The sequence below is a fragment of the Brachyspira suanatina genome, from assembly GCF_001049755.1.
GTDB lineage: Bacteria > Spirochaetota > Brachyspiria > Brachyspirales > Brachyspiraceae > Brachyspira > Brachyspira suanatina.
In genome coordinates this window covers 57,672-115,342 of sequence record NZ_CVLB01000002.1, presented here as the reverse complement: position 1 = coordinate 115,342, position 57,671 = coordinate 57,672, and the positions used below count along the sequence as shown (strand labels likewise).

At 26.3% G+C, this 57,671-nt stretch carries 49 protein-coding genes and 1 pseudogene (2 of these 50 cut by a window edge); 23 read left to right on the top strand and 27 right to left on the bottom strand.

The features are described 5' to 3' along the window. Together BRSU_RS10175 and BRSU_RS10170 are read left to right on the top strand one after the other, a co-directional pair. Positions 1-848 carry the 3' portion of a DUF2971 domain-containing protein gene (locus BRSU_RS10175; RefSeq protein ID WP_048595262.1) on the top strand. It extends 655 nt beyond the left edge of the window, so only the last 848 of its 1,503 coding nucleotides appear in the window; its start codon lies off the left edge, out of view; it ends in the stop codon at positions 846-848. Next, positions 830-1,627: a hypothetical protein gene (locus BRSU_RS10170; RefSeq protein WP_048595261.1), complete on the top strand. Its 798-nt coding sequence runs from the start codon at positions 830-832 to the stop codon at positions 1,625-1,627. The genes BRSU_RS10175 and BRSU_RS10170 overlap by 19 nt, the downstream gene beginning before the upstream one ends. 1,500 nt (positions 1,628-3,127) lie before the next feature. Here BRSU_RS10170 and BRSU_RS10165 read toward each other — a convergent pair. After that, a complete protein-coding gene (locus BRSU_RS10165) occupies positions 3,128-3,370 on the bottom strand; it encodes a DUF2442 domain-containing protein (protein ID WP_048595260.1) in 243 nt (80 codons plus the stop codon). A 2-nt stretch (positions 3,371-3,372) separates the two neighbouring features. Beyond that, positions 3,373-3,627: a DUF4160 domain-containing protein gene (locus tag BRSU_RS10160; RefSeq protein ID WP_048595259.1), complete on the bottom strand. Its 255-nt coding sequence runs from the start codon at positions 3,625-3,627 to the stop codon at positions 3,373-3,375. 491 nt (positions 3,628-4,118) lie between these two features. Here BRSU_RS10160 and BRSU_RS15095 point away from each other — a divergent pair. From BRSU_RS15095 to BRSU_RS10140, 4 genes and pseudogenes are all read left to right on the top strand, one after another. Further along, positions 4,119-5,593: pseudogene (locus BRSU_RS15095) on the top strand (Eco57I restriction-modification methylase domain-containing protein); the annotation flags it as partial. 345 nt (positions 5,594-5,938) lie between these two features. Further along, positions 5,939-6,118 (top strand): hypothetical protein, encoded by a 180-nt coding sequence (locus BRSU_RS14490; RefSeq protein WP_157031485.1) that lies wholly within the window; start codon positions 5,939-5,941, stop codon positions 6,116-6,118. A 30-nt stretch (positions 6,119-6,148) separates the two neighbouring features. Then, positions 6,149-6,745 carry an RES domain-containing protein gene (locus BRSU_RS10145; protein ID WP_157031482.1) on the top strand — a complete coding sequence of 199 codons (597 nt, stop codon included), beginning with the start codon at positions 6,149-6,151 and terminating at the stop codon, positions 6,743-6,745. 44 nt (positions 6,746-6,789) lie between these two features. Continuing rightward, a complete protein-coding gene (locus tag BRSU_RS10140; RefSeq protein ID WP_048595257.1) occupies positions 6,790-8,181 on the top strand; it encodes a hypothetical protein in 1,392 nt (463 codons plus the stop codon). A gap of 645 nt (positions 8,182-8,826) precedes the next feature. On the opposite strand, the gene BRSU_RS10135 is transcribed toward BRSU_RS10140, so the two are convergent. After that, on the bottom strand, positions 8,827-9,444 hold the full coding sequence (locus BRSU_RS10135; RefSeq protein ID WP_048595256.1) for an HD domain-containing protein: 618 nt from the start codon (positions 9,442-9,444) through the stop codon (positions 8,827-8,829). A 124-nt stretch (positions 9,445-9,568) separates the two neighbouring features. Here BRSU_RS10135 and BRSU_RS10130 point away from each other — a divergent pair, with 124 nt between their 5' ends. Together BRSU_RS10130 and BRSU_RS10125 are read left to right on the top strand one after the other, a co-directional pair. Further along, on the top strand, positions 9,569-9,832 hold the full coding sequence (locus BRSU_RS10130; RefSeq protein WP_048595255.1) for a hypothetical protein: 264 nt from the start codon (positions 9,569-9,571) through the stop codon (positions 9,830-9,832). A gap of 450 nt (positions 9,833-10,282) precedes the next feature. Continuing rightward, complete coding sequence (locus BRSU_RS10125; RefSeq protein WP_048595254.1) at positions 10,283-13,408, top strand: efflux RND transporter permease subunit; 3,126 nt, start codon at positions 10,283-10,285, stop codon at positions 13,406-13,408. 857 nt (positions 13,409-14,265) lie between these two features. Here BRSU_RS10125 and BRSU_RS10120 read toward each other — a convergent pair. The 4 genes from BRSU_RS10120 to BRSU_RS10105 all read right to left on the bottom strand — a co-directional run bounded on the left by BRSU_RS10120 (position 14,266) and on the right by BRSU_RS10105 (position 18,916). Continuing rightward, complete coding sequence (locus BRSU_RS10120) at positions 14,266-14,970, bottom strand: B3/B4 domain-containing protein (protein ID WP_048595253.1); 705 nt, start codon at positions 14,968-14,970, stop codon at positions 14,266-14,268. A gap of 147 nt (positions 14,971-15,117) precedes the next feature. Next, positions 15,118-15,321 carry a 50S ribosomal protein L31 gene (gene rpmE / locus BRSU_RS10115; RefSeq protein ID WP_020004042.1) on the bottom strand — a complete coding sequence of 68 codons (204 nt, stop codon included), beginning with the start codon at positions 15,319-15,321 and terminating at the stop codon, positions 15,118-15,120. Positions 15,322-15,580: 259 nt separating this feature from the next. Further along, positions 15,581-17,407, bottom strand: coding sequence for a methyl-accepting chemotaxis protein (locus BRSU_RS10110; RefSeq protein WP_048595252.1), 1,827 nt, complete (start codon positions 17,405-17,407; stop codon positions 15,581-15,583). A 114-nt stretch (positions 17,408-17,521) separates the two neighbouring features. Then, on the bottom strand, positions 17,522-18,916 hold the full coding sequence (locus BRSU_RS10105; RefSeq protein WP_048595251.1) for a hypothetical protein: 1,395 nt from the start codon (positions 18,914-18,916) through the stop codon (positions 17,522-17,524). Between the two features lie 267 nt (positions 18,917-19,183). Between BRSU_RS10105 and BRSU_RS10100 the strand changes: the two genes are divergently transcribed. Then, positions 19,184-20,284, top strand: coding sequence for an ankyrin repeat domain-containing protein (locus BRSU_RS10100; RefSeq protein ID WP_048595250.1), 1,101 nt, complete (start codon positions 19,184-19,186; stop codon positions 20,282-20,284). A gap of 29 nt (positions 20,285-20,313) precedes the next feature. Continuing rightward, on the top strand, positions 20,314-21,210 hold the full coding sequence (locus tag BRSU_RS10095) for a hypothetical protein (protein WP_048595249.1): 897 nt from the start codon (positions 20,314-20,316) through the stop codon (positions 21,208-21,210). Between the two features lie 503 nt (positions 21,211-21,713). Here the strand turns inward: BRSU_RS10095 and BRSU_RS10090 are convergent. Continuing rightward, entirely contained in the window at positions 21,714-23,564 is a 1,851-nt protein-coding gene (locus BRSU_RS10090; protein ID WP_048595248.1) for a motility associated factor glycosyltransferase family protein, read from the bottom strand. A 101-nt stretch (positions 23,565-23,665) separates the two neighbouring features. Then, complete coding sequence (locus BRSU_RS10085) at positions 23,666-24,556, bottom strand: polyprenyl synthetase family protein (RefSeq protein ID WP_048595247.1); 891 nt, start codon at positions 24,554-24,556, stop codon at positions 23,666-23,668. A gap of 168 nt (positions 24,557-24,724) precedes the next feature. Between BRSU_RS10085 and BRSU_RS10080 the strand changes: the two genes are divergently transcribed. Both BRSU_RS10080 and purD read left to right on the top strand, forming a co-directional pair. After that, positions 24,725-25,621, top strand: coding sequence for an Rpn family recombination-promoting nuclease/putative transposase (locus BRSU_RS10080; protein ID WP_083997897.1), 897 nt, complete (start codon positions 24,725-24,727; stop codon positions 25,619-25,621). A gap of 320 nt (positions 25,622-25,941) precedes the next feature. Further along, positions 25,942-27,195, top strand: a complete 1,254-nt coding sequence (gene purD / locus BRSU_RS10075; RefSeq protein WP_048595245.1) for a phosphoribosylamine--glycine ligase — start codon at positions 25,942-25,944, stop codon at positions 27,193-27,195. 68 nt (positions 27,196-27,263) lie between these two features. Here the strand turns inward: purD and BRSU_RS10070 are convergent, their stop codons facing one another. The 3 genes from BRSU_RS10070 to BRSU_RS10060 form a co-directional block, all read right to left on the bottom strand. Then, on the bottom strand, positions 27,264-28,202 hold the full coding sequence (locus BRSU_RS10070) for a leucine-rich repeat domain-containing protein (protein ID WP_048595244.1): 939 nt from the start codon (positions 28,200-28,202) through the stop codon (positions 27,264-27,266). A 44-nt stretch (positions 28,203-28,246) separates the two neighbouring features. Further along, entirely contained in the window at positions 28,247-29,578 is a 1,332-nt protein-coding gene (locus tag BRSU_RS10065; RefSeq protein ID WP_048595243.1) for a PstS family phosphate ABC transporter substrate-binding protein, read from the bottom strand. A 498-nt stretch (positions 29,579-30,076) separates the two neighbouring features. Next, on the bottom strand, positions 30,077-31,258 hold the full coding sequence (locus BRSU_RS10060; protein ID WP_048595242.1) for a cation:dicarboxylate symporter family transporter: 1,182 nt from the start codon (positions 31,256-31,258) through the stop codon (positions 30,077-30,079). 264 nt (positions 31,259-31,522) lie between these two features. On the opposite strand from BRSU_RS10060, the gene ispF reads away from it, so the two are divergent. The 5 genes from ispF to rsmG all read left to right on the top strand — a co-directional run bounded on the left by ispF (position 31,523) and on the right by rsmG (position 36,432). Further along, on the top strand, positions 31,523-31,999 hold the full coding sequence (gene ispF, locus BRSU_RS10055) for a 2-C-methyl-D-erythritol 2,4-cyclodiphosphate synthase (protein ID WP_048595241.1): 477 nt from the start codon (positions 31,523-31,525) through the stop codon (positions 31,997-31,999). Positions 32,000-32,015: 16 nt separating this feature from the next. Beyond that, positions 32,016-33,017 carry a squalene/phytoene synthase family protein gene (locus BRSU_RS10050; protein ID WP_048595240.1) on the top strand — a complete coding sequence of 334 codons (1,002 nt, stop codon included), beginning with the start codon at positions 32,016-32,018 and terminating at the stop codon, positions 33,015-33,017. A gap of 90 nt (positions 33,018-33,107) precedes the next feature. After that, positions 33,108-35,045, top strand: a complete 1,938-nt coding sequence (locus BRSU_RS10045) for a tetratricopeptide repeat protein (protein ID WP_048595239.1) — start codon at positions 33,108-33,110, stop codon at positions 35,043-35,045. A gap of 44 nt (positions 35,046-35,089) precedes the next feature. Then, on the top strand, positions 35,090-35,809 hold the full coding sequence (locus tag BRSU_RS10040; RefSeq protein ID WP_048595238.1) for a hypothetical protein: 720 nt from the start codon (positions 35,090-35,092) through the stop codon (positions 35,807-35,809). A gap of 2 nt (positions 35,810-35,811) precedes the next feature. Further along, complete coding sequence (gene rsmG / locus BRSU_RS10035; RefSeq protein ID WP_048595237.1) at positions 35,812-36,432, top strand: 16S rRNA (guanine(527)-N(7))-methyltransferase RsmG; 621 nt, start codon at positions 35,812-35,814, stop codon at positions 36,430-36,432. A gap of 3 nt (positions 36,433-36,435) precedes the next feature. Here rsmG and BRSU_RS10030 read toward each other — a convergent pair whose 3' ends face one another. The 8 genes from BRSU_RS10030 to BRSU_RS10000 form a co-directional block, all read right to left on the bottom strand. Continuing rightward, on the bottom strand, positions 36,436-37,464 hold the full coding sequence (locus tag BRSU_RS10030; protein ID WP_048595236.1) for a lysylphosphatidylglycerol synthase transmembrane domain-containing protein: 1,029 nt from the start codon (positions 37,462-37,464) through the stop codon (positions 36,436-36,438). Between the two features lie 24 nt (positions 37,465-37,488). Next, positions 37,489-39,006, bottom strand: a complete 1,518-nt coding sequence (locus BRSU_RS10025) for a DUF5312 family protein (RefSeq protein ID WP_048595235.1) — start codon at positions 39,004-39,006, stop codon at positions 37,489-37,491. 100 nt (positions 39,007-39,106) lie between these two features. Next, a complete protein-coding gene (locus tag BRSU_RS10020; RefSeq protein ID WP_048595234.1) occupies positions 39,107-39,928 on the bottom strand; it encodes a tetratricopeptide repeat protein in 822 nt (273 codons plus the stop codon). 71 nt (positions 39,929-39,999) lie between these two features. Continuing rightward, positions 40,000-41,118 carry a tRNA guanosine(34) transglycosylase Tgt gene (gene tgt / locus BRSU_RS10015; protein WP_048595233.1) on the bottom strand — a complete coding sequence of 373 codons (1,119 nt, stop codon included), beginning with the start codon at positions 41,116-41,118 and terminating at the stop codon, positions 40,000-40,002. Positions 41,119-41,209: 91 nt separating this feature from the next. Beyond that, the gene (locus tag BRSU_RS10010) at positions 41,210-43,051 is read right to left on the bottom strand and encodes a methyl-accepting chemotaxis protein (RefSeq protein ID WP_048595232.1); all 1,842 of its coding nucleotides are present in this window, start codon (positions 43,049-43,051) and stop codon (positions 41,210-41,212) included. A 288-nt stretch (positions 43,052-43,339) separates the two neighbouring features. Further along, positions 43,340-43,543 (bottom strand): hypothetical protein, encoded by a 204-nt coding sequence (locus BRSU_RS15115; RefSeq protein ID WP_245158085.1) that lies wholly within the window; start codon positions 43,541-43,543, stop codon positions 43,340-43,342. A gap of 22 nt (positions 43,544-43,565) precedes the next feature. Next, positions 43,566-45,035, bottom strand: coding sequence for a methyl-accepting chemotaxis protein (locus BRSU_RS10005; protein ID WP_483413624.1), 1,470 nt, complete (start codon positions 45,033-45,035; stop codon positions 43,566-43,568). 255 nt (positions 45,036-45,290) lie between these two features. Next, positions 45,291-45,707: a hypothetical protein gene (locus BRSU_RS10000; protein ID WP_048595231.1), complete on the bottom strand. Its 417-nt coding sequence runs from the start codon at positions 45,705-45,707 to the stop codon at positions 45,291-45,293. A 228-nt stretch (positions 45,708-45,935) separates the two neighbouring features. Here BRSU_RS10000 and BRSU_RS09995 point away from each other — a divergent pair, with 228 nt between their 5' ends. The 6 genes from BRSU_RS09995 to BRSU_RS09975 all read left to right on the top strand — a co-directional run bounded on the left by BRSU_RS09995 (position 45,936) and on the right by BRSU_RS09975 (position 50,785). Beyond that, positions 45,936-47,777, top strand: a complete 1,842-nt coding sequence (locus BRSU_RS09995; protein WP_048595230.1) for a methyl-accepting chemotaxis protein — start codon at positions 45,936-45,938, stop codon at positions 47,775-47,777. Between the two features lie 12 nt (positions 47,778-47,789). Beyond that, positions 47,790-48,371, top strand: coding sequence for a tetratricopeptide repeat protein (locus BRSU_RS09990; RefSeq protein WP_053082763.1), 582 nt, complete (start codon positions 47,790-47,792; stop codon positions 48,369-48,371). Positions 48,372-48,456: 85 nt separating this feature from the next. Next, a complete protein-coding gene (locus BRSU_RS09985) occupies positions 48,457-49,314 on the top strand; it encodes a DUF4349 domain-containing protein (RefSeq protein ID WP_048595229.1) in 858 nt (285 codons plus the stop codon). Positions 49,315-49,457: 143 nt separating this feature from the next. Next, positions 49,458-49,634, top strand: coding sequence for a hypothetical protein (locus BRSU_RS14595; RefSeq protein ID WP_167336129.1), 177 nt, complete (start codon positions 49,458-49,460; stop codon positions 49,632-49,634). 49 nt (positions 49,635-49,683) lie between these two features. Then, positions 49,684-50,196 carry a Spy/CpxP family protein refolding chaperone gene (locus BRSU_RS09980; RefSeq protein WP_048595228.1) on the top strand — a complete coding sequence of 171 codons (513 nt, stop codon included), beginning with the start codon at positions 49,684-49,686 and terminating at the stop codon, positions 50,194-50,196. A gap of 121 nt (positions 50,197-50,317) precedes the next feature. Then, on the top strand, positions 50,318-50,785 hold the full coding sequence (locus tag BRSU_RS09975) for a hypothetical protein (protein WP_048595227.1): 468 nt from the start codon (positions 50,318-50,320) through the stop codon (positions 50,783-50,785). Positions 50,786-50,854: 69 nt separating this feature from the next. On the opposite strand, the gene BRSU_RS09970 is transcribed toward BRSU_RS09975, so the two are convergent. From BRSU_RS09970 to BRSU_RS09940, 7 genes are all read right to left on the bottom strand, one after another. After that, positions 50,855-51,430: a hypothetical protein gene (locus tag BRSU_RS09970; protein ID WP_048595226.1), complete on the bottom strand. Its 576-nt coding sequence runs from the start codon at positions 51,428-51,430 to the stop codon at positions 50,855-50,857. Between the two features lie 2 nt (positions 51,431-51,432). Next, positions 51,433-51,969 (bottom strand): STM3941 family protein, encoded by a 537-nt coding sequence (locus tag BRSU_RS09965; RefSeq protein WP_048595225.1) that lies wholly within the window; start codon positions 51,967-51,969, stop codon positions 51,433-51,435. Between the two features lie 161 nt (positions 51,970-52,130). Beyond that, complete coding sequence (locus BRSU_RS09960; RefSeq protein ID WP_048595224.1) at positions 52,131-52,310, bottom strand: FmdB family zinc ribbon protein; 180 nt, start codon at positions 52,308-52,310, stop codon at positions 52,131-52,133. Between the two features lie 64 nt (positions 52,311-52,374). Further along, positions 52,375-53,448, bottom strand: a complete 1,074-nt coding sequence (locus BRSU_RS09955; RefSeq protein ID WP_048595223.1) for a DUF3810 domain-containing protein — start codon at positions 53,446-53,448, stop codon at positions 52,375-52,377. A gap of 51 nt (positions 53,449-53,499) precedes the next feature. After that, positions 53,500-54,303, bottom strand: a complete 804-nt coding sequence (locus BRSU_RS09950; RefSeq protein ID WP_048595222.1) for a hypothetical protein — start codon at positions 54,301-54,303, stop codon at positions 53,500-53,502. Positions 54,304-54,341: 38 nt separating this feature from the next. Next, positions 54,342-56,738 carry a sensor histidine kinase gene (locus BRSU_RS09945; RefSeq protein ID WP_048595221.1) on the bottom strand — a complete coding sequence of 799 codons (2,397 nt, stop codon included), beginning with the start codon at positions 56,736-56,738 and terminating at the stop codon, positions 54,342-54,344. A 40-nt stretch (positions 56,739-56,778) separates the two neighbouring features. Then, a protein-coding gene (locus BRSU_RS09940) for an alpha-amylase family glycosyl hydrolase (RefSeq protein ID WP_048595655.1) crosses the window boundary here: on the bottom strand, positions 56,779-57,671 show its 3' portion. Its footprint extends 532 nt past the window's final position; the window shows 893 of its 1,425 coding nt (coding positions 533-1,425); its start codon lies off the right edge, out of view — the gene reads right to left on this strand; its stop codon occupies positions 56,779-56,781.

The following is a 57,671-nucleotide window of genomic DNA, read 5'->3' as shown; positions in this document are numbered from 1 at the left end:
ATGAATATTTTAATAAGAGTATAAATTGTGATAATAATAGGACATTAGAAACTTTCTATTTTTTATATTTAATATTATCAAAAAATATTAATATGAAACGATATTTTTATAAAATATTTCAAACAATAATAAAAAAAGATTTTAGTATAAAATCTGATATATTGGAAAATAATATATTATATAAATATAGATGTATAAATATTAGTACATTAAAATTAATATCTAATAATAATGATAAATTAAAAAATTTGAGATTAAGTAATTATAATTATTTTAATGACCCCATTGATCCACCAATTAAATTAAATATATATGATTTTAAAAATATAAAAAATATAGATAGAATAAAAATATGTTCTTTAGCTGTAGAATATGATAATTTTCTTATGTGGAGTCATTATGCTGATGAACATAAAGGTATATGTATAGAATATGATATAAGTTATTTAAAAAAACTGAATAGTAAAATTAATAAATTGATTTTAAAAAAAGTTATTTACACTAATAAAATAATTACTAATAAGGTATATCCTTATATATTAAACAATAAAGATATTGAATATGAAAATAAATTTATATCATTATTTTATATAAAACATAAAAATTGGCAGTATGAAAATGAATATAGGATTATTGCTGATACTAAAGAGGAATATATTTATTTACCAATTAAGGCTATTTATTTTGGAATGAATTCAAGCAATGATGATATTAAATTGATAAAAAGTTTAGTTAAAGATGATAATGTTAAATTTTATAAAATGGAGTCTGATAAAAATAATTTGTTTAATCTGATACCTAAAGAGATTAATATTATTAAGGGTGATAAATGGAAAATAAAAAAATAGTTTATTTTGATAAAAATATATTTAGTATATTAAAAAATGAATATAAATCTGGTAATACAAATAATTTTAATAAAATAATTAATTCAAAAAATAAATTTTTGTATGTATATTCTATGGCTCACATTTTTGATTTGCAAAATGATAAAACAAATAAAAAAGAAGAAGATTTTGAATTTATGAGTCAAATAGTTGATAGTAATTATTTATATTATTTTGAACAAGAAGAAAGATTTTGTATTGATCATAATATAAAAATAACTGATAAGTATAAAAAAGCAGAAAATTTTGATGATATGTTTAAGCAGATGGATTTAGGTTATATTGATTCTGTGTCAAATCCTTTTATAATACAACATAATAAATATATTGAAAACAAAAAACTATATAACGAAGATAGAAAAAATATTAAGTTCATTTTAAAAAATAATGATGATATAAAACAATTATATATGAGTACAATAATAGAGAATTTTTATAAAAATAAAAACTTTAATATATTTCAAAAATATCTTTCTATGTATTTGTTTATCGATATTGTAGAAGATAAATTATCTGAAAAAAATTCTAAATTAAAATATAGAAATATGTTTATAGATGGTATGCATTCCTGTTTTTCAATGTCTAGTGATTATTTTGTTACTAATGATGAAAACTTGTCATTAAAATCTAATTTATGCTATGTTAAAGATAATGGATATAATATTCGTTTTTTTCATACTTCTAATAATACACGAATACTTGACCTTAACAAATTTATATTATTGTTAGACAATATATAGTTTTTTATTTTTGTTTAATATTGCATAATAAACCGCACCTACATTTTACTAGCCTTAATATTAAGATATACGGTGCGGAATGCCCCCGACCGTAGGTAGTGCGTTAGCTAGGCGAGTGGTTCAGATGGCTAGCTTGTTGGGGTTGGGAAAGTCAACTTTTTTAGTAGTTCTTGAAAAAAATTTATATTTTCGGGCTTATTTTGTTAAAAATGTTTGTTTAACTATAAGGGCGAGTTTGGGTGGGTAATAAGGTAAATTTCAAAAAAAATTATTTCTGGATTAGTTTTAGTTTGTGGGTTAGTTTTTATATTTCTTGGTTAGCTCTTTAGTTAGTTTGTTTTATGTTGGGTAATTAGCCGTATATTTAAGTAGATTATTATTTCAGAGTAAAAGGCTTTAGCCTGCGTTGTATATTTAATAAAAATTCGCGTTAGCTTTTTGGGATATTGCCAGAAAAATTGGATTATCCTACATGATGTAAATGCTTTTTGCTTCTCGCCGTAGGCGGGCTTCGCCTGTGCCACAAAAGAAGTAGTTTTTTGGTACTTTTTTCCTATGAAAAAAGTACAATATTTTTTCTAATTTTTTCTAAAAAAATTATATTTGTAGGCTTGTTTTGTTAAAAATGTTTGTTTAATAATAAGGGCGTACCCTCACCTCCGGTGGACTTCGTCCGGGTATTTCCTCGCTACGCTCGGTCAGGGGGGATTGTTAGGTAAATTTCAAAAAAATTATTTCTGAGTTAGTTTTAGTTTGTGGGTTAGTTTTATATTTCTGGGTTAGTTTCTGTTTGCGGGTTCGATTTTATATTTCTGGGTTGGCTTTTTAGTTAGTTTGTTTTTGTTTGATGTTGGGTAATAAGCCGCACGTACATTGTACTTGCTGTAATGGTGAGCGTTGCCGTGCGGGAAGCCCCTACGGCTAGTAGTGCGTAAGCTAGGCGAGTAGTTCATAGTAAAAGGCTTTAGCCTGCGTTGTATATTTAATAAAATTCGCGTTAGCGTTTTTGGTATATTGCCAGAATGTTTGGATTATCCTACAGTATGTAAATGATTTTTGCTTCTTTTGTTTTATTATAAATAAAAATTGTTCGCTTTTGGGTTCTGTCAAGTAAACTTGCCAGAAGCTCACAATTTTTATTGAAAAAAGTACAATCTTTTTCTAATTTTTTCTAAAAAAATTATATTTGTAGGCTTGTTTTGTTAAAAATGTTTGTTTAACTATATAGGGTGGGCGGGCGGGTATAATATAAGTAAAAATTAAAAATTTTATAGCCTTTTATTTTTTGTTTCGCTCGGTCAGTGGGGGAATAAGGTAAATTTCAAAAAAAATTATTTCTGGATACGTTTTTATATTTCTGGGTTAGCTTTTTGGTTAATTTTATTTTTTATGGTTGGGTAATTAGCCGCATACTTTACAGTACTTCCTTCGGTCGCTTACATTGTACTTGCTGTAATGGTGAGCGTTACCGTACGGAATGCCCCTACGGCGAGTAGTGCGTTAGCTAGGCGAGTAGTATAAAGTGTTGCATGATATATCCAAATCATCGTTCCAAGAAATACCGTATCCGCCGACATCTACTTTTACAAGATTAAATAAAGTTTTATCTTTCAAAATTTCAAACTCTTTATGTTCAGGGATTAATTTTTTTATATCATAATATTTTATTTCTTCATTTTCAAATATTATTTCTAAAATGAGATTGTCCAAAGCTTTAACATTTTTAATTTTATGGAAAGTCATAATTACTCCAAAGGTTCTAATTGTTTAAAGTTTTGAGTATTCCATATATTTAAAAGTTCGTCTTGATTATTTTTAGCCCATTCCAATACAAGCGAACATGCTTTATTAGGTAAATCGCCTTCTATCATTTTTAATTCATTGATATCAATTACTCCAACATACTCACCATATATAGCATGAAAATGCGGAGGGTTATTCTCTTTTTGCTGAAAATACATTTTGATGATGATACCGTAAAATCTTGATATAACAGGCATTTTTAGTCCTTATTTTTATTATTAATTTTAACATATAGGTTATGTTTTTACAATTAATTTATTTTTGTTTAATGTTGGGTAATCAGCCGCACGTACATTGTACTTGCTGTAAGTGTGAGCATTACCGTGCGGGAAGCCCGTATGGCGAATACTGCGGGGCGGTGCTACAGCTCGTAGTTTTTTCTAAAAAAGTTAGTTTTTTGGGCTTATTGTTTAAAAAAATTCTGTTTAACTATAAGGGCGGGTTCGAGTGGGTACTATATAAGTAAAAAATTAAAATTTTATATCTTTTTATTTTTTGTTTCGCTCGGTCAAGGTGTTGATTGTTAGGTAAATTTTCAAAAAAATTATTTCTGGGTTGGCTTTTTGGTTAATTTTATTTTTTATGGTTGGGTAATTAGCCGCATACTTTACAGTACTTCCTTCGGTCGCGTACATTGTACTTGCTGTAAGGGTGAGCGTTATCGTGCGGGAAGGTGCTACAGATAGTAGTAGGCAATGATTTTTACGAGAGCCATCTCGATTTGGACGATGACACTTTATATAAAATTAACTGTTTCGATTGGAATTCTAAGTTTAGGGATATAATGAAAGCAGGGGGATTTGATGTAGTAATTGGAAACCCTCCTTATGTAAAAATTCAGACAATGGCAGAATCAAGCCCATTAACTGTAGATGCATTAAAACAAACTTATAAAAGTGCAAACAGTGGTAATATAGATATTTATTTATGTTTTGTTGAAAAAGCTTTTCAGTTATTAAAGTCTACAGGTGAAATGGGATATATTTTATCTCATAAGTTTTTTAAAGTAGATATGGGAGAGAATTTAAGAGAAATAATATCTAATAGAAAGGCATTAAAAAAAGTTGTGTATTTTGGTGAGAATCAAATATTTAATAATGCTACTACATATACTTGTTTATTATTTTTATCTAATGAAGAACAAAATGATTTTAAATTATTGAGATTTGATGAAAATGTAGATATAAAAGAAAAATTGTTTGAATCTACTTTTGAAACTTTTCCTATTAGTATAATAACAAAAGATAATTGGAATTTTTATGATAATGATACTTTGTCTATAATAGATAAATTAAAAAATTATAAAATAGTTTTAAAAGATATAACAAAAAAAATATTTCAAGGTATAGCTACAAGTGCAGACGATATTTATGTTTTACAAGGGTGGAAGAAAATAATGGAATTGTAAAAACTTATTCAAAGTCATTAGATAGGGAAATAGAAATAGAGAGAGGATTTATAAAGCACTTTTTATTAGGTAAAGATTTAAAAAGATATACAGAATTAATACCAACTCGATGTGTTATATTTCCTTATAAATTATCAAATGGTTCATTATCATTATATACTTCTAAAGAAATAATGGATAATTTTCCAAAGGCTTGGGAATATCTAAAAGAAAATAAAAAAGTATTAGAAAGCAGAGAACATGGAAAATTTAAAAATACATGGTGGCAATATAGCAGACCTCAAAATTTAAATGAATTTGAGCATAAAAAAATTTCTTTTCCTGATATTAATATGAGAATGCAGGCTGTAATTGATGATAAAAATTTATATCATACAACTACAATTTACAGTATTGTATTTAATGAAAAGGCTATATACAACATCAATGTTTATATGGGGATTTTTAATAGTAAGTTATTTACTTATTATGTTAAAAAAACAGGTACTATATTAAGGGGCAATACAACAAGGTTTAAACCTCAATATATAAATGATTTTCCTATTCCAGATATTGATAAAAATACAGAAGAAAATTTAATTAAGCTCGTTGACAACATCATTGATTTAAACAAAAAACTTTCCTCCGAGAAGAACCCTAACACTATTGAGATGCTTAACACGCGTATTCAGGCGGTGGACAAGGCTATTGATAAGATTGTGTATTCATTATACAATTTGACTGATGAGGAGATTAGGGTTATAGAAGGGGATTAAATGGAAGRWRTKAATAAACTTGCTAATAAGTATTATCATAAAGTTTTATTTTATTATTTTTATCAAGATATTGGCTTAGATATTAATGATAGAAATACTAATTATCAAAATGGATTGAACTATTNTTTTCCTATTCCAGATATTGATAAAAATACAGAAGAAAATTTAATTAAGCTCGTTGACAACATCATTGATTTAAACAAAAAACTTTCCTCCGAGAAGAACCCTAACACTATTGAGATGCTTAACACGCGTATTCAGGCGGTGGACAAGGCTATTGATAAGATTGTGTATTCATTATACAATTTGACTGATGAGGAGATTAGGGTTATAGAAGGGGATTAAATGGAAGATATTAATAAAATATATTTAAAAAAAATTTTATCAAATATAGATAATCATATTGATATTGCTGATTATTATTATAGTTTTAAAAATGAAATAATAAATAATAATAGATTTTTTCCTAAACATAAGATTATTGATGTTTTAAAAGAAAGTTATAAAAATAATATTTTTATTTGAGGAAAAGGTACTACTTTATATCGTAGTAGAATATATACATTACCATTATTACCTAATTTATTAAATAATAATGCTTATAGTGGATATGATGCTGAAAATTCTCTAGCTCCTAAAAATAAAAATATAATTAGAGCAGGTAGAGCTAATCCAGAAAAAATAGGTTATTTATATCTTTCTGAAGATGTAGAAACTAGTATTAAAGAAATACGCCCAACTATAAAAAGTAGAATAAGTGTAGCTACAGTAGAAATATTGAAAGATTTTAAATTATTTGATATTTCAGAGTTAAATCAAAATATAAAAGAATTTGAAGCTTTAAATTTTGGTTTTTCTTTACCTGTATCAAATGAAATTGACTATATACCTACTCAATATATATCAGAATTATTAAAGAATATAGGATTTGATGGAATTCAATTTAATAGTTCGTTAAATAAAAATAAAAAAAATATAACTTTATTTAATTATGAAAATAATGTTAATATACAATTTATTAAATCTGAATTATATTTTGTAAACGATATTAATATTGATTTTGTTAATTTAAATAATATGCAAAATATGATTAATGATATTTTCAAAGAATTAATGTCTGATAAAGAAATAAATATTATTGATGGGGAGTAATTTTATAAATGTTTAATTTTTTATAAAATGCTATTAAGTTAAATATGGATAAAAAAAATATTAATAATATAGACGATATGCTTGCTAAAAATCAATGTATTTATGATAATGAAATTGATTTTATAGAACTTATGAAAATAAATTTTAATGAAAAAGAGAACAAAATAATAATAGGCGGTACTCTATATAGAAATAAAGAAACAGGAGAAATTAGTTATTCAGTTGTTATAAATTTCGATTTTAATTTAAAATCAATATTGACGCAATCAGGATATAAAGACTTAACAGATAAAGAAATAATATTTCATTGTATTATATTTAACAAACAATTTCGTGCAAATAATACTGACTTTTATAGTATTAGTTTTTTAAATGTAAACTTTAATGAAGAAGTTAAATTTTTTATGGTTCTTTTTAATAGAGTATATTTTGAAGCTTCTAGAATTATGAATGAATTTACTTTTTTATATTGTACTATTGATAATGGAATAGAAATTCAAGGTTCTACAATAAATAAATTAGTATTTGACACTAGTACATTATATTCTGATTCTGTAATTTTATCTAGTACTATAAAGTATTTATATTTTTACTCTCTTGAACTTGATGGTAATTTTAATATATCTAATATTAATAGAGTTCAATATCCAGTTAGACAAAATAGTAGATATAAAGAAGAGGATACTTTTTTAGACATAAGATTTATAAATATAAAATCTCCAATAAATAATTGTAATATTATTCTTAACAATTCTTATATTGATGAGTTTAATAAATATGATAAACTTGTATTTGATTCTTCAATTATTAATGGAAGCGTAAATATATCAAATGTTTATGCTAAAGAAGTATATTTTAATGATATTATTATATTAAAAGGTTTAAATACTGCTGAATTCAAATATGATAAAATTTTAGATATGAATACAGCTAGATTTTTAAAAAATGAAGAATTAAAAAAATCAAATAATATAAAAGCATTAGAGTATGAAGCTATAGAAGTAAATTTGTATAGAAAAGAATTATTAAAAAAGAAAAATAAAAAATTAAAAGATTTTGCTGATATTCTTTCAATTTTTTTAGGGTACATATATAGTAGTAATTGTCAAAATTGGATACAGGCTTTAGGAATAACTTTATTAAGTATATTTGTTATATTTTCAATTTTTTATACTAATAATTTAGATACTTTTAATATTTTTATATATTTGCAAAATATAATTCAAGATGTGCAAACTGATAATTATTGGTATAGGTTTATAGAATATTTAATTCCTACTAAATATGAACATATAATGTTATATATAAAATTAGAAACTATTCCGCTTTATAAAAAATTATTTGGGGCATTAGTTTATTTTCTTGGTAAAATTTCTTTTTGGTATGGTTCGGTTCATATAATTCAATCTTTTAGAAAATTTAACAGAGTATCTTAATTGTTCGATGTTGGGTACTCAGCCGCATACCCTCACCACAGGCGGACTTCATCTCATGTACTTCCTTCGGTCGCGTATAGTTGACTGTCTGTAAGGGTGAGCGTTACCATGCGGAAAGCCCGTATGGCGAATACTGCGTTAGCTAGGCGAGTATTCAAATGGCTAGCTTGTTAGGGTTGGGAAAGTCAACTTTTTTAGTAGTTCTTGAAAAAAATTTAGATTTTTGGGCTTATTGTTTAAAAAAATTCTGTTTAACTATAAGGGCGGGTTTGGGTGGGTAATAATGAAAATTTAAAAAAATTTCTTTTTCTGCTTTTCTGTATTTGTTTACTTTGTTCGGTCAGGGTGTGGGTTATATATAGGTAAAAATTAAAAGTTTTATAGCATTTTATTTTTCGTTTCGCTCGGTCAGGGGTGTGAGTGTTGTTAGGTAAATTTCAAAAAAATTATTTCTGGGTTAGTTTTTTGGTTAATTTTATTGTTTATGGTTGGGTAATTAGCCGCATACTCTTCGGGTACTTCATTCGGTCGCCTACATTGTACTTTCTGTAAGGGTGAGCGTTGCCGTGCGGAATGCCCGCACGAAGTGTACCCGTAACGAAGTAAGGGTATAGGGAATACCGCGGAAAGCCCCACGGCGAGTGTTTAGAAAATATTGTCTTTTATGTTCGGAAGTAAATTGTAAATTGAAGTGCCTATTGTATTTTCAAAATATTCTTTTATTTCAAATACCCTTTTCCACCTCAATGCACTTTGCGGAAATGTCCCATATCTTAAAGCAGCATCAACGAATCTTTTTTCAAGCAAACAAAATCCAGAAGGCAAAGCAAGACAATCGCATAATTGAATAAGTAAATCATAATCATCGTATACAGCATTGTCAACAAAATTTTTTAAAAATTTGAAATCTTCTTCAGGCATATCAAATTTTCCTATTGCAGTATTAACATCTTGTATCATGAAAGCATGTGTGATGCATATTTGCGCCATCTTTTCCCAACCGTAATTAATACAGTATTTGTATCCGTCTATTAAATGCCTTTCTGCACTTATTCCAGTATATCTTCCTATATCATGCAAAAGCCCGAATATATATGAATTGTCTTCGTCTAATTTTTTATCTATTGATTTTTTATTGTATTCAGAGGCTATTATTCTTGCAGCTTTAGCAACATATCTTGAATGTTCAGCCCAAGGAGTAGGGTTTGATTTATATGCTTTGTTTAATTCGTATTCGGCTCTTTCTAAATCTAATATTTCCATCATTATTTCCTATTATTTAGGTTAATTATAATAATACAACTTTTTGATGAAAAATAAATATTTATAGGGAACTTTTATTATAATTTTTCGTCTAATAAAGCAAATAAAATAATGGGTAACTACTATGTTAAAAAAAATTACTTTTATAATTTCATCTATATTATCACTTTTTTTATTGAGTTCATGTTCTCCGGCATTTGACAGAATGTTTCATATTCCTCCATATCATCCTCATGCTAGGAATTATTTTGATTTTCCAATGTTGTTTGGGCCTCATTTCGGTATTCATGGCATACTTAGCATTATCATCAAAGTATTAATAATTATTGCATTAGTTTTCCTAGTAAAAATGCTATATAACAAAGATAAAAACAATAAAAAAGAATAGTTAATTTTATATAAAAAACTAAAAATTTTTAAGTTTGTCAACCGCGAGCTGTGGCACCTTACCGCACGGTATCACTTATTCTTAACAAATGTCCTCTATACGTGCGGCTGATTACTTATTATTGTGTAAAAATCAATAATTTGTATTACAGATAAAACATATTTAGCCAATATAAAATAATATTTTATATTATAAAAAAATATTATTTACATTCATAAAAAAGCAAAAATTGACAAATTATAGTTGTTTAGGTATGTATACTTTTCATAATACTTTTTATTAGAATAAAAATATATATTTTGTTATGCAATTATATGAATAATATAAATTTCAAATATTATTTATTAGTAGTTTAAAATGAATAAAAATTTATAATAAAAACTATTGAATATTTTTTAGAATTTAATATCATATTTGCGTAATATTTTTATGATTTAAATTTACGAAAAAATGAAAAACTTTATTACTTTCATAGTAAATAGACCTACAACAGTATTTGTTACATTGGTATCCATGTTCATAATTGGATTTATCAGTATATCAAGACTCAGTATAAATTATCTTCCCAATATGGAAGTTCCTATTATAAGTATAAAAACAACTTATGATAATGCTGGAGCTGAGGAAGTAGAGAAATCTGTTACAAGACTAATTGAAAGTGCTGTGTCATCTGTTAATAATGTAAAAACTATTAAATCAAAATCCAAAGAATCAGAATCTAATGTTGAAATAGAATTTAATTGGGGAACGGATTTACAGACTGCTGCTGATGATATAAGAGAAGCCATTGATATGATTAGATCCTCTTTGCCTGATGATGCAGATAATCCAAATATATCTAAATTTTCAACCGATTCAGAGCCTATAATGAATATCGCTTTTTTTGGTACGGATAATTTAGCATCTCTTTATGATTTAGTTGATAGTCAAATACTTACAAGACTAGAGCAGGTTGAAGGAGTAGCTCAAACAGAAATAAGAGGCGGATTAAAAAAAATTATTTGTGTAGATATAGATTTAAATAGACTTAATGCGTATTCTATAAATATTAATGATATAGTAAATACATTATCTTTAGAGAATCAAAATGTTGCAGGCGGTGAAACCTATGAAGGCGTATACAAATATAATATAAGAACAACAGGAGAGTTCAAAGAAGTTAATGATATTGAAGATGTAGTTATAATGCTAAAAAATCAAGTTTATCCTGTAAAGGTGAGAGATATAGCCTATGTACATGAAGATTATGAAGATGATTCAGAAATCGTTCGCATAAACGGACAAAAAGCTTTAACTATTGCCGTAACTAAAGAATCAGGCGGAAATATTATACAGATAGCAAGAGATGTAGAGAAAAGGCTTAGTACTATTAATTTACCTTCAGGTGTTTATTATCAAATACTTTTCAATAGTTCGGATACAATAAAGAATTCTATTCATAATGTTTTAAATACAGTGTGGCAGGGAGCTTTATTTGCTGTACTAGTTCTTATGATATATTTATGGGATATAAGAAGCGTATTTATAATAAGTATATCAATACCTGTATCTGTAATAACTACTTTTATATTGATGTATTTTTTTAATATCACTATTAATGTAATATCACTTTCAGGGCTTGTGCTTGGTGTTGGAATGATGGTTGATAATTCTATAGTAGTGTTAGAGAATATTTTTTATTACAGCAATTATTATTCTAAATATAATATTAATAAAAATGATAAAAGAACTATTAAAATAAATAATATAAAATCTTCTATAATAGGTACAAGCGAAGTATCTATAGCAATAACAGCTTCAACTTTAACAAGCGTATGCGTATTTCTTCCATTTCTGTTTGTTAAAGGACAAATGGGGCAGATGTTTAGTGATTTATGTATTACCGTTTCTATATCATTATTAACTTCTCTTTTTGTGGCTTTGACTATAGTACCATTATTAGCTTCAAGATTAAATAAATTAAATCCTGACAGTAAATTGAATTTATTGTTAATAAGATTAGAAAATTTTTTTAATAAAAATCTTCATAATAATATAGAAAAATTTTATGTAAGCACTTTAGCGATAGTGATAAAAAATAAAAAGAAATCATTCGCTTTAATATCTATTTTACTAAGTTTATCATTATTTTTATTATTGACTAATATAGGTAAAGAAGGATATCCTGTATCAGATGAAGGTACTATTATATCTAGATTAAGACTTCCTGTTGGAGCTAGGGTAGAGTTTACTGACATGTTTATAAATAAAATGGAGCATGATATAGAAAGTGCCGTTAGCAATAATATGGCATACTATGAAACGAGAGTGCGAACAGGAAGAAATGATCATCATGGAGAAGTTAGAGTAAAATTAATAGATAGAGAAAATGGAAGAAAACTTGATATTAGTCATTATATAGAAAGTATAAGAAATAAAGTTAATGGATATCCAGGAAGAATAGAGCTTAATTCTGAAAATACAGCTATGGGAAAACCTAAAAATTACAGTGCAATCATTATAGAGCTTGTAGGAGATGATCTTGACAAGGGATATGATGTGGCAAGCAATGTTATAGCTGCAGTTAATAATGTTGATGGAGTTAGAAATGTTTTGATAAAAGAAGATGATTCTAATCATGAACTTATTTTTGATGTAGACAGAGATTTAGTATCTAAAATGGGTATCAATATTAATACTATTGCAAATATTATAAGAACTTCTTTTAGCGGTACAACAGCAAGCAAGATGACTTTAAATAATTCTATATATGTTGATACTGATATAATAGTTCGTTTGGAGGATAGAAACAGAGATGATATTTCAAGCATTCAAAAAATGATGATCCCAACTTCAAATGGTATAGTTCCAATATCATCACTTGTAAGCATGCATAAATCTACAGGACCTATAGAAATTAATAGAAAGAATGATAAAAGAATAATAGAGATAAATGCTAGTGCTTATGGAAGACCTATAAATGAAATAATTACAGATATTAGAAAAGAGCTTAATAAAATATATATACCAAGCGGATTTTCTGTTAATTTTTCAGGAGATTATGAGGATATGCAGGAGGCATTCGTTCAATTAATAGTATCTTTAATAATGGCTTTAGTATTCGTATATGCAATAATAGCAGGACAATTTGAATCTTATATTACACCTTTTGTTATATCTTTGGCTATACCTTTTGCATTATTTGGTGCTTTAATATTCTTGTACTTTTCAGGAAATACTTTAAATGTTTATAGCGGAATAGGTATTATAATGCTTGTAGGAATAGTTGTTAATAATGGAATAGTTTTAATAGATTATATGAATAGAGTTGTAATAGAAAGAAATATAAGCTGGGATAATGCTGCATTAGAGTCATGCAAAAGAAGATTAAGACCTGTACTTATGACATCATTAACTACAATATTAGGATTATTGCCTATGATTTTTGAAATAGGAAGCGGAAGCGAAATGTATAGACCTTTAGCCATAGCAGTTTGCGGAGGGCTTATATTTTCTACGATGTTCACTCTTATAATAATACCTTCTGTTTATTCTAGCTTCAGAAACAGATTTAATATAAAAATACGTGAAGATTAATTATTTATAAAAATAAACTACTGCATTTTGAATAAAATTAATAATATAATGAAAGTTTATATAAAAATTTATAGCATGACTTATTTTTATGATAAATGTTTTATATACCTAAACAACTACATTTTGTCAATTTTTAATTATTTATGAAGGTAATTTTAATTTATTAATAGCATAAAATATTATTAAGTTTTATTTAAAAAATAAGATAAAAACTATATTCTGACTAAAAATGCAGTCTTTTTGGTTCTCGCCGTAGGCGTACTTCGTATGTGCCAACAAAAGAACTGGGGGTGTTACGAAGTACGCAGAGCGGTGGGGCAAAGCCACCACAAACAATAAAATTAAAAATCTAAATTTTGACAAACCCTAAAATTTTCAGTATATACCTAAACAACTATATTTTGTCAATTTTTTATTGTTGTTTTTCCCGCCGTACGTCTGCCGTAGGCACGCTTCGCCAAAGTTGCAAAAAAGACATGGTATTTTATTCAATAAATTGTATTACTATTTAATTATAATATAATTATATTTGCCCACCCTTTAGCCTTATAATACTATTCTGTAATTTTTACACTATTTTTCTTAATTAACTTTAACTGATATTTTAGCTGCCCACCCAAAAGTTTTTTAAATTCGTAATATTCTTACCGCACGCAGAATAAGATAAAAAATATAGATTTGTTTTTAATTCATATTTTTATTATATTATAAATTTAGTTTACCGTGCGTTAATAAAAATTATAAATCTAATTAACGCTTGGGCGGGTGTGCTTTTTCAATGTACGCAATAAAGCCAATTTAAATTTATATTTTTAATTAAAACAATAAATTTAAAAGGGCGGGGTATTAGAATAAAGTTAAAATTCTATATAATTATTTTTAGAATCTATAATGCCTGTTTTTATATCGCAGTGAAAAAAATTTGCTAATAATTCAGCAAGTTCATCTCTAGCCTTGATAGCTTTATCATCATTAATACCAATAAAAGCATCTATAGGAAATATTATATTTGAAGAGTTTTCAGTGATTTTTCCATATTCGCTTTGTCTCCATATCCATCTTCTAGTTCTTATATCATGAGTAACAGCATAAACTAATTCATTATTATCAACTTTTTCTGTTTCAGTTTCACCAAATGGAAGGAATGTATCATCATCTACAGAATATCTAATATAAAAATCTTCATTGTTCATAGAATCTAAATCATGAGCACCCATAGGAAGTTTATATTTAATAGAAACAGCATTAACTAAATCTACTATAGAATTTATTTCAGGCATTCCTTTCTTTTTTGATATTCTTGTGAGTAATGCTTCTATAGAACACATGAATTTATTAGGATTGATATTTAGTTTTTGAAAAGCATCTCTATAACATTTTATATATTCGCTTTCTTTTACCTTTATATTTTCAAATTCTTTTTCAGCATTTGAAATACTTTCTTTAAGCATTGTTGATATATCATTTATTTTATTTTGATTGTTAATTCCTTTTGCAATTATTACAGCAACACACATATTATTTAGAGTTTCGAATACTCTATCTTCTATTATAAATTTCATGATGAATCCTAATATTCAATTATTATTTAGATTGAGATTATTTTTTATTTGATTAATAAAGATGATATGTTCTTAATAAAAAAATAATTAGTCTAAGTAAATAAATAACTTAAACTAATTATTTTTTATACAATTTAGTTTCATGCATTATTTTTTTAAGCCATAACGTTTTTTAAATTTATCAACTCTTCCAGCTGTATCAAGAATTTTTTGTTTTCCTGTAAAGAAAGGGTGGCAGTTATGACAAATATCTACGTGTAAACTTTTTTGTACAGAGTGAATTTTAAAGTTAGCACCGCAAGCACAGTTTACATCTGTTTCAAAATATTGAGGATGTATATCTTTTTTCATTTTTGCTTCTCCCATTAAAAGTAAAATATAAGTAAGTATATATTATATTATAAAATCTTTCTTTTTGCAATACTCTAAAATAATAATTTTTTATTATCGCTTTAAAAACTTATATCATAACTAATATTTAATTTAGTATTGTAAAGTGTAAGCCTCTGGCAAGTTTACTTGATAGGGCCTTTGCTGCAGGCACGCATAGGAGAGCGAACAATTTTTATTAGCAATAATAAAAAATAATAAATTTAATTAAAAATATTTCCTACCTCTCACTAAATTTGAAGTAATTTATATCATTGACTATATCTTCAGTCATATTTTTAACCTCATTGCTTGAATTAGCACTGTCTTCAGCTATTGATGAATTTTCTTGAGTAATGCTATTTAAAGATATTATAGTTTGATTAATCTGCATTATACTATTTTGTTCATTAAGAGCAGTTGTGCTTATTTCAGTTAGTATATTGACTACTTCCTTAGCAGAAGATGAAATTTTCTGAAGAACATCTGTAGAATATGCTACTGATTCATTACCATGTTCTATTTTATCAACAGTATCATTCACTATCTTTGTAATATTATTAGCCGCTTCATTAACTGTTTGTGCTAGAGAACGAACCTCGCTTGCTACTACAGCAAAGCCTCTTCCTTGCTCTCCTGCTCTTGCAGCTTCTACTGATGCATTGAGAGCTAATATATTAGTTTGAAAAGCTATTGACTGAATGAGTTTTGTTATATCCGATATTTGTTTACTAGATTCTGATATTTCAGCCATATTATTAGATATAACATTAACAGCCTCTACTCCGGTTAATGTAGAATTAGCTACTTCTAAACTCATATTCTTAGCATGTTCCGTATTAACAGAAGTATTTTTTAGAGAGTTGGATAAACTTTCTGTTGAGGCAGATAATTCTTCCAATGATGCTGCTTGAGATGTTGTTCTGTCTGATAAATTTTTGCTTCCATATTGTATAGTATCAATAGAAGAATTTATATTATTTATATTTTCTTTCAAATTATAAACAATTTTTCCTATATTGTCCTGCATACTTTTTATGTTTTTATACAATTCTGCAGTCTGATCTTTTTTAGAAAGCATTTTTTCATTGAAATTACTATTGAAATAACCATCATTCATTAGTTTTATATTTGCTATAGCCTGATCTAAAGAAGCTGTTATAGGATTAACTATTATAACAACCAAAATACTTTCCAACAAAATTATTATTATAAGAACAAATAATAATATAAACATAAGTGCTTTTATTTGATTTTGTACCTGAGATAAATTTCCGCTTAATACTATGCTCCAAGGAACTGTTTCCAATTTTTGTACCATATACCAATTATTTTTATATATGTTGGTATAGTTTTTACCATCAACTATATATTGCTGAATATTTGGGAAATTAATATCATTGAATATTTTATTATTTTCATTTAATATTTTATTTTCATCGGTATTATTAATAAACATACCATTTTTAGTAACTAAATTTACATTTTCTTCATAAATGGTATTCTGAACTATATCATCCATTTTAGCAAAGTCTATAGCGACTACACCTTTTAACTGATTATTATTTGTATATACAGCTTTAGCAAAAGTTATACATATTTTTTTTGTAACAAAATCAACATAAGGATCCGTTATATAAATATTCTTGTTGTTGCCTACTGCAGATTTGTACCAGCCTCTAGATGTTTGATCATAATCAGGTGGGAAAGGCTCTAAAGAGTTTATAAAAATGCCTCCTGTAGGATATGGAACAGTATCTCCAAAATATATATTCATATAATCATCGCTAAGTTTTGATATATTTGTTATAGCATATCCAAAATATTCATAAGGCAGATCATCTATTTTAAGATAAGAGTCTAAAACATCTATAACCTCATTTACATTATTTAATTTTGATTCTATTAAATCATGTATACTCATTGCTTTAAATGTTTTATTATTAAAAAAAGAATTAATATAAATATTCTTATAAACAAATAATATTATAAAATACATAATAGTTAAAAATATTGCAAATGGTAAAATAAATTTTATCATCAGATATATTTTTTTATTTTTAGACATATCAGTGCTCCAATAATATATATAATATAAGATTTTATTTATAAAAAAAGTGAGAAAATATAAATAATTATAATTTTCTCACTTTTTAATATTCTTTATAATAATTTATATTTTTTAATTGTTTACAACAGTATCGTAATAGTTAACTATATACCAATAATCTCCCATTCTTCTTAAAACGAAAGTTCTTTTTACAACAGGATCATAAATATCTCCTGTATCTGCATTAAAGTATCTATGATAAAGAGTAGCTTCTACTTCAGCTTTTTGCAAGCCATATTCCTGAGTAACAGTAGTTTTATCTATTGTATAATTTAAAAGTGTGTAAGTTACAGCAGGGTCATACTCTTTTCTAATCATATCAAGTACTGCAGTATAATGTTCTCTTAATTTGGCATCTTTAGTAGCAATTATATCCCTTTGAAGTTCTGCTATAAATGCATTTCTTACCTGTCTGTCATAAGCAGAAGTTAAATATTTTTTAAACTCTTCAAATAGGATCTTTCTATCTTCAGGTAAAGAAGTTCTATATAGAATATCAAATCTTATAGCAAGCTCCCTTATATTGCTTGATTTATAAGCCATTTCCAAATTATTTAAGAAATTATTTCCAAAATTAGTTCTTAACATGTCAGCACTTATATTATCTGAGAATTGAGTTCTTAAATAGTTTTCAAAACTTAATTCTCTTGCTTTTTGACGAATTCCAGTATCTGTAAAATCCTCCAAATATGCATTGCTGTAATTGTTTCTATAAGTTTCATAGTATCTTTGGCTTATACTTATTATAGAAGGCATGTGCATATAAGTGTAATAATTAGTCCAATCTCTATTTTTCATAGCAGTTAAAGTGTTGGATATAATGCTTGATGGAGCATAATCATATAAAACACCTTGATGCTGAGAAAGATTGTTATTGTTAGTTACATAAACAGGTGCAGTATTTGTTTGTGTCTGATATACTCTTTCAGCCTCCAATAAGAAATAAGCAGTATCAGCATGCATAGAGAAATTATCACTTATTTCAGGCATAGGGTTGAAACTGCATTCTATTCTATATCTTCCTATTTTATCAAAATGGAACCAATTATTTAAATCTACATAATATGAAAAACTTTCACCTTCATTAAGTGTTACTATTCTATCTTGGGAATTATCTAAAGTTCTTTCATTTTTGTATTTCCAAATAGTATAATTATCTGATGATACTACAGGGTTATTATAGTTATCATAAACTGTAAAGCTGTAATTATTAAATGGATTAACTGAATTTGTAAAACTTATAGTTCCCTTTTTAGCATGTATTTTTATTTCCATAGTTATAGGTTCATTTAATCTATATCTGTTCAAATCAAAATTCATACTTATAGTATAGCTTGAAGGAGAAACTACATTATCATTAGGATAAATTCTTTTTATTTGATCCAGTGTAATTGTATCCAAAAAATTGTCATTTGCAAATGATAGATTTGATACAATTAATAAAAGCAATAATATTCTATATTTCATATCTAATTACCTTAAAAAAATACTACTATCAATCTTTATCGGAAAAAATATAAAATACCATAATAAAAATATATTGTTTTCAAATATTTATTTGTCCTATTATATATCAAAATATTATTTATTAATATATCTGTATATGTATTATAGTATTTATACAAAAATGTTGTATTTGTATAAAATTTTGAAGTATTTAAAAAATTGCATACTTCAAATGAAATATTAATTTTTTTAATTATAATTTTCCAAAAAATAAATAAGGATTTTATTATGAGAGTGATGTTTATTATTATTTCTGTATGTTTACTTTTATCATGCTCAAGATATTCAAAAGAGCTATCACAGGCATTGAAAAACCATGAAAATGATAAGGGCATTGAAGAAATAAGTGCTTTAATAAAAGATAAAAATTTTGACAGAGCTTTGTATAATTCATCATTGCTTGGATATTCTGATATAGTTACAGGGCTTGTAAAATCTGGTGCTGATATTAATAACAGAGGAGTTGACGGATCTACACCTTTAATATTGGTATGCAGAGAACAAAACATTGATGCTGCAAAAATTTTAATAGATAATGGTGCTGATATGTCAATAAAAGATGATAATGATAAAAAAGCATTTGATTATATTGCTAATAAAAAAGATATAATCGCTCTTGTATCTGTAATGTCTAAAAAAGAAAATATGGAAGTTTTTAATAAATTTAAAGATTTTTCATTAGAAGCTGATGACATTAGCATATTATTAGAAAATATAAATAAAAAAGTCATTGATGAAATGAATAATATGCTTAAAAAAGAATATAAGAATAAAGAGGCAGCAAAAGTAAAATCAGGATATGAATTTAATACTTTAATAGAAAAAGCAGATACAAGAAACTTTAATTTCGGAGAGAAGAAAGAATATACTGATAATATCATGAAAGTAGGAGATAACTTTTATTATATATTTTCAGCAGGTGTTCCTATAGACAGAGGAGGACAAATGGAATATTTAGACTCCTATACAAGTATATGGCTAATAAAAGGGCCATTAAGTATAGCACAATTTGGAAATGTTTCTGCAAGTTTTGTAGGCGGATTCAACGGACTTCCCTTAAGCAGTGATATTAATATAGTTTCAAAAGGGGATTATTTTACACTAGAAGATTACGCTCATTTTGAAAAACGAAAATATACTTTTAAATATTATACATTCAAAGCTGAAGACGGTATATTTTATTTAAATCAAATATCTTTGCTTGATAATAATAACAAAACAACCACTATTTATAAATATAATTCAAAAGACAGTTCAAGAATGACTATAGATGATATTTCATACAGTTTTGCTTATGCTTTGATTGGTGCTAATTATTATGGTGAATAATATACATAATTTGTTAAGGAGAAATTAATATGAAAAAAATTATTATACTTTTTAGTTTTGCTTTAATTATATTTTTACAAAATACCAAATTATATTCTCAGGAAGAAAAAGGAATGTTCTATTTTTTGATAGGTACTGAAGGCAATGAAAAAGCTATAATGTATTTACAAATAATAAGAGATGAATTAAATAACGATGATAAAGTAGAAGGCTATTATTATACATCAAATAATGAAAGTTTTAGCTTTACAGGAGAAATGAAAGGCAATGAATTATACATAGAAAATTTATATAGTGCTAATGTATATGATATTTCTGAAGAATCAGATTACAGCAAAGCAGGTCAAATAAAAGGTACTCTGTCTAATGATTTAACATTTGAAGGAAATAGAAATTCTAAAAAAATAAAATTATCTTTAGCAAATACTAAGATAAATAAAGCTCACATAATAAATAAATCTGATAGTTTCTATTCTGGTAATGTTTATGTTTTTGACTATGATATTTTAAATGAAGCAATTGGAGAGTATTCTTATTATAGATTTAATAAAATAGCATATATTGATGATAGTATAATAATTTTTGACATTGCAGGAATAGGTGGAATGGGGGCTGGTTCTGGGTTTATAGCATTTTCTATTAATGATGGAAAGGAAATAAATATAGGGAATTTTCTTAATATTAAAGATCCAAACTTAATAGATAAATTTCCTTTACTTGATGAATCAGATTATTGTACATTTAGTATTACACCTCAAGGAAAAATTATTTTAGTATATTCTCCTGGAACAATTGTAATAGAGAGCGACGATTTTGAAAATGGATGGTCATATAACACTCCAGGTGAAACAGCAGAAGAATTTACATTTGAAGAATTAAAGCCTTTTGTTAAAAAGGGTTCTCCTTTGGAATATTTATTTAATTAAAATAAATTTATAATAAAAAAGCCTGTCTTAATAGTTTTATTAGGGCAGTTTTTTTATTATATTTTACCACGCGTTAAACTAGCTATAAAAATAAATTAATTAATTATACTAGTTAAACTATAAATTTTAGTTATGCTTACCGCGTGATGTTAAAGCTTACAAATTTTTAAAACTCTTGGGTGGGTGTGCTTTTTCTTAATTGGCTCTAAACATAAATAAAATGTTTATTACAAAATAAAGCTTAAAACTTTAAAGGGTGGGGTATGTAAATAAAATTTCTTTTTAATTTTTCTCTAATTTCCCGCCCATCATTTTTATTAATTTCTTTTGAAATATAAATTCAAATTTGTTTTTTTATTGCAGTAGAAATTTTAATACCCGCCCTAGATTTTTTTAAATTTATAATGTATATACCGCACGGTGAATAAAATTTAAAATATTGTTTTATTTGAATTCTAATTTTTATTATATTGAAAATTTAGCTAACCGTGCGTATAAATAAGTTATAATTCTTTGTTAATCTTTATCAAAGCACGCTCTATTATATAATGGTTAAAGTCAATACTGTCTTTCATTGCTTCGTATAGTTTGAAAGAACTTATTATAGATTTATGCATAGTTTCATCTTTAAACTCAAAACCTTCTGTGATAGTTTTGATAGTTTTCTGCATTGTAATACCTAAAAACTCATTAACTTTGCTTATAGTGAGTATTTTAGCATCGGATTCATCTAGTTTGGCAATAAGTTTATCTACTTTTCTATGTCTTGACAGCTCATCATTTATTGTATAGCATAAATTAATAGCCTCTTCAACATAAGGTTTTAATGAAATAATTTCTTTATCTATTTTTATCAATCCATTTTTTAGATTTTCTAGTATTTTTGTTTTGTCTGATGTATTTCTGTCATTTTTATCTATTTGTATGTTTATGTCTTCAAATTTATCTATGAGTTCCTGCAGTGTAATATTCTCCATTGCTTTTATTATAACGCCGCCTTCTGTGGCATTATAGAATTTTATTTTGCTGTTATTGGCACATTGAGCTTCATACCAATTTCTGTACATATCGAATCTTGAATCAGTAAATACACTTTCTCCATAAATATTTTTCTCTTCTCTTAAATTTCCAGATACAAGCACTTTATATATTCTGCTGTCATAAGAGTCTAATTTACCTATTTCAGTAAAGAAATTTTCTTCATGATAGCTTCCTTTTATATGAGTCTGATGATTAGGGAAAGATAAATCCAAACCAATCATTATTATTGGATTAGCACCTATTTTTACAGCAAAATCATAAGCAGCAGTGGAAACGCTTCCTCCCATAGTGATATCGCCTCTATTTCCTAAAGGCTTCATAAAATATTTTGCAAGCGGAAATATTGAATCTATAAAATATATAGGACCATTAAATGATTCTACAGCCTCATGATCAACAGAGGATTCTGAAATTAGTACAGTATCTTCAAAATGAATATTCCTGAAATATTTAGAGTTTTTCTTTTGAGGGTCTATAGTTATAACAAAATGTGGAGACATACCATGCGATGATAATGGCTTCATTGCCGTATCGACCGCTATTATTATTGCTTTGTTTTTCATCTTTTTTAATTTTGTAATATTTTTCTCAAGAGAAGGTCCTGCTGATACTATAACAGCAGGAATATTTTTGTATTTATCAAAAAATCTATTAACTCCGTAATGCGTAGCAATTTCAACTGCATTAGAAGCTATATTATAAGCCCAAAGTTTATCAAATCTTGAAATAGTGTTTATATTTATTATTTTTTTATCTACTACAGAAAGTACTTTGCTTTGATAATGCAAAGCTTCTTCAGCAAATAGGGTGGCATAAGACCTTGTAATAAAAAATTTTACTTTCTTTGTTGTTGTCAATGATATGAACTTTTCTATATCCTCATCATCATTTCCTCCTATAAAGAAAGTAATTTTATCATCTTCAAGTATTTTGTCTAATTTGAAATTACATATTAAAGTATTAAAAAAATTTATATCAGGTTCAATCACAGCAACAGAAACATTCAATTTTCTAACGGCATTGATTAAGTATCCTACGCCTATACCAAATACAAATACTAAATCCAAATCTTCATCATTTTCAATTTCTTTTATTAAAGTATTAGCCTCTTTTACTGGATCATAAGCACTATGAAGAAGTATTTGTTTGCCGTTTTTTGCTGCTTTGCCAGAAGGTTTCTGTGATTTTGTTTCTATTACCTGTAAAGTGATATCTGATTCTTTAGCATTTTCAAGCATATTGATAAAATCATAAGGATATGCTCTGATATTTTTATTTATTGCTTCTAAATTGATTTTTTTTATTTCATTCATAATATATTATAAATTTCTTCTTATTTATATTTATTTTTTATTTTGTTATCGGCGAGTTATAAAAAGAGTTTAACCATTTGTAATAATGTTTATTTATATAGTTATGATTTTCTTTCTATTATGTAATTTGCTAATTCTATTAAAATATTTTTAGCTTCACTATCTTTATAAGGATTTAAATATTCAATAGATTTTTCAATTACTTTTTTAGCTTCTTCTTTTGCACCTTCTAGTCCGAATTGCTTAACGTATGTGAGTTTACCCTCTTTTTCATCTTTACCAACAGTTTTGCCTAAAGTTTCATTATCAGAAATAACATCAAGTATATCATCCTGAATTTGGAAAGCTAGTCCTATAGCTTTGCCGTATTTTGTTATATTTTCTATATCATTTTCGTTTATGTTCTCTGATGCAATAGCTCCAAGTCTTATAGCACCTCTTATCATAGCACCTGTTTTTTTGGCATGAAGTATTTTAAGCATGTCAAAATTGATTTCTTTCTCTTCATAGTATAAATCTATAAACTGTCCCATAACCATTCCGTTTATTCCGGCCGCATAACTCAATTCAAATAAAAGTTTTCTTAAAGTGCTGTCTTTAACATCTGTTTTTGAAAGTAATTGAAATGCATGAGTTAAAAGCCCATCTCCTACAAGTATGGCATTAGCTTCACCGTATTTTACATGTGTTGTAGGTTTTCCTCTTCTTAAATCATCATTATCCATAGCAGGCAAATCATCATGAACTAAAGAATATGTATGTATAAGCTCTAATGCTACTGCAGGTATTATTGCTTTTTTATAGTCGCCTTTAAAAAGTTCGCATGCTAAGCATGTAAGTATAGGTCTTAATCTCTTTCCGCCAGCATCCAATGGATATTTAAGCATTTCTATAAAACTATTTTCTAATTCTATGCTGCTTTTATCAAATACATTGTCAATAGTTTTATTAATTTCTTCTAGTCTTATATTCATATATTCTTTAAGATTCATAATTCAATCCTGTTTTTTGATGATTTTTATTTATTATTAGGTATTATATAGATAGTATATAATAAGAAGTGAAAATGTAAAGAATAAAAATAATATAGTTTTATATAACTTATGTTTATTAAGTTTAGAAATATTTACTTTTATTAGCCTTTTTGTTATAATTTTCGCATGAGAAATATTAACAGAATGAATGATTACTTTGTACGCTATCTTTTGGGTTCTATTGGAAATGAAGATATACTTGAGAATATAGTTAATTGCGTACTTAGAGATTCAGGATTTCAAGAAGTACATAATTTAGAAATAATAAATCCTCATAATTTACCAGAAAACATTAATTTAAAAGAGTCAGTTCTTGATGTTAAAGCGATTACTAAAGACAATAAAAAAATTATTGTAGAAATACAATTATCCGGAAATATAGATTTTGTAAAAAGAATATTCTATTATATATCAAAAAATATTGTTAGTGAATTAAATGAAAATGAGTCTTATGATATTATTAGTCAGGTAATAAGTATAAATTTTGTTAACTTTAATATGGACTTTTATGATGAAGGTAAAGCTCATAGATGTTTTAAATTAATAGACACTGAAAATCATAAGGTATCATTAGATATGATGCAAATGCATATAATAGAAGTACCAAGATTTATAAAGATTCTTAATAATTCAAATATAAATGATATCAAGAAAAGTAAGATATTATCTTGGATAGAGTTTTTTACGGTAAAGGATTTAGATAAAGTTAAAGATAAATTAAAGGAGGCAAACAACATAATGTCAAAAGTAATAGATAAATATGAGAGATTTATATCAAGTGAAGAAGAGATGGAAGTTTATAATGCTAGGGATGCTTTTTTATATGGGCAAACTATAATGCTAAAAAAAGAGAGAGAAGAAGGTATAAAAGAAGGCATAGAACAAGGCATGGAAAAGGGTATAGAAAAGGGTGAAAAAAATAAAGCTTTAAGTATAGCTAAAAGTCTTAAAAAATCTGGTTTAGATATTAAGTTCATTAGTGATAATACAGGTTTAAGTATAGAGGAAATAGAAAAATTATAATAAAAATTATATATATATTGAAAATTTTTAAGTTTGTCAATTTTTTTGTTGTTCTTTTTCCCGCCGCAAAAAGAACCAAAAACTGTAAGGATAAAATTAGTATTAAATAATACTTATAAGATAATTTATGAAATTAAATCCAAAATGTAGTCCTTTGGATTCTCGCCGTAGGCGGTCAACAAAAGAAGTTGGGGTTTACGAAGTGCGCAGAGCGGTCGGCAAAGCTCCAGATATAAAAACAAAAATATAATTTTATTTTTGACAAAATATATTTGTTTCAGTATATACTAATTTTATATAAATTAAAAAAGGAAAAAAACATGAAAATATTAGTTATAGGTTCTGGTGCTAGAGAGCATGCTATTTGTAATAATTTACTTAAGAATGAAAAAGTTTCAAAAGTTTATTGTGCTCCGGGAAATGCAGGCACAGCAAGAGAAAAAAATTGTGAAAATGTAAAAATTTCTACTATAGATGAGATTTTAAATTTTGCTAAAAAGGAAAGCATTGATTTAACCATTGTAGGAAGCGAAGAAATGCTTGTGTATGGAATAGTAGATAAGTTTGAGGAGAATGGACTTAAAATATTCGGACCAAATAAACAGGCTGCTATACTTGAAGGCTCTAAGGCTTATGCTAAAGATTTTATGAAGAAGTACGGAGTAAAAACTGCTGAATATGAATTATTTACTGATTATAATAAAGCTAATGAATATTTGAATAAATGCAGCTATCCTATAGTTATAAAGGCTAGCGGTCTTGCTTTGGGAAAAGGTGTTTTAATATGTCAGGATAAAGAAGAAGCTAAAAATGCATTAGAAGATATAATGGTTAAAAAGATTTTTAAAGATGCTGGAAATGAAGTTGTAATTGAGGAGTTTTTAGAAGGAGTTGAAGCCTCAATACTTTCTGTAACTGACAGCAATATTATAATACCTTTTATATCAGCTAAGGATCATAAAAAAGTTGGTGATAATGATACTGGAAATAATACAGGCGGAATGGGTGTTATTTCTCCAAATCCTTATTATACAAAAGAGGCAGAAGAATTATTCATTAAAGATATATTAGATCCTACACTAAAAGGAATAAAAGCCGAAAAAATGTCTTTTGCTGGTATTATATTTTTTGGACTTATGATCACTAAAAAAGGCGTATATTTACTTGAGTATAATGTTAGAATGGGGGACCCTGAAACTCAGGCAGTGCTTCAGCTTTTAGAAACTGATTATTTATCTATAATAGAATCAGCTATGAAAAGAGAATTATCAACTTTAAATATCAAATGGAAAAATAAACATGCATGCTGTGTTGTAATGGCTTCAGGAGGATATCCGGCTTCTTATAATAAAGGCTATAAGATAGAAGGCATAGATAAAATAAACGGACAATGCTTCATCGCTGGCGCTAAATTAGATGAAAATAATAATATAATCACAGACGGCGGAAGGGTTCTTAATGTTGTTAATATTGCCGACAGTTTAGAAGAGGCTAGAAAACTTACTTATGCCGACATTGAAAAAATAGATTTCAAAGATAAATACTATAGAAAAGATATAGGATTAATAAAATAAATATATTTTATAGCTATTAATTTGGGTTATATTAAGGAATGTAATTTAACTTAATATAACCCTTTATATTATTCTCTTATAATATTTACAGTAGCATCTATACCTAAAGTATTTCTCCATTCAGCATCTGATGCACTACTGCTTGCGGGTATATATACTGTTTTTAAAGGGCATCCAGCAAATACACTTATGCCCACAGTTATTGATGCAGGATTATCATTTAAGAATCTAATGCTTTCAAAATTTTTGCTATAATAAAAAGCAAATTTTTCTATAGTTTTTACAGAAGCTGGTATAGTTATTGTATTAAGAGAGCCGCAGCTTTCAAACATTCCTTCAGATATTGTTTCTAAATTATTTGGCAATTTTATATATATTAAATTCTCACAATCTCCAAAGGCAGTTTTACCTATAGAAGTTACAGAATCAGGTATTTCAATACTTGCAAAGCCGCATCCCTTTAATGCTAATTCTCCTATTGTTTTTAATGAGTTAGGAAGTTTTAATGATTTTAGATTATAACATCCTATAAGTCCTCTGTTGCCTATTGTTATTAAATTACTTGGAAGTGTTATTTCTGTTAATTCAGGACAATAGATGCTATATTCTCCTATTTCTCTTATAGTGTTTGGAATTGTTATTTTTACTATTGATTTATTTACAGCATTTCCTCCAAATAAAAAATCTGGAATTTTATCATTTGGAAAAATTACATCATCAACAGATATTTCTATTTTTATATTTTTTAAAGAAATATCTTCAAGCATTTGACTAATAGAAGTCCAAATATCATATTTTTTTGTTGATGTACCTGTAAATACTAATTTATGCTGACCATTATTATATATTGCATATATTTTTAATGCTTCTTCCATGTTTTGAGGATTAGCTTCATCTATTTCAAGAGTGTGTGTATATACATCTTTTGCAATTGTAATACTATTTCTGCATGAAAAAAGTAGTAGTACTAATAATATAATGGTAATTGATAAAATTATTTTTTTCATACTAAATATTATAACAATTATTGATAATTATTGCTAATAAAAATTTATTTAATGGGAGTATATCCTGCCTTTTCAACTAAATACTGACCTTGTTTTGAAAGTATAAAATCTATTAATTTCTGCACATTAGGATTTTCTTCTATAGCTCTTTTAGTTGTTGCAGCATAAAATGTGCTTGATAGAGGATAAGTACCATTTTGTATATTTTCCTTATTTGGCTTTATATTATCTATAGAAATAGTTTTTATTTCATTGTTGTTTATCATTTCATAAATATTAAATAAAAATGAATATCCTATAGCATTTTTTCTATTGCGGTATTCTTTTACATTTTCTGTAAATCCAGAATTAAGATCAAATCCTATTTTTGTATCGGGCTTAATTATATTATTTTCAGCATTCATTGAAGCCATAAAGTTTGTAAATGTAATTTGCCATTTTCCAATATTATCCATTTGATGAGCTTTTATTTTCATGTTGTCTCCTCCAACTTCTTTCCAATTATTGATTTTTCCTATGTATATATCTTTTATATTCTCTTTTGAAAGATTATCTACTTTGTTTTTGGAATTTACAAAAAATACAAATGCCTCTTTTCCTATAGGTGTTAATATGAAATCTATATTATTAGTTTTAGCCATTTCTATATCTTTATTAGAAGGGGCATTTCCAAATACTATATCAACTTTACCATTTATAAGATTTTTATAAGCATTGTCATATAAAAAGCTTTCATAAGTGTTGTAATAAATTGTTGAGCATAAAACATAAGCTGTATCATGGCTGCTGTTTGTTGCTCTGTCATAATTAGTTTCTATTCTTCCATTATCATTAATTATTATATACTCCTCAAATGGAACTTGCTTTAAAAACATATTAGTATATTTATTATTTGTAACTGTGATTTTATAAACTGCATCTGCAAATGCTGAATAAATCGGAAAAAATTCAATTTCACCATCAAGTCTTGGAAAATTATTTGTTATTATTAAACTTGATTCATTTGTGAGTTTTACTACTTTTGAATTAGTGTTTCTTATATCAGCAAAAGGATAATATGAATCAGCTATTACATAATTATTAACTTCTTTAAAATTTGCATCTCTATTATTATAAATAAACATAATGTTACTAAATATAATTATTAATGAAAATACAAATGTTAATGAGAATATTATAATAAATATTTTATAATTATTTTTTATGAATAACATTATAGAATTAATTATCAAAACTATAGAAGCTAAAATCATAAGATAAAATGTAATGATAGAAGAGTCTGAAATTATCATCATTATTAAAGAAATCAAAATAAATAAAATAGAAATAGGTATAAAGATAATTGCAAGTGCATTGATTAATGTTTTTATATTCATAAGTTTTTTCTAATAATATTTTTGAGAATAATACTATAAAATAAATTATACATCAATAGGGTATTAATAAAAAATAATTTTCTTTTTTGTTTTATTTTAAATCCCACCCTTTAGGTTTTTTAAATCATCTGATATTTTTGTATTATATTTCTTTTTTATTTTTATTTGTAATTATAGCACCCACCCAAAATTTTATTAAGATTTATAATCTTTTAACCGCACGCAGAGAGGCATTATAAATATAAATGAATTAATAATAACAATCTCAATTATATAATAGATTTTGTTCACCGTGCGTTAAAGAGATAAAAAATTTAATTTAAACTTGGGCGGGTGTTAGAATTTCTAATTTAGCTATTATAAAAAATAATAACTGAAATTTTATATTTAAGCAGTAAAGAAAGAGGGCGGGCATATGTAATTAAAGTCATAATAAAAAAGGACAGCCCTTTTATAAAGAACTATCCTTTTTTATATTCTCATTTTAATTTAATAAAATCAAGCAGCATCTTTTTTTATTCTAGTTTGATAGAACCAATCAACAAATACAGCTATAGCATTATCCCCAGATACATTAGCAGCAGTACCGAAAGAGTCCTGAGTTAAATATAATGCTATCATTAAACCTTGTAATTCTTCTCCAGTTATTCCAATCATATAGAAGAAAGGCAAAGCACTCATAACAGCACCGCCAGGAGCACCAGGAGCAGCAACCATAGCTATTCCCAACATAAGTATGAAAGGAAGAATTGAAGTGTAAGTAGGAGTTTGTCCTAATATTAATATAACAGCAGTAGAACAGCAAGTTAATGTAATCATAGAACCAGCTAAGTGTATAGTAGCACAAAGCGGTATTACGAATTTTCTAATTTGTTCAGATACTCCATTTCTTTCAGCAGCTATTAAGCTTACAGGTATAGTTGCAGCACTGCTTTGAGTACCTACAGCAGTAAAATATGGCGGAATCTGATTTTTAATAAGCATTAAAGGTGATTTTCCTCCTATAATACCTGATATTATAAATAAAGCAGTAATATAAAGTATATGAAGAGTAATAACAACAGCAAATACTTTACCGAATATTACAAGTATATGCTGTATGCTTCCTGCATAAGCTAAATTAGCAAATGTACCTAAAATATGTAAAGGAAGTATTGGAATTATTATATTTTTTAAAATTGCCTGTATAACTTCTTCAGAGTCTCTTACTATAGAAAATAATTCTTCACCTTGTTTTTTAGGTCTTAGCATTGTTATACCAATACCTAATATAAAAGCAAATACTACGGCAGATGTAACGTCAAATAATGGTTTAAGAGGTATAGTAAAATAGCTGTCTAAACCAGATTCAATTTTTACACTGCTTAGAGCAGAAGCCCCTAAAAGAGTAGGGAAAAGATTAGAAGCTACTAAAAATGCTATACTTCCAGCTAATAAAGTAGATCCGTAAGATATAACGACTGTAATTCCTATTAATTTAGTTGCACCTTCTGTTAGATTGGCAATACCATAACCAATAAAAGCCACTATCATAAGCGGTATAATAAAATTTAAGAATAAACTGAATATACTACTTATAGTTACAAAAATTCTTACTACAGGAGCAGGAAGATACATACCAACTAATATACCCAGAATGATACCTATAATAATTCTAGGTAAGAGACCTATTTTTTTCATTTTCTTTCTCCGTATATTTTTATATTTTTCTATGTATAGTATTATATAAATTTTTTATCTTCATTCAACCAGTATATGTAAATTTTAGTTTTTTTTATTTTAGATATAAATATGGTATATGTTTTATTATACAAATCATACTTAATTATTTTTTGAAAAAGTAGATAATTAATGAATATGCATTATAATTATACTATATAAAATAATTTGACAAATTAATCTATTTTAGTATAATTTAAATACATATAATTTAGGAATTAATAAATGAGAATAGGATATGGATACGATTCACATGTATTTGCTGAGAATCGTAAATTAATACTTTCAGGAATAGAAATTCCTTATGAATTGGGGTTAAAAGGTCATTCAGATGCTGATGCTGTTATCCATGCTTTAATAGATTCTATATTAGGGGCTTTAGCATTGGGAGATATAGGCAGTCATTTTCCTGATAATGATGCAAAATATAAAGATATTTCTTCTATAGTATTATTGGAAAAAACAGTATCAATTATGAAAGAAAAAAATTATGAAATATCAAATACTGATATTACTATTATATTAGAAAAACCAAAATTAAGAAATTATATAGACGCTATGAGAGAGAATCTATCCAACATTCTTAAAACTGATATAGAAAATGTTTCGGTAAAAGCTAAAACTAATGAAAAAATGGATTCTATAGGCAGAGGAGAAGGCATAGCAGTTCATTGTGTATCTTTACTAAAAAAAATAAAATAAAACTTAGGAAAAACATATGGCAACAAAAATTAATACGAAATATTTACTAGATTTAGTTTCAAGAAGCTTTGCTTTAACTATACCATTATTAGATAAGAATAAAAAAAATAAAGTAGAAGTGCAATACTTACTTGCTAGGATAATAGATACTATAGAAGATTCCAGTCATACTGCTGAGGATAAAGAGACATTAATAACAGCTTTTATTAATATATTAAAAACAGAAAATATTGATAATTTAGAAAATTTCAAAAATGTGGTTATAGAGCATTCTATAAATGAAAATGATAAAGTTTTAATAGAAAATATAGATATAGTTGTTAAATCTTTTTTTACTTTCAAACAGGAAATAAAAAATATATCTATTTCATATTTGAGAGAAATGGGTTATGGTATGATTTATTATCAGGATCATACTATATCAACATTTGAGGATTTAGATGATTATTGTTATTATGTGGCTGGTACTGTAGGACTTTATCTTACAGAACTTGCAAAGATCTTGGATAATATAGAGTTAGATAGAGAGAAGGCTAAAAGCTTAGGAAGATTTTTACAGAAAGTTAATATCATTAAGGATGCTAAATTAGATTATGAAGAGAAAAGAGTTTTTTGGCCTATAAGTTTATTTGAAAATGAAAATCCTGCTCCATATTTTGAAGACGGTGCTTATATGGATAAATCTATGGAGATTTTAATAAAAATGGTAGAATCAGCAATGAGCGAGTTTAGAAATTCTATAGAATATATTATGTCAATAGAGAAAAAAGCATCCGGTTATAGACATTTCTGTTTAGTTGCTGTATTAATGGGGTATGAAACTATTAGGCTTATGAAAAGCAATTATAATATATTTATGGGTGAAACTGTGAAAATTCCAAGAAAAAATACTTTAGAGATAGTTACAAAAGTTAAAGCTGATTATTATACAAATAAAAGATTGGAAGACTTATTAGAGAAAGCATTTACAAAAGAGTCAGGATTAAATGAATCTGATACTACAGCAAATAATGAGTAAATAAAATATCATATTTCAAATTTAAAGTCTTGTTTTTTGCATTGATATATATTAAAATTATGTAAACTTTAAATCATGGAGCAGTTTAGTATGTTTATCAGAAAAATTTGTATTGTATTGGCAATTTTTATATTTAGTGCATTTAATTTATTTTCGCAGTCAAATAAAGAAGATGAAAATGTATTCAAAGATTCTCAGTATATAAAAAGCGAAGAAGAGGCAAAAGCGGCCTATAGTTTGGCTTTATATTATAAAGAGAGAGCATTGGCTAGTAAAACAGTAACAGAACAAACTATAAAAGATTTAGAGAGTGCCAAAGTAATACTTCAGGAAATTGTTAAATATGTACAAAATAAAGAGATATATATAACATTAGCTGAAACTCATGAGGCTTTGGGAGAGTATTATGAAAGTTCAAGAATATATGATGACTTAGTTTTTGATTCTCCTGAAGATATTGATATATTATTTAAAGCAGCTGAAAGAAATATATTCATTATGAATAATATTGAAAAGGCAAGATATTATTTAGAAACTGCTTATGAAATAGATAATTCAAATAATGATGTTTTAATATTATTGGGATATACATACTATCAAAGTAAAGAACTTAATAAAGCTGTATACTATTTCTCTAAAGTAGATGAAACTAAAAAACCAAGTAATAACAACAATTATTTAAGCTATTATAATTTTTATTATGGTATGAGTGAATTTTATTTAAGCAGATTTTCAAGTGCTTTAAATAGATTCAAAAAATTAGAAAATGTTCAGTTATCTCCTGCTGATAAATATGCAGCTTCTTATGGAATAGTAAAAAGTTATCAGGCTTTAGAAAAATATAATGAAGCTTATTCTAATAGTATAGGTATAGATGATGCTCTATATTTAAGTGCATATTTAAGTTTTATGTCAGATAAATATGATGATGGATTATTTGATGAAATAGATGGTTCAGATCCTAATCTTCCTAAGATATTGTCTATTATTATAGAAGCAAAAACTTCAGGATACAGCAATGCTCTTAATATGATTGAAACTGATTTAGATAGAAGAGAAATAGACTTGGATATTATACAGACATACTATAAAATGGTTTCTGAAATAGGAAATAAAGATAATAAAATGAATTCAGAGATGGATATAATATCATTTTATTTGATGATTAAAAATATAGATGCTTTGCCAAAACATATAGATAATTTAATAAGCTATGATAATAGTGGAAAATTTAATAACTTATATTTGCAGGCTGCTTTGGAGTTCAAAAATCAAAATGATTTTAAATCATCCAAAGATATGTTAAATAAATATTTATCTTTAGATAATAAAAATATAAAAGAAAATGAATTAGTATCATTGGTATTAACAGCTAGTGATATAGGTGAGAGTGAACTTGCTATAAGTGCCATTGAAAAATATGAAAAAGAAAAATATTCTTACAGCTATTTAAAGGCTTATGCTGCATTAATGAATAATGATGAAGTTAATGCCAATAAATATTTAAATGAAGACTTTGAATATTTTAGCAATAATAAATCAAATACAAATGATTATAGAATAAATATTCCTTATGTAACATCATTAGCATTAGATAATACAAATTCAGCATTACTATATGCTAATTATAAATATTCTCAGGATACAAGCTCAGCAGAAAATATGAATAGTTTATCTTGGGCATTGGTTTCATTAGGCAGTGATTTGGATAAAGCTATATCACTTTCTAAAGATGCTGTTGAATTAGAGCCTCAGTCTCCTCATTATATAGACACTTTAGGTTTTGCATATTATAAGAAAGGAGATTATGATAATGCCTTAAAAACATTATTGAAAGCTGCTTTATATGTAGATGATGACTCTAAAGCTGAGATATATGCTCATATTGCCGATGCGTATTATGCAAAAAATGATTATAAAAATGCCCTTAAATATTATAGAAAATCAATATCTTCATATAAAAAAGAATTTGATTATAATGAAAATAGAATAAAAGAGAGAATAGAAAGTTTAACAGAGGAAAAATAAATAGGTTTTATATCTTATATCTAATTTTAAGAGGTTTATAAATAATGATGAAAAATAATATTATTGTATTTATTATATTTTTATTGATTTCTAGCTTGGCATTCAGCCAAAATGAAAAGGAAGTGATGAAAGAGGCTTTTACTAGATTTTCAAAGTCTCCTTTCACAAACATATATTCATCAGGTGGAGCTTTTTACAGCGGGGATGATTTGGATCAAATGCCTATGCTTGTTAATTATTATAAAAACAGCAATAATAAATATATGAATGTTGTTGATGGACTTTTAGGAAGTCTTATATTCGATGCTAAGGTTAATAATAATAGTCTTACATTAGATTTGCCTGAAGCAGAGGCTCCTTTAAAAAGAAATTTCGATGAGTTTGCATTGGAAGCTCCTATTATGCGTTTCCCTAAAGTTTATGCTGATATATTAGATTATAAATTTATAGATTTGTCTAAAAAAATAGTAAGCAGCAATATCATATTAGGAAAAAATTGGCATACATTAGAAATAGGGTATAATGATAGGGTAGATACAATAGTTTTCTCAGCATCTACTTACAGAGTAAGAAGTTTTTCTACTGCTTTTATGGATAATGTTGTTAATGTAGAGTTGGGTTCTTATACTACTGTTAATAATATACCTTATCCGAAAGAGTTTATCATGAAAAGTAAAACTGATAAAAGAGAACTTCGTTATAATGTTACAAATGTATCAGCAGGAGATAAAGCTAAACAAGATGCTAAGAAATTGGGCTGGTAATTATGCATTATGATTCTATACTAGACAATATCAGCAATATTATAAAAATTGATGAAAATAAAAAAGAAAAACTTATAAAATATGCTTCTTTGGTAATAGATTATAATAAAAATGTTAATATTACAGGGGCAAAGACAGAAGAAGATTTTTTTAATGATCATATTGCTGATTGTCTTCTTGCTTTGGATATATTTACTGATTATGATAATATAATAGATATAGGTTCAGGATCAGGACTTCCTTCTATACCGCTTGCCATTGTATTTAATGATAAGAAATTTACATTATGCGAATCTAAAAATAAAAAGGCTGAGTTTTTAAGATTAGCTAAAGATAAATTAGAATTAAATAATATAGAAGTGAAATGTATAAATGCTTATGAGATAAAAGAAAAATATGATACTATAACATCAAGAGCTTTTTCAGATATAGCAACACTTTTAAAAATATTTAATAAATTAAAGACAAGAAAATCAAAATTGATTTTATATAAAGGCAAGAAAGAAAAAATAGAAGAAGAATTAAAAGAAGTAAATATTCAAAAAAGTAAATATAATATAGAAATAAAAAAACTTGAATCAAAAGATAAAGAACGTCATATAGTAATAATATCTAGTTTATGATATTTATGCATTATTTTGTTCTTTGCTTTCTGCTGTTTGATTATTATCGCCTTTAGTAGCTGTCTTTAAATCTACACCTAGTATAAATAGAAATATAAATCCTATTATAACTATAGGTAAAATTCCCATCATATGATATACAAGAGCATAAGGAAATGCTATAGTTTTTTCTACACCTATAAGAGAAAGACCAAATACAATGGCCCATTCAAAAGGTCCTATCCCTGATGGGGCAGAAGGTACAGCAAAACCGAATCCTCCGACAGCAAACATAAATAATGCTATTATAGGACTAGCTTTAATATTAAATGCTGTCATTAAAAAACTTATAGTTAATATTTGTCCTATAAGATAAAGAAAAGTATAGAAGAATATTAAAAATATATGCTTAGGATCATTTTTAAATCCTATTCCGTCTATAAAATTGCATGAAAACTCAATTAATTTATCTCCGATATTTTTAGGAAGTATTCCAAAAATTTTATGAAAAACCTTATGAGCAAAATCTCTCTGCCATACTAAAAATATTAATACCAAAAAACCAACTATTGATAAAACAAATAAAGCAATAGCAGCATAAGTGACTTTTTCAGGTAAATTAGGTATGAATATTACAGATACGGTTAATATAATACCTCCTGTTATAACATCGAAAAGTCTTTCAGTAACAACTGAAGCGATCAATGCAGATTTGCTTACATTTTCTTTCATTCCCAATATATAAGCTCTTGCTACCTCTCCAAGTTTAGCAGGAAGTATATTATTTCCCATATATCCTATATATGTGGCCATTACCACAGTTCTTTTTTTTATAGGCTTTTTTAAAGGAATAAAACATTCCCATCTCAAACCTCTTAATGCTATAATAATTACACTCAATACAAGAGAAATAATAAAATATGGAATATTTATATTTTTTACTATCTCTAAAGATTCTTTTATATCTATTCCTCTGAAAGCAAAATATAAACAAATTACGCTTATAACAATTCCTATTATTACCTGTATAATAGTTTTATAATTTTTATTCATTATAAATTTTCCAAATTTTCAATTTTATCTTACGAAGTTTTTCATAAGAGCAATAAAATTATCAAAATCATCAAGCATTTTTTTAGCTATATCAAGATTAAATTTAGGTAAATATTGCACTTTATTGGCATTAGTAATTTCTAATTTAGTATTATTTTTGCAATCTTCAAAAATATTTTTTACTATAGTAGTTAGATCTATTACAGAATTATAAACACTTAGTACTATTTTATTTCCTTCAGTATCTATTTTATTTACCATAGTTTCTATTAAATCTTTATTGGCATTTGCTTTATTTTTCGAAATTATCCAAGTTTTCAAACGTTTAAAATTTTCAGATTCAGGACTTAGCATAGTGTCAAATCTTTGTATAACTTCTCTTACATCATTTAATATATAGAAAGCATCTAAGCCTTGAGAATTCCTATCTTTACTAACAAATTCGGCACCTAAAAACATATCATTAAGCGGATCTTTATAATTTATATCAAACATTTCTATGATGAATGTTTTTATATACTGAAGCGGTTCTACACATGTAAATATAGGACAGTCAAATTTTTCAAGCTGTTCATTTTTTTCTTCATTTACATTAGACATTTTTAATATTTCTATGCCGTTAAATATTTTATTTCTCATTCCAGCAATTTTACTGCTCTTAATTTCAGAAACTATACTATCCATATCTTTTTTCAAATTATTTGTGAAATCTGTTATATAATTTACAAATATATTAACATTTGACGGATTAATACTGCATTTATAAGTAAAATCTTTAAGTAAATAAACTATTATGTCATGCATTACATCAGGAGTTTGAAGATATTTAATTCTTGCTAAGAATGATTTAATATTTTTTTCAGGTATAGCAGGCATTCCTAAATATTGCTGAAATACATTTAATGCAGATAATAATTCTTTTCTTATTACTATAGAATTAACAGCATAGTCTAATTTTACTAAGTCATCAACTATTTGTATATTTGAACTAGGTTTGAATTGTGGATTAGAATTATAAGCACCATCTACAAATGAAGGACAAAAAGCTCTTAAAAATAGAAAGAAATCAAAATTTGATAACTGGGCAAAGTCTTTAAGCAAATTGAAAGTTAAATTGATTTCTTTTCCACTTTCTCCGCTTATAAATTTCTTGAATTTTACGAAGTTATTTTTTACTTCATTAAATACAGCATTAGGATTTTTACCTTCCTGTATTTTTGACATCATATAATCTCTATTTAATGTAGCATATAATTCTTTCATTTCATTATTAAAAGATACTTCTATCAAATAATATGAAAATTGTTTTCCATCTTTTATTATAAACTCTTCTTTTAAAGGATTGAGTAATGGTCCTATTACTTTATACATTTCAAACATGAATTTTGCACATGTAACTGTTAATGATTTAGTTTTTAAGTCTACAAAATTATATTTTTGTTTAGATATTCTATCAGAATACTCCTCCATACGCATTTTTTCTACTAGTTCAGGAGTTCTTATGTTAAATAAATTGTATTTTATATAATCGAAAAAGTTCACAGTTGCAATACCCCATTCATTACTATATATTTTAGTTATTTATAATATACTAAATTGACTAATATTGAAAGTTTTTTATTTATTTTTTTACATAAAAATATTACTCTTTAATAGCCTCCAAAGCCTTTCTTGCCTCTTCATAATTATTATTAATTTTTAAAGCATTTTCAAAATTTTCAATTGCTAATTTTTTATTTCCTGTTGAAGCATATATAGAACCTATAGTATAGTATATTACTTTGTCATTATTATTAACTTCCAAAGCTTTTTCTAAATATCTTATAGCCATTTTATTACTATTTTTTTTATTATAGCATGAAGATATATTACATAATACATAAGGATTTTTGCTTTCATAATTAGCATTAACTTCATGGAAAAGAGAAAGAGCCTTGTCATAATCTTCATTATGATGATATATACATCCTAATAGATTAATAATATCATTTGTAGGCTTAGCATCATAAGCTAAATTGGCATATTCAAAAGATATATCATATTCCTTCCAAGCATAAGATTGGAAGGCTATATATGAACATCTTTTATAATCTTTGGATCTTGTTTTCATATTTTTTGATAATTCTAATGCTTTTTCTAAATATTCTCTTCTGTTACTTTTATCCATTGTAGATAAATATTCATATATAAAAACATTTTCTTTACCATTTTCTAAAAGCTTTTTGAAATACTTTACAGCAGCACTATATTTATTTATTTTCATATTTATGAAGCCCATCATATATAATGATTCTGGATGATCAGGCATTTTTAATAAAATAGCAGTATAATAGTTCTCTGCATCCTCAATTCTATTTTCTTTAATTGCTATTCTAGCTAGAATAGATAAAGCATAAGGATCATTTGGTTTTTTAGATAAAATATCATTATATTTAGCTAATTGCTTATCGTATTTACCTGCCATAAATAAACTCGCTTAATTATTTTATGTTATATAATACAACTTTTTGTAAAATATGTAAACTAATAAATTTTTTAATAAAATTTATTCATCATATCCTTTCTATAATCGGAAAATACATCATTTTCAATAGAATTTCTTAAATCTTTCATAAATCTTTGCATAAATCTTACATTATGTATAGTCATAAGAGTAGAAAATAGTATTTCATGCGTTTTATCCAAATGATTAAGATAGGCTTTAGAGAAATTCTTACAAGTATAACAATCACAGCCTTCTTCAAGCACTTCATCATCCATTCTATATTTAGAATTTCTTATCCTCACAACACCATTCATAGTAAATGCCTCTCCATTTCTAGCATTTCTAGTAGGCATAACACAGTCAAACATATCTATACCTTCCATAACCCCATTAAGTATATCTCTAGGCTCGCTAACACCCATTAAATAACGTGGTTTTTGCTTGTTAGTGTATAGCATAACTTTTGAAAGAACTTCATGCATTTGTTCAGGAGTTTCACCTACAGAAAGTCCTCCTATAGAATAGAAAGGGAAATCCATATTTACTAGAGTTTCAGCACTTTCTTTTCTTAAATCATCAAACATTCCGCCCTGTATGATGCCTCCTAAATACTGATATTCGCTGTTTGGAGTGCTGTCATGATATTCTTTGCATTCTTTAGCCCATTTATGTGTTCTGAACATTGCTTCTTTAACATATTCATAAGAGGCATCATGCTTAGAACATTCATCAAGACACATTATAAAGTCTGCCCCTATAATATGCTCAGCTTCCATTACACTTCTAGGGGTAAAAAAGTATTTAGAACCATCTATATGAGAGCTAAATTCCACTCCGTCATCATTTATTTTTCTTAATTTTGCCAAAGAAAATACCTGAAATCCGCCGGAATCTGTAAGCATAGCTCCTTTCCAGCCCATAAACTTTTTAACTCCGCCGAATTTTTTTAATACCTCAAGTCCAGGTTTTAATACTAAATGATACGTATTGGCTAATATTATTTTACTTTCAGTTTCTTCTATCATAAGAGGGGTTAAAGCCTTTACTGTTGCTTTTGTACCAACAGGCATAAAAACAGGTGTATCTATTTCTATTCCATTAATATTTATTTTTCCAAGTCTTGCTGCTGTTTGACTACTGTTTTTTAATACATTAAATGTAAATGACATATTGTACCTTATATAAAAATATTTAATGCTATTTTATACGAAAATCAATAAATATCAAATGTATAAATATATAGTTTTCAAATATTAAGCATTATTTTACAGGAAGCTTGAATAAATGTACAGTTTCCATAAGCTTTTCTGATTGATTAAACAATGTTTTAGCTGAAGATGCTGCATCTTCTACTAAAGAAGCATTCTTCTGTGTGTCAGAATCCATTTGAGAAATGGCTATTTTTACTTGATCTACACCATTCTGCTGTTCTACTGCATTTTGACTTATATCTTTCATAATTTTTGAAGCTTTATTGATTTTATTTTGAACATCTACAAATATTTTTTGAGATTCTCTTGCTGTTCCTGTTGCTTTATCTATTTTATCAGATACATTTTCAATTAACTCTGATATGCTTTTTACTGAGGTTTGTGTAGTTTGAGCAAGATTTCTTACCTCGCTTGCAACTACAGAGAAACCTTTTCCTTGTTCTCCGGCACGTGCTGCCTCTACAGAAGCATTAAGAGCGAGTATATTAGTTTGAAATGCTATATCTTCAATTATTTTTGTAATATCTTTTATTTTATAGCTTGCTTCATTTACTTCTTCTATGCTTGAAGTAGTTTCTAAGATTATATTTCCAGCATTTTCTATAGAATATTTTGCATCCAATATCATTTTATTTCCATTTATAGAATTATCCGCAGAATCTTTTATAGTAGCTGTTATTTCATTCATAGATGCTGAAGTTTCTTCTATACTTGCTGCTTGGCTTTCTGTTCTATTTGATAAATTATTATTTTGTTCAGATAAACCTTTAGCAACCGTGCTGATATTGTTTGCTGAAATTTCTACTTCTTTTATAGTATCAACTAATTTATTTCTCATATATGTAAATGCATTGGATAATTCTCCTAATTCATCTTCACGATGTATGCTTTCTTTTGTGTTTCTCAAATCTCCGCTTGCTATTTCTTTTGCTGAATTTACTAATATGTCTAATGGTTTTGTTATAGATTTTATGAATAAGAATATGAATGCAGATAATATTAATATAGCTGCTGATGATATTGATATTATTATAATTAGAAGTATTTGATTTTGTTCATAAATTTCTTTTTCAGTTACTGATATTCCAAGTACCCAAGGTAAAGTTTTTAATGTAATTACAGATGATACTCTTTTTTCATTTTCCCAAACATAATGGAAAACTCCTTTTCCTAAATCGAATCCTCCTTTTAATTCAGAAGGTGCTGAAATATTTATATATTGAGTTTTACTATGTATCTTACAAATTAAATTATTATCTATCATAAACATATTGCCAGTTTTTCCAACAACTAAAGGCTCCACATGCTGTATATTAAATTTAGCCCAGTCGAAAATAATATAAAGATGTCCTATTAATTGATTATTATCATCAAATACTTTTTCAATTAAAGTTAAAGACCAATTATCTGTTACAGAAGATTTTGTTATTTCTTCGGAGAATATAGTATTTTTATCAGAATTTAATTTATCTTTTAAATCAGCATTGAAATCAAAAATGCTTTTACCTATGTAATTTTCATCAGTTGAATCTAATGTTATATTGCCATTGATATCAGTTAATCCTATGTTAATAGCATATTTATTTATTGACTGTATTTTTTTTAGTCTATTATAAGCTGCTTCTTTTTCTGCTTCACTGCCATTTTTTAGATAATCCATTAATTCTTTATTTGATCCATAAGTTTCTGCTATAATTATTTGTTCATCAAACCATGTATCTATTAGAGAAGCATATCCGAAAACAATATTATTATATCCGTCTAATGCCGTTTTTTTAAGACTTTCTGAAGCTTTTATATCAGTTATTACAATTAATGCCGCTATAAATACTACTACTACAGAAATGATTGTTAGGGGTATTTTCACTTTCAAGCTTTTGAGTTTGTTCATAAAATATTAACCTCATAATTTTTATTTGTATAGTTATATAACTATATAAATAATATTGAATAATAAAGCATATTATGTTTTTATGTAAAAATAGGTAAAAAATGGTAAAGATATTGTAATATTTAAGATTTTCTTATATAGTATTGTACATTTAATACATATATTGTGATTTTTTATTTCAATATATATTTTATTTGTATAATATTTGATTATATAATATGTTTAAAATAAAAATACCCCATACCCTAAATAAAAGTATGAGGTATTTTTTTATATTTTATAATTTACTTATTTAGTTCCATCAGGAAGTTTGAATAAGTGTATAGCATCCATTAATTCTTTAGACTGAGCGAATAATAATTCAGCAGATGCAGTAGCTTCTTCTACTAATGCAGCATTTTTCTGAGTTGTAGAATCCATTTCTGCTATTGCTATTTTTACCTGATCTATACCATTTTGCTGTTCAACCGCACTGTTGCTTATTCCTTGCATAATTTTAGAAGCATCGTCTATTTTATTCTGTATTTCTATAAATATTTCCTGAGATTCTCTTGCTGTCCCTGTATTTATCTATCTTTTCATAAACATTTTCAATCAAATCTGTAATGCTTTTTACTGAAGTTTGAGTAGTTTGAGCCAAGTTTCTTACTTCAGCAGCTACAACAGCAAATCCTTTACCTTGTTCTCCGGCACGTGCAGCCTCTACTGAAGCATTAAGAGCAAGTATATTAGTTTGGAATGCTATATCTTCAATTATTTTTGTTATATCCTTAATTTTAGAACTTGCATCATGAACTTCTTCTATATTTGTAGTTGTTTCAGATATAATATTTCCAGCATTCTCTACAGATGATTTAGAATCTAATATCATTTTACTTCCATTTATAGAGTGTTCAGCAGAGTCTCTTATTGTTGCAGAAATTTCTGTCATAGAGGCAGAAGTTTCCTCAATACTTGCTGCCTGACTTTCTGTTCTATGTGCTAAATCTGTATTTTGTTCAGATAATTCTTTTGCAGCCATTGTAATATTATTTGCAGATTCTTCAACAGTCATTATAGTATCTACTAATTTTTTTCTCATAGCAACAAATGCATCTGATAATTCTCCAAGTTCATCTTTTCTTTTAATTTTTTGTTTTGTAGTTCTTAAATCTCCATCTGCTATTTCTTTAGCAACACCTACTAATAAATGTAATGGTTTTGTTATAGACATAATAAATATAGATATAAATACTGATATTATAACTATAGCTATAAGAGATATTACTATCATCATAAGCATAAGTATTCTGTTAGCTTCATATATTTCAGCTTCTGTTACAGATATACCCAATACCCAAGGCTGTGATTTTAATGTCATAACTGATGAAACTCTGCTTTCACCATTGAAATCATAACTTAATATTCCTTTTCCCAAGTTGAAAGCATCTTTAAATTGAGCAGGAGCAGGCTGATTTATATTTTCTGTTTTACTATGTATTTTTATTATTAAATTTTTATCAATAGCAAACATACTTCCTGTTTTACCTATTACAAGAGGTTCTATGTGATTTTTATTCAAAGTAGACCAGTCAAGCATAACATATAAATATCCAATAAGCTGATTATTACCATCAGTAACTTTTTCTAGCAGTATTAAAGACCATCCGCCAGTTGTAAGAGAGTGAGTAATATTTTCTCCGAATACTCCTTTAGAGTTACCATTTATTTTATTTTTTAAATCTGGATGTATATTAAAAACATTTTGATTTACTAGATCAGGGTTATCTGAATCGATCAATACTATTCCATTAGAATCTGATAAGCCTATATTTATAGCATATTCATTTAATGATTTAAATTTTTTTAGATTATTTAAAGCTATATTTCTTAAATCTTCTGTTCTTAACTGCAAATATCTTATTAATTCTTCAGAAGTTCCGTATATGCTTGCTATAACCAATTGATCATCAAACCAAGTATCTATAAGTGATGCAAAGCCCATAACTGTGTTGTTATATCCAGTATATGTAGCATTTTTTATGGCATCGGATGCTTTTATTTCTGTTATTACTATTAATGCTACAATAAAGAAAGTAACCATAGAAATAATGATGAGAGGCATCTTCACTCTTAAGCTTTGAAGTTTTTTCATGACTTATCTTCTCCAGATTCAAAAAATTATTTTATTTAAACTATACTTTTTAATTATACCTAATTTTAAAAAAAAGTGTTATATTTTTTTTACATATATTTGAATCTAATTTACATTAGTGTACAAATTTTTTATATATTCATAAGGTAACATTGTATTTTTATCGGTATAATAAAAATTTCCTATAGAAGCTGCTTCAGCTGAATATATAATTAAATTATTAATCATGTTTTTATTAGTTGAATGTATATTTATTATGAATCCGATTTTAGATTTATTTATTTTTAATATTGATTTATTTAAAGATATACTATTCAAACTTTTTATTATGAAATTTATATCATTAGTATTGGTTACAATTATAGATTTTCCATTATAATTCATATCTATTTTTGATACGCTTTCAGGATAGCATTTTATTCCATTTATTGGAGATTTATACCATAGTATTAAAATAATAATTATAAACATAGGTATAAAGCTTATAATTTTTTTTAATTTATTCTTTATATTAGTTTTCATATTAACATCATAATATAGTATTTATTAATTGTAAATGCTTTATAAAATAAATTTCTTAATTAAAGAATACTAATATTATAAAAATATATAAATACTAATTAAAAATCAAATAAATTTATATATTAATTGAATTTTTTATATAAAAAAACGATAAATTTGTATATATAAATTTTGTAATAAGTGTTAAACTATTTTTATAAAATATTAAATTTTAGAGGATCTAATGCCATGAAAAAGACTAGTTCTATAAGATTTAAGATGCCATTGACTATAAGTATTATTACAACAATACTTCTTATAATAACAATAATAATATTATCATATAAATCTTATGTAGGTATAACAAAATCTACATATGCTGGATATAATAATACTATAGAAGGTTATAAATCTATGCTGGATACATGGTTTGAAGAAAACAATACTTTAATAAAAACATATTCTATTACGCCTTCTATTATTAACTATTTATCTGGTACTCAAACTCCTGAAGAAGCTGTAGCATTAATAGATACATTGAAACAGTTTGAAGCTATAAATAAATATTCTTTGGATATTGGGGTTACTGATGTAAATGGTATTACTTTGCAAAATACAAAAAGTATCAATTTAGGAAGAAGTATAAAAGAGCTAAGACCAGGCATTTGGGATAATTTTGTAAAAAATAATTATGATGTTGCTTATGATACAAAAGTAATAAAATCAACTATAAGTGATAATATGACTTTAGCAATCATTGCAGGAGTTAAAACTAATAATGTGTTAGTTGGAACAGTGTATATGATTCTTAATTGGGATGCTTTAGGAGCAAAATTAGGAGAATTGCAGCTTCCAGAAACAGGAAGACTATTTGCAATTGATTATCAAAGAAATATTTCGCTTGATACTAGAAATCAAATAAATACTTCAGCAAATAAAAGCTATGATGAAGTTATAAAATCTAACAAAGATAATGGTACATTAAAATATATTTCTGATACTAATGGTGAAAAGAGAACAGCAATTTATACAAGAATGAATACTATGCCTTGGATATTATCTATGGCAACAGATGATAATGTTATATATGCTGAAAATATAAGTATGGTTAGAATAGCTATAATAGTTTGTATATTGTCTATAATATTTGTTAATTTATTTTCGGTTTCATATATCACAAAAACTATGAGTCCTTTAAGTGTTTTGATGAAAAAGGCAAATAGAATATCTGAAGGAAATATAGAACTTAAATCTGAAACTAATTATAGAAAAGATGAATTCGGAGAGTTAGAGAAAGCATTTAATATTATGAGTAAGAAATTAGCTGAGGTTGTAAGCAATGTTAATGATGCATCAAATGAAATAGTTTTAGCTTCTCAGAGAATGATGGAAAGCAGTGTTGAACTTTCAAGCAGAACTGATTCTCAAGCATCTAGTTTGGAAGAAACAGCTTCAAGTTTGGAGGAAATAGTTTCTACTATTAAAGCATCTGCTGATAATTCTGTATCCGGTAAAAATATGATGTCTGAATCTATGACACATATTGAAGGAGCTGCCAATATAATAGCACAAACAGTTTCTAGTATAGAAGAAGTACATCAGGCTAGCGATAAGATTAAAGATATTACAAAGATTATTGAAGATATAGCATTTCAAACTAATATACTTGCTCTTAATGCTTCGGTAGAGGCTGCCCGTGCTGGTACTCAAGGAAAAGGTTTTGCTGTTGTAGCAAGCGAGGTTAGGAATTTGGCACAAACTACTCAAACATCTGTTAAAGATATTACTTCTCTTGTTGATAATACCGCTGAAAAAATAGATACTGCTACAAATACTGCAAGGGAATCTCAGGAAATATTTATTCAATTGCAGGATAAAGTATCCGGAACTTCTGATTTAATGCAGAGTATAACTTCTACATCATTAGAACAAGAGGCAGGAGTTTCTCAAATAAGTATTGCTATAAATAGTATAGAAAGTGCTACTACTCAAAATGCTGCTTTGGCTGAGGAATCAAGCGAATTATCTAAGAGATTATTTGATAAAGCTAAGTTTTTAGAAGAAAGTATAAAATTCTTTAATATATCATAATGGCTATATTTTATGAATGATAATTTAATTGATATAAAGAATTTAGTTAAACAGAAATTTAATCTTTCACTTTATAAAGATGTTGTAGATATAATCAATAATTTTCTTAATGATTTTATAAACTGTTCGGATAGTGAAATATATTATATAAGAGGACTTGCCAATCAGGAGTTAAAACTCTATGAAAATGCTATATATGATTATAACAAAGCCATTGAATTAAATCCAAATGATGAGAAAATGTATTATTTAAGGGCATTATCTAAATTTCAATTGGGTTTATTTGAAGAGTCTATAAGAGATTATAATAAGTTTATAGAATTTAATCCAAATTATGTATGGGCATATAATAACAGAGGAAATGCAAAATATAATTTGGGTTTGTATTATGATGCTATAGAAGATTATAATAAGGCTATTGAATTAAAACCTGATAATGAACTTGCCTATCATAATAGGGCTAATGCTAAGTATAATATAGGGCTTTATGAAGAGGCTATAAAAGATTATAATAAAGTTTTGAAATTGAATCCTAATACTAATATAGTATACTGTGATAAAAATAATTTAAAAGATATAAGTAACAATAAATAAAATACTTTTTATATAAAATACAGCTTGAAAAAATAATTCGTTATAATATCATTATTATATTAAATGATTTTTTGGGGGTAATTATATGAAAAAATTTATATTTATAATCTTTACATTTTTATTATTTTTATCTTGCGGTGGTAAAAGCGGATCTTCCGAGCAAAATATTAATTTTTTAGCTGCAACTTCAGGAGTATCTGCTCCGCCTCCTGCTCCTCAGGCCAGAATGGAAGAAGAAAGTACTGTATCAGACTATGCTGATTCAAATGTGGCAGCTGTAGAAAGAAAATTAATAGTTTCAGTTGATATAAGAGTTAATTCAAAAGATGTAGAAAAAAGCTATAAATCCATAGAAGAGAAATTAAAAGAATATAATGGATATTTTGATAATGTTGAATCTTCTAAAAATAGATATTATCTTAATATAAGAATACCTAAAGAAAATCTTTATACCTTTATAGATTTCATAGAACAAAATGAAAAAGTTGAAAATAAAAATATAAATACTCAGGACGTTACAGAAGCTTATTATGATACAGAAAATAGGATAAAAAATAGGGAAGTACTTTTAGAAAAATTAAGAAATTATTTAAGAGAAGCTAAAAATATTGATGAAATACTAAAAGTAGAAGATAGAATCAATAATTTAACTTATGAAATAGAAAGTATGAAAGGAAATTTAAAGAATCTTCAGTCATCTGTTGATTATTCAAGAGTAACTTTAAATATATCAAATCCGGAAGCAATAAAAAGTAATACAAATATATATAATAAATATTTGAATTTAATTTCATTTTTGAAAGAATTTTTCTCAGGCATATTATTCTTTTTGGTAGGTTTCACAGCTGTTGCCGTTCCTGTGGTGTTAATATTGGCATTATTCTACTATATATGCTTTGGAAAAATAGGATTAATAAAGAAATTATATAAAAAAATTAAGTAAATTACATATACATGCCCTTAGTATATAAAAAAATTCAATTTTTTTAATAAATTTATATTTTTTCGGGAACTTTTTATTTTTATCATCGTCTAATAAGGCATAAGAAAACAAAATGATAAAAAATAAAAAACAGGAGAAAATATATGAGAAAAGGTATTATAATTTTTATTTCAGCATTAATAATGATTTTTGCTTCAGTGTCTTTATTCGCCCAGTATGGCAGAGGTTATGGAAATGGAAGAAATAGAGGAAACTCTTGCGGTTATAATAACAATTATTATAACAGAGGCAATAATAACGGATGTTATTACTATAATTAATTAGCATAATAATTTAAGAAAATATATAAATTAAAAGGAGAAAACAATTATGAAAAACAAAATAAGTAAAAAAGCAGTAATATTAATTTCAATAGCAATTATGGTTTTAGGTTCAGTATCATTATTCGCTCAATATGGCAGAGGTTATGGTGCAGGTTACGGATACGGTGATGGTTATGGAAGAGGACACAGAAGAGGTTATGGATATGCCGATGGTTATGGATGCGGCTATGGTAGAGGTTACGGAAGAGGCGGATGCGGATACGGCAGAGGATATGGTGCTGGATATGGAAGAGGTTACGGATATTATGGTGCTGCACTTACTCAAGAGCAAATTGATCAAGTAAGAAGCATACAAGATAAATATTTCCCTCAAATGGATAGTTTAAGAATGGAAATATATAATCAAACACAAAACATAAACGCTGAAATGAGAAAAGAAACTCCAGATCAAAATGCAATTAATGCTGCAATAGATGCTAGAAGTAAAGCTTCAGCAGACTTACAAAAATTAAGAAGTCAGTGTTTTTTAGAAATAGACAAAGTATACCAAAATAAATAATTTTTTTAATCGCTCAACTTTATACCCCGCATGATATTTATTATGCGGGGCTTATTTTTTGATATTGCTTTATTATATAATAGTTATATAATAATTATATAAAATAATTAGGAGGGTATATATGAAAATATTTTTAATATTTTTAACTGTTGCAAGCTTGGTTTTTTCACAATATCGTTATTCTCCGACTCCTAGGGTTGGGAATGTAAGACCTTTTATTCCGCAAACAACAAAGAATGCTATACCTGTTTATCCTTATAAAAATGATTTATCAACACCAAGATTTTCAAATCCGGGATATACTAAAACATATTATAGGAATGGAAGATTTTACAGGTTCGGAAGCGGTTATATGAGCTATTGGGACAGACAGAAATTAAGAGATATAGATGGCAGATATTCTCCTAGATACAGAATGCTTGAAAATCAGATGAGAGTAAATAATTCTACTATTAAATCTCAAATGCATCAGAGAAATCCTAATAATAATGCTATAAATAGTGCTGTTAATGATAATTTTAGAATAGAAATGGAAATGCAGATGATTAGAACTTTAAGAGAACTTGATATAGACAGAAGTTTTAAATAATTTAATCAGAAGTTTTTCAAATGTGCATTGATTATCTCTTTTATATTTTCAATGCACCTTTTTTATATATTAATAATAATCCCTATAATATTTTTTATAATCGTCTTCTTCATCATTATCATCTTCTAGATCTCTGTAGTTATCATCAAAGAATTTAAACATGCTGTTTATAAATTTATTGCTTATATCCAAATCACCCAAATATATATACAATGGATCTTCTGATACTATTCTTCCTTTGAATTTCCTGAAATAATAAGTTTGGGGATCTTTCAAATATATAAACAAGTAGCTTCCTATTATATCTAAGTCTTTTATTTCTTTCCAAAGAACATAAATATAACTTTTCACAAGCAAATTATTATAATATATTCCTTTATCATCTAATATGAAACTTGCTTTTTTAAAAATTACACTTCTTATTAGAATGATAGAAAGTATAATAACCCCGAACATAAAAAAAGATACTACAAATATAATAGCAGCCTTCATATCCTCATCAGGATTTTGTGTAAATAGTACATCTATTAAAAGTATAGCAATAATTAATCCTATCATCATTACCGCGAAGAATCTTATATTATTTATATAAATTTTAATAGAAAATTTACTATCTGAATATAATTTATTATTTTTATTATTCATAATTAAATATCTCCTTCATGATTTTTATTTTCAAAGTAATGTGTTATGAGATATATTAAAGTATTTCTTTTCATATTTATTTCTGATATATATATGACAATAGGTTCATCATTATTTTTTTTATTTTCTAATAAACTATTTTCTTCTTTCAAATAAATATATATAAATGTTTTTGAAAAAAGTATTTCTCTAATATCTGCCCATTTAATAAATATATTTTGATTTTTTAATAAAACATAATAAGCTATGCCGTTTTCATCTAATGTGATTATAGGTTTTCTAGATTTTAACCATTGCATGATAAAAGTTAAAAGACATACACTAAAAAGTATTAATATAAAAATACTTATAAGTTCTTCTTTAAACTCTTTTTTATTGATAAATATAAATATCCCCATAACAATAAAAATCAGAGATACAAATATGAGTATGGATAATTTTCTTTTATTGACATATATTTCAATTTCAGGGAAAGAGCTATCATTATTGATTAGTGTATCATTATTATTTAATTCTTTATCATTTAATTCTTCATTCATAAAATAATACCGCCTATAATTGATTTATATATCAAATATTATAATAATTCAATAGGCAATTATTATATATAATATGAATTAAACATCAAATATATAAAAAATTTATATTATACTGATATAATTTGTTTATATTATAGATTCAAAGAATGAATAATAAAAAGTCACTGTACTGCTTTTACAAGATCATCAATATTTCTTGTTCTTGAGCTTTTACAGTAAGGACATTTCTGCTTATTTAGTTTTATTATTAATAAATTTATAGTATGTTTTTTTCTTCTTACAGTAAATCTTCTTTTGCATTTTTTGCATTGATAAAAATAAGGCGGTTCATCTAAACGCATGTAAAATATCCTATTTGTTAGTTATAATTATATATGTAGTTTTATTATCGTAAAACTTTAAATTTTATTGAGGGTTAATATTATGGTATAATACTAATAGTTTAACAACCCTTGAATAACTTTTTATTCCGTCATCTTGGCTATTTGCTTTAAGATATGTATCATTAACTTTTTGGCTTACCTTTGAAAGATTTCCCATATACTGCTGCCAAAACTCATAATATTTTTTTATCTCTTCTTTGGTATCGCTATTTAAATTCGACATCAAGTGAGCATAATTTTCATCTCTTTTTAATTCACCCAAAACATATAGAAGTGCCTCAAAATTAGCTGAATATCTTACAAATGGATCTGTATGTTTAGAGCATGCTACATACGATATAAAGTTAGCCTCATCTTCATAAGCTATGCCTATTTGATGAGCCATTTCATGTCCTATTGTAAAAGGTATTGATATGCTTGGAATAAGTATATTTACATTTGCTTCAGATGTAAAAGGTGAATATATTCCTGTTATTTGAAGATGTAAAAACAATTTTGATATCATTATTGGTTTTGTTTTTGAATAATGCATGTTTAAAAACTCAAAATCCTCAAATACTTTATTATATTCAGATTCTATCATTCTATTTAAAGCCTGATAATTGGTATTAACTTCTTTATACTTCATTTCATCTTTTAGATTGTTTATATTTTTTACAAGAGTATCAGCTAGCAAATATATATCATCATTATTTATTTCTCTTGGGGGATAATTTTCTATTAAAGGCACTCTATGATAATTTAATCCCCATACCAAAAGAAATATTATATATATAACAATCATAGAGCAGGCTAGTATATATAAAAAATTTAATGCTGTTTTTGATTTATCTGCTAATGATTTTATATCAGCATTGAAAAAAGATTTTTTAAAAGCTATTACAATAAAAATTATAACTGCTATTATAAATAAAAAAAGAAGTACTTCACCTAATGAAAAACTAAAATTTGAAGATATGCGGTTTATAGTACCGGCTATATTTTTGTATATTAATCTTGAATAATAATTTTCTACAAAATTTTTAGAAAATGTTACTATTTTTAATATAATAACAACAAATATAAGAGATAGTATTAAAGTAATTTTAATTTTCATAAGTATTATTATTATTATACTAAAAAGTAAAAAATTGTAAAGGTATGTATATTATTTCATTTTTTTGATGTCGGCATCCATTTTCTTTTTCCAAAGATCATACATTTTCTTTTTCTCTTCGGATTCTTCGTTTTCATTTAAATATACATGTATTCTTCTTAGAGAAGCTATGATATTTAAAGCCATTTTCATATCATCTAATCTTTTATCTTGAAGTTCATATTTAGTTCTGTATTGTTCAGCGGCAGAAGCTAATAGTTTTTTTACTAACTCCATCAATTTTACTCTGAATTTATATCCTTCCAATTCAGGACTCAATTCTTTAATATAAGTTTTGAAGTCTATCATATTTTTGCCTATAGTAGCAAATCTAGCTTCTATTTCTATAAAATTTTGAAGCCATTTAGAATTCTCACCATAACAATATTTGAAATAGTCTATAACATATCCGAATGAGCAGATAAATTTATATTTCCATTCATCAGATAATTTGCCTTTGAAATATTCATGTATTTCTTCATTTAAAGAGAGAGAATCATCTGTATGGTTTCCGAACACTTCTTCTAAAAGCATAATAGCTTTGTTAATGTATCTTCTTCCATCATTAAGCTGATTATCAGAACGAACATCTATGAATTCTATAGCTATATAACAAGTGGTTGCAATATAAGAAGATGCCTGAATGTATAGTACAGCCGCTTCTATTTTTTTAGCAGCTATTTCAAAACTATCTTCCAAAGTAAGCAAATCTTTTTCTACTTTTACTAGTTTTGATTCTATTCCTGCCAGCAAATTTTTATATTTATTTTGCATCCTAGTGCAATCAGCTTTTGCAGCTTCACTTATTTTAGCCATATTTTCATCTCCACTAAATTATTATCGGAAAATGATTTTTAATTATTTAAATTAACAGGTATGGAAACAAAAAAAGTTGTTATTTTAGACGGACTATTAACACTTTTTATTACCATACTTCCGCCATGTGCTTCCACTATTCTCTTAGAAATAGCAAGCCCTATACCAACTCCATGACTCTTTGTCGTAAAGAATGGAGTAAATACTTTTTCAGCTAATTCAGGTTCTATATATGAATTAGTATTTTCTACTATGATGTCTATGATAGATTCTCTGTATGCATTATCATCAAATATTACACTTATAATTGAATCTTCATCTCCGTCATTTATAGCATCTATAGCATTGATTATGAGATTGAATATAACTTCATTCATTCTATCATAATCCCATTTTACAACATCTTCTTTAGTGACCTTTACAGCATAGAATTTAATATTTTTTCCGCTTTTCTTTATATATTCATTTGATAAAATAGTAAGATATTTAATCATATCTTCTATTTTTATATTGTCCACTTCCAGATTAATACTCTTTGCAAATGATAAATTCCTTCTCAAATAATTCTCTAAATTTTCAACTTCATTAGCTATTATTTGAGCATAGTTTTTTATATTTTCTTCTTTACTTACCTTTACAAGCCTATTAGCAAAGCCTGCAATAGGTACTATGAAGTTTCTAAGATTATGTGCCATAGAAGAGCTCATTTCTCCTATGATAGCTAAACTTTTTAAATCTAATAAAGTTTTTTCAGCGGCTTTTAATGCATTGTTATTTTTTTCTATTTCATTATAAAGATATGAATATTCTAAAGCTACAGCAGCCTGCCTTCCGAACATTTTCAAATAATCCAAGTCGTCTTCAGGTATAGGTTTTCCATTATAAGAGTTATCAACTACTACCATACCTATACAATTTGTAGCATTCATTATAGGTATTATAGCGAAAGGACAGTATCCGAATATATCAGTATATTGTTTTATTTGTTCAACTTCAGGCTTATCTGTGTTTGTTATATTGATGCTGTTTTTATTATTAAATACATCAAAGAATAATTTACAGTTTTCATTATTAGGTATAACAGTATTCAAAAATTTCTGATTTAAATCCCAAGAATCTTCCATGCTTCTTTTGTCAAAAGAAAGCATTAATTTTTCTCTAAGGGCATATTTATCTAGTTTTTGCATATTGCTCCAAATCATAGCAGCTTCCTGAGCATTAGTAGGAGCAACGCACATTCTTCCTCTAAATACATTGAATTCTTTATCGTAAAGAAAAGCAAATGCTCTGTTAAAAGCAAATACATCTCCTATTGTAGCTATTGTTAAAAGTAGGAATAATATATCCTCTGTTTTTGAGCGTTCCAATAAAATATTGCTTATATCATATAATGTATTCAAACGAGACATATGTTTCATATTTTTTTCGTTTGCTTTGCTTAATTCTACAATATTATAATGCTCTGAAATTCTACTTGCTATATTAGCTAGAAGCGGATTAAATAAGTTAACATCGTTTGAATCAAAATCTCCAAGAGGATTAACCGCATCCGGTATTTTATCTATAACAACTATATAGCCTATACAATTATTTTTAGCAGGTATTCTATTGAATAGTACAGATCTATTTATAACGCCTTTAAATCTTTCATAGTATTTATTGTTTGCCGTATTATTTATAAAGAATATACCTTTATCCCAAAATTCACTTATATAATCATCATTCTCAAATATTGAATAATCAAAATTATACGGAAATCCATAGCTAGACCTTGTATATAATTCTCCATTTTCTCTTCTGAGTCTTATAAATGCTTTATTAGCTGTGAAAATATTGGCAATATCATTTGCTAATTGATTTAAATTATTTTCAAAATCATCAACATCGCTTAATTTCAAATATAATTCTCTAAGCAGCTTTAACTGTTTATCTCTTTCTTTATATGTTACACTTTGAAGTACATTATTAGCATATACAGCAAAGTGTCCTATAACATTTTTTATTTCATCAATTATAGAGTTGTAGAATTCTATTTTATTTTCTCTATTTCTAAAAACCACAACTCCAATAGGATTTGCATAGAAAAATATTGGAAGTACAAACATAGATGAATAATCTGAAAATACTTCCATATTTGTATGATTGATATTTTCACCTACATAAATTTTTTGATCATATAATACATCTTTACAATGATTGGCAGATATTGGAAAATCAACTTTACATACATAATATCTATCTATTCCATATACACCTCTAAGTATAAGATAATCCCCTTTAGGAAAATACACTTCTCCGCAATCAAAACCGTAGTACTGACAAGTTTTTTCCAAGAATAAATCAACAACTCTGTCTATTTCATTTGTGTTTTCAGCAAAAAGCAGCCCCATAGATAAATCTGAAAAAAAACTGTCTATAGATTTTCTCTCTTCCATAAAATAAACTTCCTATAATGTTATACCAAATACATTTTTCCTATAAAGTGAATATTTTTAATTGATACGGCAATATATCTATAGTTTCTGTAATATTTTCTATTTTTCCTTCAAAAGATATATCTTCTTTTATACCGTATTCTTTTGTATCTAATTTTTCAGTTTTAGAAGTTATATTAACTATGATTAAAAGTTTATCGCTTTCATCTAAATTATACTTATAAAACTTTCTAAAAGGATCTTTTTCCTTTTTTTCTTTATAGATTCTTTCCTGCTCATAATATTCATTATGTTCATGATTTTCATTATGAGTATCGGTTTCTTTTTTTAATTTTTCTAGTTTCTTTTTTTCTTCTATCTCAACAGAAACTATTTTACCGCAATTAGCAAGTATAGGATTATTTTTTATATAATTAGTGATATCTTTTATATATTCGCTTAAATCATAGTTTATATTTTCATAATCTTTTTCATTTCCGCCCACAACATTGCATCTTTTCAAGAATCCGTATTCATCTCCTAAAGTTATCATCCACATATCACATACTATTGCTGTAAACAAGAAAGTTTGTTTTACTTTCCAGATATTGCCATCATATTCTTCAATAAGCCTTCTAGTATCATGATTACTTGGGAATGCTATTTGTTGGCATTTTTCTCTTGCTAGATCATACTGTTCTATAAACCATTCGCCCTCATAATCCCACCATCTAGCACTGCTTGCCACATAATCAAAACCGGCATCTATGAGTTTTTTAGTATCTTCTATAGAGCAGCCTAAACTTTCAGCAAAGAATATAACTTCATTATTTATTTTTTTAGCATTATCTATTAAATATTTCCATAATTCTTTAGGAACTTTATACGCAGCATCGCATCTGAATCCGCTGAATCCTAAATCAAGATTATGTTTTATTAAATCATTCCAATAAT

Coding starts and splice junctions, on each gene's coding strand:
- BRSU_RS10165 (WP_048595260.1), bottom strand. CDS start 3,370: ATGACTTTCCATAAAATTAAAAATGTTAAAGCTTTGGACAATCTCATT.
- BRSU_RS10125 (WP_048595254.1), top strand. CDS start 10,283: ATGAAAAACTTTATTACTTTCATAGTAAATAGACCTACAACAGTATTT.
- BRSU_RS10045 (WP_048595239.1), top strand. CDS start 33,108: ATGTTTATCAGAAAAATTTGTATTGTATTGGCAATTTTTATATTTAGT.
- BRSU_RS10120 (WP_048595253.1), bottom strand. CDS start 14,970: ATGAAATTTATAATAGAAGATAGAGTATTCGAAACTCTAAATAATATG.
- tgt (WP_048595233.1), bottom strand. CDS start 41,118: ATGTCATTTACATTTAATGTATTAAAAAACAGTAGTCAAACAGCAGCA.
- BRSU_RS09970 (WP_048595226.1), bottom strand. CDS start 51,430: ATGAATAATAAAAATAATAAATTATATTCAGATAGTAAATTTTCTATT.
- BRSU_RS10010 (WP_048595232.1), bottom strand. CDS start 43,051: ATGAACAAACTCAAAAGCTTGAAAGTGAAAATACCCCTAACAATCATT.
- BRSU_RS09975 (WP_048595227.1), top strand. CDS start 50,318: ATGAAAATATTTTTAATATTTTTAACTGTTGCAAGCTTGGTTTTTTCA.
- BRSU_RS09965 (WP_048595225.1), bottom strand. CDS start 51,969: ATGAATGAAGAATTAAATGATAAAGAATTAAATAATAATGATACACTA.
- BRSU_RS09995 (WP_048595230.1), top strand. CDS start 45,936: ATGAAAAAGACTAGTTCTATAAGATTTAAGATGCCATTGACTATAAGT.
- BRSU_RS10005 (WP_483413624.1), bottom strand. CDS start 45,035: ATGGGCTTTGCATCACTTATAGATACTTGGTTTGATGATCAATTGGTT.
- BRSU_RS10000 (WP_048595231.1), bottom strand. CDS start 45,707: ATGAAAACTAATATAAAGAATAAATTAAAAAAAATTATAAGCTTTATA.
- rpmE (WP_020004042.1), bottom strand. CDS start 15,321: ATGAAAAAAGATATACATCCTCAATATTTTGAAACAGATGTAAACTGT.
- BRSU_RS09960 (WP_048595224.1), bottom strand. CDS start 52,310: ATGCGTTTAGATGAACCGCCTTATTTTTATCAATGCAAAAAATGCAAA.
- BRSU_RS10080 (WP_083997897.1), top strand. CDS start 24,725: ATGAGAAATATTAACAGAATGAATGATTACTTTGTACGCTATCTTTTG.
- BRSU_RS14595 (WP_167336129.1), top strand. CDS start 49,458: ATGAGAAAAGGTATTATAATTTTTATTTCAGCATTAATAATGATTTTT.
- BRSU_RS10140 (WP_048595257.1), top strand. CDS start 6,790: ATGGATAAAAAAAATATTAATAATATAGACGATATGCTTGCTAAAAAT.
- BRSU_RS09990 (WP_053082763.1), top strand. CDS start 47,790: ATGAATGATAATTTAATTGATATAAAGAATTTAGTTAAACAGAAATTT.
- BRSU_RS10090 (WP_048595248.1), bottom strand. CDS start 23,564: ATGAATGAAATAAAAAAAATCAATTTAGAAGCAATAAATAAAAATATC.
- BRSU_RS10065 (WP_048595243.1), bottom strand. CDS start 29,578: ATGAATATAAAAACATTAATCAATGCACTTGCAATTATCTTTATACCT.
- BRSU_RS10040 (WP_048595238.1), top strand. CDS start 35,090: ATGATGAAAAATAATATTATTGTATTTATTATATTTTTATTGATTTCT.
- BRSU_RS10110 (WP_048595252.1), bottom strand. CDS start 17,407: ATGTCTAAAAATAAAAAAATATATCTGATGATAAAATTTATTTTACCA.
- BRSU_RS09980 (WP_048595228.1), top strand. CDS start 49,684: ATGAAAAACAAAATAAGTAAAAAAGCAGTAATATTAATTTCAATAGCA.
- BRSU_RS09945 (WP_048595221.1), bottom strand. CDS start 56,738: ATGGAAGAGAGAAAATCTATAGACAGTTTTTTTTCAGATTTATCTATG.
- BRSU_RS09985 (WP_048595229.1), top strand. CDS start 48,457: ATGAAAAAATTTATATTTATAATCTTTACATTTTTATTATTTTTATCT.
- BRSU_RS10030 (WP_048595236.1), bottom strand. CDS start 37,464: ATGAATAAAAATTATAAAACTATTATACAGGTAATAATAGGAATTGTT.
- BRSU_RS10070 (WP_048595244.1), bottom strand. CDS start 28,202: ATGAAAAAAATAATTTTATCAATTACCATTATATTATTAGTACTACTA.
- BRSU_RS10060 (WP_048595242.1), bottom strand. CDS start 31,258: ATGAAAAAAATAGGTCTCTTACCTAGAATTATTATAGGTATCATTCTG.
- rsmG (WP_048595237.1), top strand. CDS start 35,812: ATGCATTATGATTCTATACTAGACAATATCAGCAATATTATAAAAATT.
- ispF (WP_048595241.1), top strand. CDS start 31,523: ATGAGAATAGGATATGGATACGATTCACATGTATTTGCTGAGAATCGT.
- BRSU_RS10020 (WP_048595234.1), bottom strand. CDS start 39,928: ATGGCAGGTAAATACGATAAGCAATTAGCTAAATATAATGATATTTTA.
- BRSU_RS10130 (WP_048595255.1), top strand. CDS start 9,569: ATGTTAAAAAAAATTACTTTTATAATTTCATCTATATTATCACTTTTT.
- BRSU_RS14490 (WP_157031485.1), top strand. CDS start 5,939: ATGGAAGATATTAATAAAATATATTTAAAAAAAATTTTATCAAATATA.
- BRSU_RS15115 (WP_245158085.1), bottom strand. CDS start 43,543: ATGCAAGGAATAAGCAACAGTGCGGTTGAACAGCAAAATGGTATAGAT.
- BRSU_RS09955 (WP_048595223.1), bottom strand. CDS start 53,448: ATGAAAATTAAAATTACTTTAATACTATCTCTTATATTTGTTGTTATT.
- BRSU_RS10050 (WP_048595240.1), top strand. CDS start 32,016: ATGGCAACAAAAATTAATACGAAATATTTACTAGATTTAGTTTCAAGA.
- BRSU_RS10105 (WP_048595251.1), bottom strand. CDS start 18,916: ATGAAATATAGAATATTATTGCTTTTATTAATTGTATCAAATCTATCA.
- purD (WP_048595245.1), top strand. CDS start 25,942: ATGAAAATATTAGTTATAGGTTCTGGTGCTAGAGAGCATGCTATTTGT.
- BRSU_RS10160 (WP_048595259.1), bottom strand. CDS start 3,627: ATGCCTGTTATATCAAGATTTTACGGTATCATCATCAAAATGTATTTT.
- BRSU_RS09950 (WP_048595222.1), bottom strand. CDS start 54,303: ATGGCTAAAATAAGTGAAGCTGCAAAAGCTGATTGCACTAGGATGCAA.
- BRSU_RS10085 (WP_048595247.1), bottom strand. CDS start 24,556: ATGAATCTTAAAGAATATATGAATATAAGACTAGAAGAAATTAATAAA.
- BRSU_RS10100 (WP_048595250.1), top strand. CDS start 19,184: ATGAGAGTGATGTTTATTATTATTTCTGTATGTTTACTTTTATCATGC.
- BRSU_RS10135 (WP_048595256.1), bottom strand. CDS start 9,444: ATGGAAATATTAGATTTAGAAAGAGCCGAATACGAATTAAACAAAGCA.
- BRSU_RS10170 (WP_048595261.1), top strand. CDS start 830: ATGGAAAATAAAAAAATAGTTTATTTTGATAAAAATATATTTAGTATA.
- BRSU_RS10095 (WP_048595249.1), top strand. CDS start 20,314: ATGAAAAAAATTATTATACTTTTTAGTTTTGCTTTAATTATATTTTTA.